Source organism: Pseudomonas sp. S4_EA_1b, assembly GCF_016307435.1.
Classification (GTDB): Bacteria; Pseudomonadota; Gammaproteobacteria; order Pseudomonadales; family Pseudomonadaceae; genus Aquipseudomonas; species Aquipseudomonas rhodesiae.
This window is the reverse complement of sequence record NZ_JAEILC010000010.1, coordinates 55,065-111,951: the sequence shown is the minus strand read 5'-3', so window position 1 is coordinate 111,951 and position 56,887 is coordinate 55,065. Positions and strand designations below refer to the sequence as shown.

The 56,887-nt window shown below is 59.4% G+C and carries 53 protein-coding genes and 1 tRNA gene (1 of these 54 running past the window's edge); 29 read left to right on the top strand and 25 right to left on the bottom strand.

Annotation, left to right across the window (positions count from 1 at the left end; genetic code table 11):
- Window positions 1-37: 37 nt before the first annotated feature.
- Window positions 38-952, bottom strand: coding sequence for a LysR family transcriptional regulator (locus YA0848_RS03160; protein ID WP_169903298.1), 915 nt, complete (start codon window positions 950-952; stop codon window positions 38-40).
- 106 nt (window positions 953-1,058) lie between these two features.
- Between YA0848_RS03160 and YA0848_RS03155 the strand changes: the two genes are divergently transcribed.
- On the top strand, window positions 1,059-1,925 hold the full coding sequence (locus tag YA0848_RS03155; RefSeq protein ID WP_099312591.1) for an MBL fold metallo-hydrolase: 867 nt from the start codon (window positions 1,059-1,061) through the stop codon (window positions 1,923-1,925).
- A 36-nt stretch (window positions 1,926-1,961) separates the two neighbouring features.
- Window positions 1,962-2,576 (top strand): NAD(P)-dependent oxidoreductase, encoded by a 615-nt coding sequence (locus tag YA0848_RS03150; RefSeq protein WP_034112413.1) that lies wholly within the window; start codon window positions 1,962-1,964, stop codon window positions 2,574-2,576.
- 116 nt (window positions 2,577-2,692) lie between these two features.
- Here the strand turns inward: YA0848_RS03150 and YA0848_RS03145 are convergent, their stop codons facing one another.
- Window positions 2,693-3,589, bottom strand: coding sequence for a LysR substrate-binding domain-containing protein (locus tag YA0848_RS03145; RefSeq protein ID WP_123480467.1), 897 nt, complete (start codon window positions 3,587-3,589; stop codon window positions 2,693-2,695).
- Between the two features lie 109 nt (window positions 3,590-3,698).
- Between YA0848_RS03145 and YA0848_RS03140 the strand changes: the two genes are divergently transcribed.
- The 3 genes from YA0848_RS03140 (at window position 3,699) to YA0848_RS03130 (ending at window position 7,710) form a co-directional block, all read left to right on the top strand.
- The gene (locus tag YA0848_RS03140; protein WP_169903299.1) at window positions 3,699-5,318 is read left to right on the top strand and encodes a 5-guanidino-2-oxopentanoate decarboxylase; all 1,620 of its coding nucleotides are present in this window, start codon (window positions 3,699-3,701) and stop codon (window positions 5,316-5,318) included.
- A gap of 131 nt (window positions 5,319-5,449) precedes the next feature.
- Window positions 5,450-6,637 carry a cyanate transporter gene (locus YA0848_RS03135; protein WP_169903300.1) on the top strand — a complete coding sequence of 396 codons (1,188 nt, stop codon included), beginning with the start codon at window positions 5,450-5,452 and terminating at the stop codon, window positions 6,635-6,637.
- 137 nt (window positions 6,638-6,774) lie between these two features.
- Window positions 6,775-7,710 (top strand): LysR family transcriptional regulator, encoded by a 936-nt coding sequence (locus YA0848_RS03130; protein WP_034096424.1) that lies wholly within the window; start codon window positions 6,775-6,777, stop codon window positions 7,708-7,710.
- A gap of 25 nt (window positions 7,711-7,735) precedes the next feature.
- Here YA0848_RS03130 and YA0848_RS03125 read toward each other — a convergent pair whose 3' ends face one another.
- The 3 genes from YA0848_RS03125 to YA0848_RS03115 all read right to left on the bottom strand — a co-directional run bounded on the left by YA0848_RS03125 (window position 7,736) and on the right by YA0848_RS03115 (window position 9,345).
- Window positions 7,736-8,098 (bottom strand): 5-carboxymethyl-2-hydroxymuconate Delta-isomerase, encoded by a 363-nt coding sequence (locus tag YA0848_RS03125; RefSeq protein ID WP_123480471.1) that lies wholly within the window; start codon window positions 8,096-8,098, stop codon window positions 7,736-7,738.
- 55 nt (window positions 8,099-8,153) lie between these two features.
- On the bottom strand, window positions 8,154-9,077 hold the full coding sequence (locus YA0848_RS03120) for a LysR substrate-binding domain-containing protein (RefSeq protein WP_034096422.1): 924 nt from the start codon (window positions 9,075-9,077) through the stop codon (window positions 8,154-8,156).
- A 121-nt stretch (window positions 9,078-9,198) separates the two neighbouring features.
- A complete protein-coding gene (locus YA0848_RS03115) occupies window positions 9,199-9,345 on the bottom strand; it encodes a hypothetical protein (protein ID WP_169867479.1) in 147 nt (48 codons plus the stop codon).
- Between the two features lie 196 nt (window positions 9,346-9,541).
- On the opposite strand from YA0848_RS03115, the gene YA0848_RS03110 reads away from it, so the two are divergent.
- Window positions 9,542-10,846, top strand: a complete 1,305-nt coding sequence (locus YA0848_RS03110) for an MFS transporter (protein WP_034096420.1) — start codon at window positions 9,542-9,544, stop codon at window positions 10,844-10,846.
- Window positions 10,846-11,604: a substrate-binding domain-containing protein gene (locus YA0848_RS03105; protein WP_184316067.1), complete on the top strand. Its 759-nt coding sequence runs from the start codon at window positions 10,846-10,848 to the stop codon at window positions 11,602-11,604. Before YA0848_RS03110 ends, YA0848_RS03105 begins: the two co-directional genes overlap by 1 nt.
- On the opposite strand, the gene YA0848_RS03100 is transcribed toward YA0848_RS03105, so the two are convergent.
- Window positions 11,596-12,498 (bottom strand): LysR family transcriptional regulator, encoded by a 903-nt coding sequence (locus YA0848_RS03100; protein ID WP_034096418.1) that lies wholly within the window; start codon window positions 12,496-12,498, stop codon window positions 11,596-11,598. The genes YA0848_RS03105 and YA0848_RS03100 overlap by 9 nt on opposite strands.
- 168 nt (window positions 12,499-12,666) lie before the next feature.
- Between YA0848_RS03100 and YA0848_RS03095 the strand changes: the two genes are divergently transcribed.
- The 8 genes from YA0848_RS03095 (at window position 12,667) to YA0848_RS03060 (ending at window position 18,721) form a co-directional block, all read left to right on the top strand.
- A complete protein-coding gene (locus YA0848_RS03095) occupies window positions 12,667-13,518 on the top strand; it encodes an STAS domain-containing protein (protein WP_034096417.1) in 852 nt (283 codons plus the stop codon).
- Between the two features lie 2 nt (window positions 13,519-13,520).
- Entirely contained in the window at window positions 13,521-13,883 is a 363-nt protein-coding gene (locus tag YA0848_RS03090; protein ID WP_034096416.1) for an STAS domain-containing protein, read from the top strand.
- Window positions 13,880-14,284, top strand: coding sequence for an anti-sigma regulatory factor (locus tag YA0848_RS03085; RefSeq protein ID WP_034096415.1), 405 nt, complete (start codon window positions 13,880-13,882; stop codon window positions 14,282-14,284). Before YA0848_RS03090 ends, YA0848_RS03085 begins: the two co-directional genes overlap by 4 nt.
- A complete protein-coding gene (locus YA0848_RS03080) occupies window positions 14,275-15,282 on the top strand; it encodes an ATP-binding protein (protein ID WP_082136187.1) in 1,008 nt (335 codons plus the stop codon). The genes YA0848_RS03085 and YA0848_RS03080 overlap by 10 nt, the downstream gene beginning before the upstream one ends.
- Window positions 15,275-16,138 (top strand): sensor histidine kinase, encoded by an 864-nt coding sequence (locus tag YA0848_RS03075; protein WP_034096414.1) that lies wholly within the window; start codon window positions 15,275-15,277, stop codon window positions 16,136-16,138. The genes YA0848_RS03080 and YA0848_RS03075 overlap by 8 nt, the downstream gene beginning before the upstream one ends.
- Complete coding sequence (locus YA0848_RS03070; protein WP_040267596.1) at window positions 16,128-18,068, top strand: response regulator; 1,941 nt, start codon at window positions 16,128-16,130, stop codon at window positions 18,066-18,068. Before YA0848_RS03075 ends, YA0848_RS03070 begins: the two co-directional genes overlap by 11 nt.
- 180 nt (window positions 18,069-18,248) lie before the next feature.
- Window positions 18,249-18,461, top strand: a complete 213-nt coding sequence (locus YA0848_RS03065; protein WP_169867475.1) for a cold-shock protein — start codon at window positions 18,249-18,251, stop codon at window positions 18,459-18,461.
- Between the two features lie 59 nt (window positions 18,462-18,520).
- Window positions 18,521-18,721 carry a cold-shock protein gene (locus YA0848_RS03060; RefSeq protein WP_169867474.1) on the top strand — a complete coding sequence of 67 codons (201 nt, stop codon included), beginning with the start codon at window positions 18,521-18,523 and terminating at the stop codon, window positions 18,719-18,721.
- A 63-nt stretch (window positions 18,722-18,784) separates the two neighbouring features.
- On the opposite strand, the gene YA0848_RS03055 is transcribed toward YA0848_RS03060, so the two are convergent.
- Entirely contained in the window at window positions 18,785-18,958 is a 174-nt protein-coding gene (locus tag YA0848_RS03055; protein ID WP_169903301.1) for a hypothetical protein, read from the bottom strand.
- A gap of 49 nt (window positions 18,959-19,007) precedes the next feature.
- On the opposite strand from YA0848_RS03055, the gene YA0848_RS03050 reads away from it, so the two are divergent.
- Window positions 19,008-20,504 (top strand): hypothetical protein, encoded by a 1,497-nt coding sequence (locus tag YA0848_RS03050; protein ID WP_169903302.1) that lies wholly within the window; start codon window positions 19,008-19,010, stop codon window positions 20,502-20,504.
- A gap of 110 nt (window positions 20,505-20,614) precedes the next feature.
- On the opposite strand, the gene YA0848_RS03045 is transcribed toward YA0848_RS03050, so the two are convergent.
- The 5 genes from YA0848_RS03045 to dapA form a co-directional block, all read right to left on the bottom strand.
- Window positions 20,615-20,704 (bottom strand) — tRNA-Ser (locus YA0848_RS03045).
- 83 nt (window positions 20,705-20,787) lie between these two features.
- Window positions 20,788-21,501, bottom strand: coding sequence for a phosphoribosylaminoimidazolesuccinocarboxamide synthase (purC, locus tag YA0848_RS03040; protein ID WP_034096403.1), 714 nt, complete (start codon window positions 21,499-21,501; stop codon window positions 20,788-20,790).
- Between the two features lie 27 nt (window positions 21,502-21,528).
- On the bottom strand, window positions 21,529-22,287 hold the full coding sequence (locus YA0848_RS03035) for an MBL fold metallo-hydrolase (RefSeq protein ID WP_184316069.1): 759 nt from the start codon (window positions 22,285-22,287) through the stop codon (window positions 21,529-21,531).
- Window positions 22,288-22,291: 4 nt separating this feature from the next.
- Window positions 22,292-23,407: an outer membrane protein assembly factor BamC gene (bamC, locus tag YA0848_RS03030; RefSeq protein WP_034096401.1), complete on the bottom strand. Its 1,116-nt coding sequence runs from the start codon at window positions 23,405-23,407 to the stop codon at window positions 22,292-22,294.
- Between the two features lie 17 nt (window positions 23,408-23,424).
- The gene (dapA, locus tag YA0848_RS03025) at window positions 23,425-24,303 is read right to left on the bottom strand and encodes a 4-hydroxy-tetrahydrodipicolinate synthase (RefSeq protein ID WP_034096400.1); all 879 of its coding nucleotides are present in this window, start codon (window positions 24,301-24,303) and stop codon (window positions 23,425-23,427) included.
- A 273-nt stretch (window positions 24,304-24,576) separates the two neighbouring features.
- Between dapA and YA0848_RS03020 the strand changes: the two genes are divergently transcribed.
- Window positions 24,577-25,137 carry a glycine cleavage system protein R gene (locus YA0848_RS03020; RefSeq protein ID WP_003189463.1) on the top strand — a complete coding sequence of 187 codons (561 nt, stop codon included), beginning with the start codon at window positions 24,577-24,579 and terminating at the stop codon, window positions 25,135-25,137.
- Between the two features lie 10 nt (window positions 25,138-25,147).
- Complete coding sequence (locus YA0848_RS03015) at window positions 25,148-25,621, top strand: peroxiredoxin (protein WP_034096399.1); 474 nt, start codon at window positions 25,148-25,150, stop codon at window positions 25,619-25,621.
- A 30-nt stretch (window positions 25,622-25,651) separates the two neighbouring features.
- Here YA0848_RS03015 and YA0848_RS03010 read toward each other — a convergent pair whose 3' ends face one another.
- Together YA0848_RS03010 and YA0848_RS03005 are read right to left on the bottom strand one after the other, a co-directional pair.
- A complete protein-coding gene (locus YA0848_RS03010) occupies window positions 25,652-26,722 on the bottom strand; it encodes an AI-2E family transporter (protein ID WP_034096398.1) in 1,071 nt (356 codons plus the stop codon).
- Window positions 26,723-26,753: 31 nt separating this feature from the next.
- The gene (locus tag YA0848_RS03005; RefSeq protein ID WP_034096397.1) at window positions 26,754-26,993 is read right to left on the bottom strand and encodes a sulfurtransferase TusA family protein; all 240 of its coding nucleotides are present in this window, start codon (window positions 26,991-26,993) and stop codon (window positions 26,754-26,756) included.
- 96 nt (window positions 26,994-27,089) lie between these two features.
- On the opposite strand from YA0848_RS03005, the gene YA0848_RS03000 reads away from it, so the two are divergent.
- Window positions 27,090-28,523: a M48 family metalloprotease gene (locus YA0848_RS03000; RefSeq protein WP_034096396.1), complete on the top strand. Its 1,434-nt coding sequence runs from the start codon at window positions 27,090-27,092 to the stop codon at window positions 28,521-28,523.
- Between the two features lie 66 nt (window positions 28,524-28,589).
- On the opposite strand, the gene YA0848_RS02995 is transcribed toward YA0848_RS03000, so the two are convergent.
- The 4 genes from YA0848_RS02995 to rpoE form a co-directional block, all read right to left on the bottom strand.
- Window positions 28,590-30,029 (bottom strand): DegQ family serine endoprotease, encoded by a 1,440-nt coding sequence (locus YA0848_RS02995; protein WP_034096395.1) that lies wholly within the window; start codon window positions 30,027-30,029, stop codon window positions 28,590-28,592.
- Window positions 30,030-30,263: 234 nt separating this feature from the next.
- A complete protein-coding gene (locus YA0848_RS02990) occupies window positions 30,264-31,232 on the bottom strand; it encodes a MucB/RseB C-terminal domain-containing protein (protein WP_169903303.1) in 969 nt (322 codons plus the stop codon).
- Between the two features lie 16 nt (window positions 31,233-31,248).
- Entirely contained in the window at window positions 31,249-31,836 is a 588-nt protein-coding gene (locus tag YA0848_RS02985; RefSeq protein WP_034096393.1) for a sigma-E factor negative regulatory protein, read from the bottom strand.
- Window positions 31,837-31,868: 32 nt separating this feature from the next.
- Window positions 31,869-32,450 carry an RNA polymerase sigma factor RpoE gene (gene rpoE, locus YA0848_RS02980; RefSeq protein ID WP_003172477.1) on the bottom strand — a complete coding sequence of 194 codons (582 nt, stop codon included), beginning with the start codon at window positions 32,448-32,450 and terminating at the stop codon, window positions 31,869-31,871.
- A 465-nt stretch (window positions 32,451-32,915) separates the two neighbouring features.
- Between rpoE and nadB the strand changes: the two genes are divergently transcribed.
- Window positions 32,916-34,532, top strand: coding sequence for an L-aspartate oxidase (gene nadB / locus YA0848_RS02975; protein ID WP_169903304.1), 1,617 nt, complete (start codon window positions 32,916-32,918; stop codon window positions 34,530-34,532).
- Here the strand turns inward: nadB and YA0848_RS02970 are convergent.
- Together YA0848_RS02970 and YA0848_RS02965 are read right to left on the bottom strand one after the other, a co-directional pair.
- Window positions 34,501-34,947 carry a protein YgfX gene (locus tag YA0848_RS02970; RefSeq protein WP_184316071.1) on the bottom strand — a complete coding sequence of 149 codons (447 nt, stop codon included), beginning with the start codon at window positions 34,945-34,947 and terminating at the stop codon, window positions 34,501-34,503. The two genes, nadB and YA0848_RS02970, sit on opposite strands and share 32 nt — an antisense overlap.
- The gene (locus YA0848_RS02965; protein WP_034096390.1) at window positions 34,931-35,185 is read right to left on the bottom strand and encodes an FAD assembly factor SdhE; all 255 of its coding nucleotides are present in this window, start codon (window positions 35,183-35,185) and stop codon (window positions 34,931-34,933) included. Before YA0848_RS02965 ends, YA0848_RS02970 begins: the two co-directional genes overlap by 17 nt.
- A 139-nt stretch (window positions 35,186-35,324) precedes the next feature.
- Here YA0848_RS02965 and ygfZ point away from each other — a divergent pair, with 139 nt between their 5' ends.
- A complete protein-coding gene (ygfZ, locus tag YA0848_RS02960; RefSeq protein WP_034096389.1) occupies window positions 35,325-36,266 on the top strand; it encodes a CAF17-like 4Fe-4S cluster assembly/insertion protein YgfZ in 942 nt (313 codons plus the stop codon).
- A 36-nt stretch (window positions 36,267-36,302) separates the two neighbouring features.
- Window positions 36,303-37,124, top strand: a complete 822-nt coding sequence (locus tag YA0848_RS02955) for an HDOD domain-containing protein (protein WP_034096388.1) — start codon at window positions 36,303-36,305, stop codon at window positions 37,122-37,124.
- A gap of 1 nt (window position 37,125) precedes the next feature.
- On the opposite strand, the gene YA0848_RS02950 is transcribed toward YA0848_RS02955, so the two are convergent.
- Both YA0848_RS02950 and YA0848_RS02945 read right to left on the bottom strand, forming a co-directional pair.
- Complete coding sequence (locus tag YA0848_RS02950) at window positions 37,126-38,511, bottom strand: sensor histidine kinase (RefSeq protein WP_034096387.1); 1,386 nt, start codon at window positions 38,509-38,511, stop codon at window positions 37,126-37,128.
- Entirely contained in the window at window positions 38,504-39,175 is a 672-nt protein-coding gene (locus YA0848_RS02945) for a response regulator (protein ID WP_034096386.1), read from the bottom strand. The genes YA0848_RS02950 and YA0848_RS02945 overlap by 8 nt, the downstream gene beginning before the upstream one ends.
- A 236-nt stretch (window positions 39,176-39,411) precedes the next feature.
- On the opposite strand from YA0848_RS02945, the gene YA0848_RS02940 reads away from it, so the two are divergent.
- The 7 genes from YA0848_RS02940 (at window position 39,412) to YA0848_RS02910 (ending at window position 50,900) form a co-directional block, all read left to right on the top strand.
- Window positions 39,412-39,576, top strand: coding sequence for a hypothetical protein (locus YA0848_RS02940; RefSeq protein WP_177449827.1), 165 nt, complete (start codon window positions 39,412-39,414; stop codon window positions 39,574-39,576).
- 47 nt (window positions 39,577-39,623) lie between these two features.
- A complete protein-coding gene (locus YA0848_RS02935; protein ID WP_034096385.1) occupies window positions 39,624-40,607 on the top strand; it encodes a Bug family tripartite tricarboxylate transporter substrate binding protein in 984 nt (327 codons plus the stop codon).
- A gap of 60 nt (window positions 40,608-40,667) precedes the next feature.
- Complete coding sequence (locus YA0848_RS02930) at window positions 40,668-41,126, top strand: tripartite tricarboxylate transporter TctB family protein (RefSeq protein ID WP_034096384.1); 459 nt, start codon at window positions 40,668-40,670, stop codon at window positions 41,124-41,126.
- A gap of 1 nt (window position 41,127) precedes the next feature.
- Window positions 41,128-42,642 carry a tripartite tricarboxylate transporter permease gene (locus tag YA0848_RS02925; protein ID WP_034096383.1) on the top strand — a complete coding sequence of 505 codons (1,515 nt, stop codon included), beginning with the start codon at window positions 41,128-41,130 and terminating at the stop codon, window positions 42,640-42,642.
- Window positions 42,635-43,663, top strand: coding sequence for an AbrB family transcriptional regulator (locus YA0848_RS02920; protein ID WP_034096382.1), 1,029 nt, complete (start codon window positions 42,635-42,637; stop codon window positions 43,661-43,663). The genes YA0848_RS02925 and YA0848_RS02920 overlap by 8 nt, the downstream gene beginning before the upstream one ends.
- A gap of 119 nt (window positions 43,664-43,782) precedes the next feature.
- Entirely contained in the window at window positions 43,783-47,187 is a 3,405-nt protein-coding gene (locus YA0848_RS02915) for a YncE family protein (RefSeq protein WP_169903306.1), read from the top strand.
- Window positions 47,188-47,324: 137 nt separating this feature from the next.
- The gene (locus tag YA0848_RS02910) at window positions 47,325-50,900 is read left to right on the top strand and encodes a YncE family protein (protein WP_169903307.1); all 3,576 of its coding nucleotides are present in this window, start codon (window positions 47,325-47,327) and stop codon (window positions 50,898-50,900) included.
- A gap of 87 nt (window positions 50,901-50,987) precedes the next feature.
- Here YA0848_RS02910 and YA0848_RS02905 read toward each other — a convergent pair whose 3' ends face one another.
- The 3 genes from YA0848_RS02905 to YA0848_RS02895 form a co-directional block, all read right to left on the bottom strand.
- On the bottom strand, window positions 50,988-53,171 hold the full coding sequence (locus YA0848_RS02905; protein ID WP_080758691.1) for an autotransporter outer membrane beta-barrel domain-containing protein: 2,184 nt from the start codon (window positions 53,169-53,171) through the stop codon (window positions 50,988-50,990).
- Between the two features lie 377 nt (window positions 53,172-53,548).
- Window positions 53,549-55,384 carry a hypothetical protein gene (locus YA0848_RS02900; RefSeq protein ID WP_143506463.1) on the bottom strand — a complete coding sequence of 612 codons (1,836 nt, stop codon included), beginning with the start codon at window positions 55,382-55,384 and terminating at the stop codon, window positions 53,549-53,551.
- A gap of 594 nt (window positions 55,385-55,978) precedes the next feature.
- Window positions 55,979-56,887, bottom strand: the 3' portion of a protein-coding gene (locus YA0848_RS02895; RefSeq protein ID WP_169903308.1) for a hypothetical protein. Its footprint extends 1,056 nt past the window's final position; only the last 909 of its 1,965 coding nucleotides appear in the window; its start codon lies off the right edge, out of view — the gene reads right to left on this strand; its stop codon occupies window positions 55,979-55,981.

The following is a 56,887-nucleotide window of genomic DNA, read 5'->3' as shown; positions in this document are numbered from 1 at the left end:
GGGGCAGGATGCCATTATTGGACGCCATTCAACCCGTTTATGTCGCGTATAAACCCTCATCCCACGCCGGCTCTTCGGGAAAGCGCAACACCAGAAAATCCAGCAGGCTGCGCAGCGCCGAAGGCATGTGCTTGCGCGACGCGTAGACCGCATAGATGTTCATCTGCCGGGGTTCGGCGCTGGGCAGCAGGCGCACCAGTTCGCCACGGCGGATGTAATCCCCGGCCTGATAGCTGGGCAGCATCGCCACTCCGGCGCTGGCCAGAGTGACACGCAGCAGAGTGCTGGCCTCGTTGGCGGTGATGGTGCCACTCACCGGCACAGAGACAGGTTCGCCCCGCTCTTCGAAATGCCACAGGCTCTTACCGAAATACGAGTGGGTCAGGCAGTTGTGTCGCGCCAGGTCCTCGACGTTCTGCGGCGCCGCATGCTCACGCAGATACGCCGGGGTGGCGCACACCACCGAGCGGCAAACCGTAAGCCGCCGGGCGATCAGGTTGGGGTCCAGGTCGTTGCTCATGCGGATCGCCAAATCGATACGCTCATCCACCAGGTTGACGGTGCGGTCGAGCATCTGCAGATCGACCGTGACCAACGGGTAACGCTTGACGTACTCGGCGATGGCCTCGGCCAGTTGCGCCTGGCCGAACGAGGTACTCACACTCAGGCGCAGCAGGCCACGGGGCGCATCGTCCGGTTCGCTGACGGCGGCCTGCATATCGGCACTCAACCCCAGCATTTGCCGGCAACGGGGCAGAGTTTCGCTGCCGGCCGCCGTGAGGCTGAGCTTGCGCGTGGTGCGGTGCAGCAGGCGCGCGCCGACCCAATCCTCCAACTCGGCCAGGTAGCGCGATACCACCGGACGCGACAGGTCCAAATGATCGGCGGCGGCGGATTGGCTGCCCAGGTCGACCACGGTGACAAACACACGCATTGCTTGAAGACGATCCATGATCTGTCCGCTTTTAGAAACAAACTATGTTCCAGCATCGCATTTTTAGTCTGGTTTGGTGCAACTAAGCTCTGTGCATTCTTTGAATCGATGCTGGAGCTACCCGATGTTCTCAATTTTCAAGCGCCTGACTCTGGCCAGCGCCGCCCTGGCTTTCGCGGCCCATGCGGCAGCGGCCGATCTGAGCCTGGACGTGTACAACCCCGGTGAAGCAGCGATTTTCCCGGTCAGTTCGGTATTGGTCAGCGGCGCCAAGGACGCAATCCTGGTGGACGCACAATTCGGCAAAGGCCAGGCCGAGCAACTGGTGCAAAAAATCCGCGCCAGCGGCAAGCACCTGACCACCATCTACATCAGCCATGGCGACCCGGACTACTACTTCGGCCTCGACACCCTCACTGCGGCCTTCCCCGACGCCAAAGTGCTGGCCCCACAACCGGTGGTCGAGCACATCAAAGCCACCGAGGCCGGCAAATTGGCCTATTGGGGCCCGAAAATGGGCGCCGACAAACCGGCCAAGATCATCGTGCCCCAGGTGCTTGAAGGTCATAGCCTGAGCCTGGAAGGCCAGACACTGGAGGTGATCGGCCTGGACGGCCCGCAGCCGGATCGCAGCGTTGTGTGGATCCCGTCGATCAAGGCTGTGGTGGGTGGCGTGGTGGTCGCCCAGAACATTCATGTGTGGATGGCCGACACCCAAAGCGCGCAGTCTCACAAAGACTGGCTGGCGACTCTGCAGCGCATCCAACAGCTGCAACCGCGCACGGTGATTCCGGGGCACTACCTGGGCACGCCGTCGCTGGCGTCAGTGGCCTTCACCGCCGACTACATCAAGGCTTTTGACCTGGAAACCGCCAAGGCCAAGGACTCCGCCGCACTGATCGCGGCCATGAAAAAGCGTTACCCGACCCTCGCCGACGAAAGCTCACTGGAGCTGAGCGCAAAAGTCGCCAAGGGCGAAATGAAGTGGTGAACCGTTGTAGATCCTGACCTTTACTTGGAGAACATCATGAGCAAGATCGCAATCATTGGCGCCACCGGTCGTGCCGGTAGCCAACTGCTGGAAGAAGCCCTGCGTCGCGGCCATAGCGTGGTCGCCATCGCACGCAATACAGACGCCTTGCCGGCGCGCGACGGCGTCAGCGTCAAGCAGGTCGACGCCCTGAATGCCGAGGCCCTGCAACAGGCCGTCAGCGGCTGCGACGTGGTGATCAGCGCGGCGCACTTCGCCACCTTGCCCGCTGCGGCGGTGCTCGGTCCGGTGAAAAAAGCCGGGGTCAAACGCCTTTTGGTGGTGGGCGGCGCGGGCTCACTGTTGTTGCCGGACGGTAGCCGCGTGATCGACAGCCAGGGCTTCCCGGCCGAATACAAAGCCGAAGCCAGCGCCGGCGCCGAGTTCCTGGAGGCCCTGCGCCAGGAACGGGAACTGGACTGGACCTTCCTGTCGCCGTCGGCGGAATTTGTCGAGACCGAGCGCACCGGCACGTTCCGCCTGGGTCAGGACCATTTGCTGGTAAGCGCCGAAGGCCGCAGCTGGATCAGCTTTGCCGACTACGCTATCGCGATGATCGATGAAGTGGAAAAGCATCAGCACCCGCGCCAGCGTTTTACGGTCGGTTACTGATTGATGGAGTGACTGATCCATCGCTATCGGGGGCAAGCCCCCTCCCACATGGACTGAGGAAACCAGATCAAAACTGTGGGAGGGGGCTTGCCCCCGATGGCGATCGATCGGTCAGTTCAAGTACCGCTGCCCCACCCCTGATCTGAAGAGTGGGCCTGGCTCTGCAGCCAATTCATCAATGCCTCAAGCTCCGGCAGTGGCTGCGTACCCGGCGCAGACACCAGGTAATATCCCATCCCCGTCGGCACCCGCCGTTCAAATGGCATGGCCAGCCGCCCTGCCTTCACATCCTCGCCAATCAGCGCGCAGTCACCGATCGCCACGCCAGAGCCTTGGGACGCCACCGTCATCGCCAGGTCCAGGGTTTCGAAATGATGACCTTGGCTGACCCTGCTCAAGCGCACATCCGCCGCCTTCAGCCAGAGCGTCCAATCCCGCTCGTCTCGCGTGGGATGTAGCAGCACCTGGTGTTGCAGATCCGCCGGTGTGCGCAGCGTCGCGAGCAAGGCCGGGGCGCAGACCGGGGTGAGTCGTTCATCGAATAAATGCCGGGCCTCGGCGGGCTGCTCGGCGATGGGCGCGTAAATCACTGCTGCATCGAAAGGCTCGCGACGAAAGTCCACGGTGTTGGCCACCGTGGTAGTGAGTTCTACCGGCACATCCGGGCGTTCCCGTTGCCATTGCATCAGGCGCGGCAGCAGCCAGCGCATCACACAGGTGGAGGCCTTGAGTTGCAGGGTTTGCTGGCGCCGACCGATGTGCTCCACCGCGTCGCCGATCAGGCCAAACACCTGCTGCGCGCAGTGCTGCCACGCGCGGCCCTGTTCCGTGAGGCTCAAGCCTCGCGCCTGGCGCAGAAACAATGGGTAGCCCAAGTGGCGCTCCAGCCCGGCGATCTGCCGGCTCACCGCGCCCTGGGTGATATGCAGATGTTCGGCGGCGCGGGTGAAGTTGCAGCAGTGGGCCGTGACCCAAAAGGTGTGCAGCGCAGGCAGCGGCGGAAGGCGTTTCATGCGATGAGCCATGACGTGGGGACATGGCAAGTATGACGTTTTATCGATTGTGGGCGCCATGGGCCAACCGTTCCAATACCGCCTTCTCTCATTCATAAGAGCGACCTGTATGGCGACCTGCGGCGAAGTGTTGGTCAACCTTTTGGAAGGCTATGGTGTGGACCATGTGTTCGGCATCCCCGGCGTGCACACCGTGGAGCTGTATCGCGGCCTGGCCCGCTCCGGCATCCGCCATATCACCCCGCGCCACGAACAGGGTGCCGGTTTTATGGCCGACGGTTACGCGCGCACCCGTGGTAAGCCCGGCGTGTGTTTCATCATCACCGGCCCTGGCATGACCAATATCACCACGGCCATGGGCCAAGCCTATGCCGACTCGATCCCGATGCTGGTGATTTCCAGCGTGCAGTCGCGCAGTCAGTTGGGCGGCGGGCGCGGTAAGTTGCATGAGTTGCCGAACCAGAGTGCGCTGGTGGCTGGGGTGGCGGCGTTCTCCCACACCGTGATGTCGGCGGCGGAACTGCCAAGTGTGCTGGCGCGGGCGTTTGCGTTGTTCCAGGCCGGGCGGCCGCGACCAGTGCATATTGAAATCCCCCTGGATGTACTGGTGGAAAACGCCGATGCGCTGCTGGACTGCGCGCCCGTCAGCGTGGCCCGCGCCGGTGCCGCACCGGCGTCCGTCGTGCAGATGGGTCGCTTGCTCGCCACAGCCAAGCGTCCGTTGATCCTGGCCGGCGGCGGTGCCATTGAAGCCGCCGCGGCACTGACCACACTGGCCGACACCCTCGGCGCGCCGGTCGCGCTGACCATCAACGCAAAGGGCCTGCTGCCCGCCGCGCACCCGCTGCTAATCGGCTCGACCCAAACCTTGCCCGCCACCCGCGCCCTGGTGGCCGAAGCCGACGTAGTGCTGGCCATCGGCACCGAGCTGGCGGAAACCGACTACGACACGACCTTCGCCGGCGGCTTCGAGATTCCTGGCACCTTGCTGCGCATCGATATCGACCCGGACCAGACCGTGCGCAACTATCGGCCCGCCGTGGCGTTGGTGGCCGATGCGCGGATCGCCGCCGAGGCCTTGCTGGCCGAACTGAACCACACGCCGCTGCCTGCGCGCGATCCACACTGGGGGCAGCACCGCGTCGCACGGTTGTGGGCGGACTTGGCGCCGACCTGGGACGCCGCCACCCGCGCGCAGACCCTGTTCCTCAACACGGTATTGGCGACCTTGCCCGATGCCGTGCTGGTAGGCGATTCCACCCAACCGGTGTACAGCGGCAACCTGACCCTGAACCTCGACCATCCGCGTCGCTGGTTCAACGCCTCCACCGGTTACGGCACCCTGGGCTATGCCCTGCCCGCCGCCATCGGCGCCTGGCTCGGACGCGGCGATGGCCGGCCGGTGGTGTGCCTGATCGGCGACGGCGGTCTGCAATTCACCCTTCCGGAACTGGCCAGTGCCGTGGAAGCCCGCACGCCGATCATCGTGCTGCTGTGGAACAACCAGGGCTATGAAGAGATCAAGCGCTACATGCTCAACCGCGCCATCGAACCGGTGGGCGTGGATATCTACACCCCGGACTTTATCGGCGTGGCCAAGGCCCTTGGCAGTGCCACTGACAGCGCACACGACGTTGAGCAGCTAAGCAATGCCTTGCACAGCGCCGTGCAACGGCAAGGGCCAACGTTGATTGAAATCGATCAGGGGCTGTGGATGAAGGCGATGTGAGCCGAGGGGGCAAGCAAAGGACCAAGCCCATTAACCCCAGCGCAATTTTTCAATAGCCTTTGCGACTTTCTCATTTGCTCCGCCGGCATCCGCCATGGCCTGATCTGCGCTTGTTCACTCAAGGCTTGCCCATGGAAAACGTTCACGCAAAACCCACTACCGCCGTCTGGCTGATGCTTAGTGTTGTGCTGGTCGCCCTTAACCTGCGCCCTTCGATGGCGGCGGTCGGGCCGTTGTTGTCGTCGATTCGCGGCGATGTGCCATTGAGTTTCAGCAGCGCGGCGTTGTTGACCATGCTGCCGGTGATGGCCATGGGGCTGGCGATGTTTTTCGGCATGGGCCTGGCCAAGCGGGTGGGTGAGCACCGCAGCATCGTGTTGTCCCTGGGGGTGATCGGCGTAGCGACGTTGTCGCGGTTGTGGCTGGACTCGGCGCTGGAGCTGATCGTCAGCGCCATCGCCGCCGGGGTGGGGATTGCGCTGATCCAGGCGGTGATGCCGGCGCTGATCAAGACCCGCTTCAACCAGAACGTCTCGCTGTTCATGGGGCTGTACGTCACGGCGATCATGGGCGGCGCCGCGCTGGCCGCTTCATTCGCGCCGTTCGTGCAGGTGCAGACCGGCAGTTGGCGCATCGGCCTGGCCATCTGGGCGATGCTTGCCGTGTTGGCGCTGGTGTTCTGGTACGCCCAGCGCTCGACGCTGCCGCCAGTGCCCCAGACCGGTTCCGACACGCAGGAACGCTTTTTCGGCAACGCACGCGCCTGGTTGCTGGCGATCTTTTTCGGCCTCGGAACCGCGTCCTACACCTGTGTACTCGCCTGGCTGGCGCCGTACTACGTGGAACAAGGCTGGAGCGAACAGAACGCCGGCCTGGTGCTGGGCTTTCTCACGGCAATGGAAGTGGTGTCGGGGCTGATCACGCCGGCCATTGCCAACCGTCGCCAGGATAAACGCAGCGTGGTGGCGACGTTGCTGGTGCTGATCATCCTCGGTTTCTGCGGCCTGATTCTGGCACCGCAACACGTGAGCCTGCTGTGGCCATGCCTGCTCGGCCTGGGCATCGGCGGGTTGTTCCCGATGAGCCTGATCCTGTCCCTCGATCACCTGGACAACCCGCGCCGCGCCGGCGGCCTCACCGCCTTTGTGCAGGGCATCGGCTACCTGATCGCCGGTGTGTCGCCGCTAATCGCCGGGGTGATTCGCGACCGATTGGGCAGCTTCGAATGGGCTTGGTGGGCACTGACCGGAGTGATCGTGGTGATGCTGCTGATGGTCACGCGCTTCGACCCGAAGTATTACGCACGCCATTTCCGCTGAGGTCGTATTGCCAACAGTTTATGTCCCACCACAAACATAGAAACACCCTACAGAGCTTTCTATTGGTACGACCGTTCCGTTAATCTTTTGCGCTGTCTTGTACTGAATTCGGTACATGGGATTTACGGACGAAACCGATGTTAAACAGTAACTTGCTCAGAAAACTCGATATGCAGGACTTGATGGTGTTTATCGCCGTCTATGACCAGAGCAGCGTTACCGAGGTGTCAGAAACGCTGTTTGTCAGCCAGTCCACGGTGAGCTACAGCCTCAAGAAACTGCGCACCAGTTTCGAGGACGAGCTGTTTATCAACACCCGTGCGGGCATGCGGCCGACGTACAAGGCCACCACCATGTACGAGCATGTGCAGAAGATCCTCGAAAGCATCAACCTGTGCCACGCCGGTGGCCAGGCTTTCGACCCCAAGCAGCAGGCGGTGACCTTCAATGTGTGCGCCCCGGAATACTTCGAACAGCTGATCCTGCCGCGCCTGCTCAAGCAATTCGATCGCGCCGACCTGCCGGTGATCGTTAATGTGCGCAAGCTGGAGACCGATATCCCCGCCGACGACCTGCGCGAAGGCCGCTTGGACCTGGTGATCTGTTTCGGCCCGCATTTCCACCGCGCCCATAAAGACTTCAAGACCCAAATGCTGCTGGAGGATGACCTGGTCTGTGTGTTCGACAAACGCGCCGCGCCACGGGAACCGGCGTTCAGCCTGCAATCCTTCGTCGAACGCCGCCATGTTTTTCCGACACCCTGGACATCCGACACCAACATGATCGACGGCTGGCTCGGGCGCCAGGCGCACAAACGCCAGGTGGTGGCGCGGGCCAACAGCTACAGCGCGGCCTTGAAGATGATCAGCGGCACCGACTACGTCGTCACCCTGCCCCGCCGCGTGCAAAAACTGCTGGCACCGGCCACCACCTTCGGCCACTGCGAAGCCCCCAACGGCTTGCCGGGGTTCACTTTGGATATGCAGTGGCATGAAAGCAGCGGGCAAGACCGCGCCAATGCCTGGTTCCGGGAACAACTGGTGAAGGTCTGCGCCGAGCAAGGCTTGCTCTGACGCCCGCGTACCTTAGGGGCAGTGATCAGCCGATGGCGACTTTGCTGTAGGACTCGCGATCCATATCGACCAACTGCACGCTGAGTTGTACCTGCATATCCGCTGGCCACTCGCCCACGTCCTGCAAGGCCGCCAACAGGCTCTCCGACAACTGCTTTTTAACCTGAGGCGAGCGCCCGCTGAGCAAGGACAGTTTTACCGCGATAAAAGCCCGCGGGCTCAGCGAGGTGCCAACCTGGAAACTCTCGACCTTGAACGCGCGGCTTTTGATATCGAACTCGGAGCCGAACTGCCCGGACGCCATCAGCACGTTATTGAGCCGCAACAGGGTTTTCTCGACGGCCAGGTCGGTGAGGTTCGCGGTGTATTCCAGGTGCAGGTGCGGCATTGATCGCTCCGAGTTATTTGTAGGAAGACGCGTAGATATAACACGGATAAAACCATCAGGCTGGGTTCACCGGCCCGCGATCCCCCATAAACGCTTCCAATCGCGAACGCACCCAACGCTCGGCCGGGTCGGTGTCCACATGGCTGAGCCAGACCATCGACAGATCCAAGGTCGGCGTTTCGAACGGGAATGGCTCGCAGAACAGATTGCCTGACACGGCCATGGCCTCGGCGGCGTAGTCCGGCAGGCTGGCGATCAAGTCAGTGCCGGCCAGCAGCGCTGGCAAGGCGCTGTACTGCGGCACCGACAGCACCACCTGACGCTTGCGGCCGATTTCCGCCAGCCACTCATCGGCGAACCCCGACACGTTGGCGGTGTGGGACACCAGCACATGAGGCCGTGCGCAATATTCATCGAGGGTCAGCGGCGTGTCCGAGGCGTCGGCGCGCAACAGGCGCGGACGGATATGACGCAACAATTTGCGCTTGGCATTGGCCGGCAGGCCACGGGTCTGGGTGATGCCGACGGTAATGTCGCCGGATGCCAACAGATCGGGAATGCGCCAGTAGTCGACATGCTGCACCACAAACACCACCTTCGGCGCTTCCTGGCGCAAGGCGCGCAGCAGCGGCGGCAACAGGCCGAATTCCACATCGTCGGACAGGCCGATGCGAAACGTCATGGTGCTGATGGACGGGTCGAAATCGTGGGTCAGGCTCAAGGCCGACGACAATGAATCCAGGGCCGGTGACAGGTGCTGAATGATTTCCTCGGCCCGCGCAGTTGGCTCCATGCGATGGCCAACGCGAATAAACAACGGGTCGTTAAACAGCGTACGCAAACGGTTGAGCGCCGAACTGATGGTGGGTTGGCCCAGAAACAGCTTCTCCGCCACGCGCGTGACGTTGCGCTCAAGCATCAGTGCTTCGAAAACCACCATCAGATTGATGTCGGCCTTGCGTAATTCATTGCGATTCATCGCGCCTGCCCTTTGCCCTAGACGAGCCGCAGTGTAGAAAGCGCCGCGGCGGGCGTCTATGCGCATTGCCGCCAAACACACCGGCAGGTCGGTACCCGCCGGTGCTGGTCAGGCCGGGTCATCAGGGTTTGAGCGGTATTTCCTGATCTCGCTCGGACAGCTCCGTGCCATCGTCGGGATGTTTCCAGGTCTGCGGTTTTTCCTCCTCGTGGCGCTGCCGGGGCTGCTCCTGCTCCGGTTCATCGTGGTGCTTCGGTTCATTGCCCATTGTCACCTCCCCTCCCAAGAATTGGACACAGCTACAAGCATAGAACAGGACAAAGGGTTTGGCCGCCTTCTTGATTGATAGCTATGACGCATCAATAAATCCAAAATTTTCACTTATCATTTCTAAATGTGTCAGCCACTATCCCAAGTCTTAAGCGAAACAAGCACTTTAAAAAGAACGCTGGAGACACAACACCATGACTAGCTCAACCCGGCCTGACTCTGCCCGCTCCAAAGTGGGCGCGGTATTGCGCGTTACTTCGGGTAACTTCCTCGAACAGTTCGACTTCTTTCTGTTCGGCTTCTATGCCACTTACATTGCTGCCGCGTTCTTCCCCGCCGCTAATGAGTTTGCGTCATTAATGATGACCTTCGCCGTGTTCGGCGCAGGCTTCCTGATGCGGCCTCTGGGTGCAATCGTTTTGGGTGCCTATATCGATGACGTGGGTCGCCGCAAAGGCCTGATCGTGACGCTATCGATCATGGCCAGCGGTACGCTGTTGATCGTGCTGGTGCCGGGCTATCACAGCATTGGCCTGTGGGCGCCGCTGCTGGTGCTGCTCGGTCGCCTGCTGCAAGGCTTCTCGGCCGGCGCGGAACTGGGCGGTGTGTCGGTGTACCTGGCCGAGATGGCCACGCCGGGCCGCAAAGGTTTCTATACCAGCTGGCAATCGGGCAGCCAGCAGATCTCCATCGTGGTCGCCGCCGCGCTGGGTTATGGCTTGAACGTGTGGATGGAACCGTCGGTGGTGGCCGACTGGGGCTGGCGCATTCCGTTTGCGGTGGGTTGCGTCATCATCCCGTTTATCTTTGTACTGCGTCGCAACTTGCAGGAAACCGAAGAATTCGCCAACCGCAAGCATCGCCCGACCATGCGCGAAGTGCTGGCAACCCTGGTAAAGAACTGGACCGTGGTCATCGGCGGCATGCTGATGGTGGCCATGACCACCACCGCGTTCTATCTGATCACCGTGTACGCGCCGACCTTCGGCAAGACCGTGCTGCAACTGAGCACTTCCGACGCACTGCTGGTGACCTTGCTGGTGGCCATTTCCAACTTCGTCTGGCTGCCCATCGGCGGCACTCTCAGTGACCGTTTCGGTCGTAAACCGGTGCTGATCGCCATGACTGCGCTGACCGTGCTCACGGCCTATCCGGCGTTGTCCTACGTGGTCAACGCGCCGAGCTTTGCGCATATGCTGGAAACCCTGCTGTGGTTCTCCTTCCTGTACGGCATGTACAACGGCGCCATGATCCCGGCGCTGACCGAAATCATGCCGGTGGAAGTGCGCGTGGCGGGTTTCTCTCTGGCCTACAGCCTGGCGACCGCGATCTTCGGCGGCTTCACCCCGGCTATTTCCACCTGGTTTATTCACATCACCGAAGACAAAGCCTCGCCGGCCTATTGGATGATGTTCGCCGCGCTGTGTGCACTGTGCTCGACCCTGGCGCTGTACCGCCGCGCCAACGCCCGTGGTCAAGTGATGCAGGGGGCCGTGTGATGAAATCAATGTTCAAAACCCTGACCGCCCTCGCCCTCGGCGCCCTGGCACTAACGGCCCAGGCCGAACAGCTCAAGGTGATGACGTCCGGCGGCTTCACCGCAGCTTATAAAGTGCTGGGCCCGCAATATGCCCAGCGTAGCGGCGACACCCTCGACACTATTCTCGGCCCATCCATGGGCAAGGCGCCGGAAGCGATTCCCAACCGCCTGGCCCGCGGCGAGCATGCCGACGTGGTGATCATGGTCGGCTATGCCCTGGATGAGTTGATCAAGCAAGGTAAGGTGGACCCCGCCTCACGGGTGGAACTGGCCGACTCGCGCATTGGCCTGGTGGTCAAGCAAGGGCAGCCAAAACCGGCGATCGGCACCGACGCCGAGCTAAAGGCGGTGCTCAGCAACGCCAAGTCCGTGGCGTATTTCGACAGTGCCAGCGGCGTGTATGTGGAAAAAGAGTTGTTCAAGAAACTCGGTATGCCGGCCAAGGGCACCATGATCGAACGCCTGCCGGTGGCCGAGCAGGTAGCCAAGGGTGATTACGATGTGGGCTTGCAGCAGGTGGCGGAACTGTTGCCGGTACCGGGCGTGACCTTTGTGGGCAAGATCCCTGAAGACGTGCAATCGGTGACGCGCTTCGCCGCGGGCATTCCGGTGAACGCCGAGCACCCTGAGCAGGCCAAGGCGCTGCTGCAGTTCCTTGCCTCTCCCGAGGTGCAACCGGCGGTGCGGGCCACCGGCCTGGACTCAGTGTCACACTGACCGAAACGGCATCTCGCGCACCAAGCGCTCCAACTCCAGCGCCGCTGGCGGCAAAGTCCGCCCGCGGCGCTTGATCAAGCCCACATTGCGCATCACCTGCGGCTCCACCAGCGGCACGCTCACCAGAATCGGGTGCTCGCACGCTGGCATCGCAATCGACGGCACCATCGCCACCCCCAGCCCCGCTTCTACCAGCCCGATCATGGTGGTCACGTGGTGGGTCTCGCAAATACTCAGCTTCTTAACGCGCACGCCACGCAAGGCCTGGTCGAGCAGAAAACGATTGCCCGAGGTCTTGTCAACGCTGATGTAGTCGTGCTCATAGGCTTCGGCCCACGTCACGCTGGCGCGTCCGGCCAGCGGATGGTCACGCCGGCACGCCAACACGTAGCGCTCTTGCAACAACAGTTCGAACTCCACCTCATCGGCCAGGCTGCCGCTGAAACTCACGCCGAAATCCGCCTCGCCGCTTTCCACCGCACTGCACACCTCGCCGGCACTGGCGTCGAGCACCCGCAGACGAATCTTCGGGTAGAGCTTGTGGAATTCGGAGATCACGTGAGGCATGAAGTAGTACGCGGTAGAAGGCACGCAGGCGATGGTGACGTTGCCCATGCGCGTCGATGCCACGTTGCTGATACCCATCAGGGCGAGGTCCAGGTCGTCGAGCATGCGTTCGACCTGCGGGAGAAAAGCGCGTCCCACCATGGTCAGACTGACGCGCCGGGTAGTGCGCTCGAACAGCTTCACGTCCAGCGCCGATTCGAGCTTTTCGATGCGGCGGCTCAAGGCCGGTTGCGAGATGCGGATCGCCTCGGCAGCGCCGCGGAAACTGCCTTTGTCCACCACGGCACGAAAGGCCTGAAGGTCATTGAGATCGAAATTGATAATCACGGGAAACACTGGCCGACTAGGGGGGGCGATCTATAGTACCCGAGGGCCATGAACGTGGCGCGACGCACTTTGTAGACATCCCCCGGAATAATTAGCGTAAACCGTTTCAAACCACACATTTTGGTATAGATTGCGCGCAGCATATAACAGGCATCCAGGAGCTTTCCCATGGCGACACTTCACGCGACTACCGTTCAGGCGCTGCAAAGCAACAAACTCAGCTTGTTGACCACATGGATCGAAAGCCTCGAAGCCTCGGGTGCCACCCGCAACGTCAAGGAAGCCGACCTGAAACAACAGGCCAACGACTTCCTGAACACACTGATTGCAGCCCTGGAACAAGGCGGTTCGCAGAACGTTAACCAGGAGAACTGGGCCGAAACCCGCGTACTCCTGGAAAAGCTGTCCCACAGCCGCGCACTGGTCGGCCAGGACTCGCAACAAACCGCCAGTTTCATCTTCGCCCTCAAAGGCCCGCTCTTCGCCCTGCTGCAACGCGAATATGCCGAGCAGCCAGCGCAACTGGCCGAACAGCTATGGGAAATCTCCGAGCTGCTGGACGCCTTGGGCATGCACACCATCCGTACCTTCCAGAAGTCCCGCGAGCTGGTGATCAAACGCCAGCAGGAAGAACTGCTGGAACTGTCCACGCCGGTGGTCAAGTTGTGGGACGGCGTGCTGGCCCTGCCGATGATCGGCACCCTGGATTCCCAGCGCACCCAGGTGGTGATGGAATCGCTGCTGCAACGCATCGTCGACACCGGCGCGGAAATTGCGATCATCGACATCACCGGCGTGCCAACCGTCGATACCCTGGTGGCCCAGCACCTGCTCAAGACCGTGACCGCCATTCGCCTGATGGGCGCCGATTGCATCATCAGCGGCGTGCGCCCGCAGATCGCCCAGACCATCGTTCACCTGGGCCTTGACCTGCAAGGCGTCGTCACCAAGGCCAATCTCGCCGACGCCCTGGCCCTGTCCCTCAAGCGTCTGGGCGTGACCGTGACCAAGGCCGTCTGACCATGGAACGCATCCCGATTTTGCAGATGGGCGAGTTTCTGCTCGTGACCATCCAGGTGGATATGCACGACCAGCTCGCGTTGACGCTGCAGGACGACCTGTCCGAACGCATCAACCGCACCTCGGCGCGTGGGGTATTGATCGATATCTCGGCGCTGGACATGGTCGACTCCTTTATCGGCCGCATGATCGGCACCATCTCCGGGCTCTCGCGGATCATGGATGCACAGACCGTGCTGGTGGGTATGCAGCCGGCAGTGGCCATTACCCTGGTGGAGCTGGGCATGACCTTGCCTGGAGTCGCCACCGCACTCAATGTCGAACGCGGCATGAAGCTGTTGCGCGAGCGGGTAGAAAACTCATGACCCTGGCCAGCAATGGCACTCATCCCGTGCTGATCGAACAGGACGTTGTGCTGGCTCGACAACTGGTCCGCAAACTGGCCCAGGATTGCGGCATGCGCCTGATCGACCTGACCAAATTGGTCACGGCCGTCAGTGAGCTGGCGCGTAACACGGTGGTCTACGGCGGCGGCGGGTATATGGATTGGGAAATAGTCGAGAAAGACCTGCGCTCCGGCGTTCGTCTGACGTTTCGCGACGAAGGCCCGGGCATTCCCGATATCAAACTGGCGATGACCGACGGCTGGACCTCCGGCGGCGGGCTCGGCCTGGGGCTGACCGGCGCCAAGCGCCTGGTGGACGAATTCGAACTGGATACCGCACCCGGCCAGGGCACCCGCGTGACGATCACTCGATGGTCCTGAATATTCCCAGCGCCCTCACGCAGGTGTTGTTGATCGAGGATGTGAGCCAGATTGGTCACGCCCGACGTACCGCACAGAAACTCGCCGAACACTTGGGCTTCGACGAAACCGACGCCGGTCGCGTGGCCCTGGTGGCCACCGAACTGAGCAGCAATATCCTCAAGCATGCCGCCCACGGCCAATTGCACCTGCGCGCCACCGGCAACGGCGGTGTGGAGATGATCGCCGTGGATCGCGGCCAGGGCTTTGACCTGGACAGCTGCCTGGTGGACGGGTTTTCCACCGGCGGCACCCAGGGCATCGGCATGGGCGCCATTTCACGGGTGGCCCAAGTGTTCGATGTGTACGCCGACCCACGCGGTACGGCGATGCTGGCGCGCCTGTATCCGAGAGCCTCAACGGCCAAGGACATACGTTACGGGGTCAGCCAACACTCCCTGCATGACGACCCGGCCTGCGGCGATGCCTGGCACCTGGCAATCGAACCCGGCCGCTTCAGTGTGATGGTGGCCGATGGGCTGGGCCATGGCAGCGAAGCCGAACGCGCCGCGCGGGACGGCGAACAGGTGTTCGCACGGGGCGCCTTTGACGAAGCGACGCTGCTGATGGCAGATATGCACGCCGGCATGAGCGGTACCCGTGGCGGTGCCGTGGCCGTGGCGCAATACAACGCGGCGACCGGCAGCCTGCGCTTTACCGGCGTGGGCAATATCGGCGCCAGCCTGATCGGCCCTGGCAAGTCCCGCGGTCTGGCGTCTCATCCAGGCATCGTCGGCGTGCAGTTTCGCAAGGCGCAGCCATTCGACTACGCTGAGGTCAGCGGCCAGTTGCTGATCCTGTTCAGCGACGGCCTGCAGTCACGCTGGAACCTGGCCGACTATCCCGGGCTGACGCACCGCCACCCGGCTTTGATCGCCGCCATCCTGCACCGTGACTTCTGTCGCGGCCGGGATGACGTCACCGTTTTCGTGATTGCCCTGGAGGCCATCGATGGCTGATACCACTGCCTCGCTCGCCGCAGAAGTCCAGCGCTTGCGTCAAGAGGCCGATGCGCTGCGCGCCGAATTGGACGAGACCAACCAAGGCGTGCTGGCGCTGTATGCCGAGCTGGATACCCAAGCCGATCAACTGCGCCAGGCCTCGGACCTCAAGAGCCGCTTCCTGTCGTATATGAGCCACGAGTTCCGCACGCCATTGGGCTCGATCCTGAGTATCACCAGCCTGCTGGACGATGAACTCGACGGCCCACTCAGCCCCGAGCAACACACCCAGGTGGGCTTTATCCGCAGCTCGGCGCGAGAACTGCGCGAGATGGTCGACGATCTGCTGGACCTGGCCAAGATCGAGGCCGGGCGCATCAGCATCTCCCCGGCCTGGTTCGATATGTTCGACCTGTTCTCGGCCCTGCGCGGCATGTTCCGACCGATTGTGGATGCGTCGTCGGTGGACCTGATCTTCGAAGAGCCCGCCGGCTTGCCCAAGCTTTATACCGATGACAAAAAGCTCGCGCAGATCCTGCGCAACTTTATCTCCAACGCGCTGAAGTTCACGCTGCAGGGCGAGGTGCGGGTGTCGGCGCGCATGGAGAACGAGCGGGAGATCCGCTTCGCGGTGCAGGACACCGGCCTTGGCATCCCCATCGAACTGCACAGCAACCTGTTCGAGGATTTCTCGCAGATCGACTCGCCGCTGCAAAAGCGCCTGCGGGGCACCGGGCTGGGGCTGTCGCTGTGCAAGCGCTTCGCCGAGCTGCTGGGCGGCCGGGTTGGGGTAGAAAGCACGCCCGGCGTGGGTTCGTTGTTCTTTGTGGTCATTCCCCTTTCCATCGCCAACGAGACCGTCGATGAAACGTGACATCCAACTGCTGATCGTCGACGACAACGCCGCCACGCGTTACGCCCTGCGCCGGCGCCTGGAGAACCATCACTACCAAGTGCTGGAGGCCGGCACCGGTCAGGACGGCCTGGACCTGATCGCCAGCCGTACCATCGATGCGCTGATCCTGGACGTCAACCTGCCGGACATGAGTGGCTTCGATATCGTGCGCGGCCTGCGCGCTGACCCCGCCACCGCGTTGCTGCCGGTGGTGCATGTGTCGGCGGCCTCGATCGAGACCGGCGATATCATCACCGGCCTGGACGCCGGCGCCGACGCATACCTGATCCACCCGGTGGACCCTGAAGTACTGCTGGCCACCCTGCGCACCTTATTGCGGGTCCGCGACACCGAGTACGCCTTGCGCGAGAGCGAGGCACGCTTTCGTGAGATTTTCTTCAACATCAGTGCGCCCATCGCAGTGATGGACGCGCAGCTCAAAGTCCACGAGTGCAACCACGCCTTCGCTCAACTGATTCACGACAACCTCAACCCGGACGCTCTGCTGGAATGCTTCGCCGCCGATCAATTGGCCGTGATCCAGGAGCTGTGCCTGCGCCTGGCCGCTGGTGAACGCTGGAAAGGCACCTTGCTGATGAAGGTCGACGACCAGTTGCGCGAGACCGAGTGGCAGATTTCACCGTACCGCCGCGCCGGCCTGAGCCTGGTGTTTGTTGAAGACGTGACCGAGCATCGCCATCGCGAGCGGCATCAACAGGCCGAATTGGCCAACGCTGCGAGCCAACTGGCGCGCACCGAAGCCCAATTGCTGCAGGCGCAGAAGATGGATGCGTTGGGCAAGCTCACTGGCGGTATCGCCCACGACTTCAACAACCTGCTGACCGGCATCATCACCAGCCTGGAACTGATCAAAAAACGCATCCAGAGCCAGCGCACCGAAAAAGTACTGGGCTATGCCGACGCCGCGCTGAACTCCGCCCTGAGCGCCGCCGGCCTGACCAACCGCCTGCTCGCATTCGCGCGCCAGCAGCCTCTGGATACGCGCCCTACCGATATCAACGCGCATATCCGTTCCCTGGAAGAGTTGCTGATGCGCACCATCGGCGAGCACATCGCGCTGAATCTGGAGCTGACCAACAACCCGGCTGTGGCGATGGTGGACCCGATTCAACTGGAAAGCGCTGTGCTCAACCTGGTGATCAACGCCCGGGATGCCCTGCCACAAGGCGGGATCATCTGGGTCACCACCTACCCGGCGTATTCCACCGGTAACCCCAAGCTGGAAAACGGCCCGTACATTGCCCTGTCGGTACGCGACAACGGTGTGGGCATCGAACCCAGCGTCATCGACAAGGTGTTCGACCCGTTCTTCACCACCAAACCGGTGGGCCAGGGTACCGGCTTGGGTCTTTCGACCATCTACGGTTTCGCGCGCCAGTCCGGCGGCGACGCACAGATCCGCAGCGTGACCCGCCAGGGCACCGAAGTGACCATCATGCTGCCCGCTGCCGACGGTCCTGCGGCCCAGGCCATCAAGGTAGAAGCATTGCCAGGCATGGGTCACGGCGAACATATCCTAGTGGTCGAAGACATGCCGTCTGTGCGCGGTTTCGTGGCCGAAGTCCTGATGGATGCGGGCTACCGCTGCAGCCTGGCAGCGGACGGCGACGAGGCCATTGTCATGCTGCGGGCCGATCCAACAATCAACCTGCTGCTTACCGATTTCGGTCTGCCCTACATGACCGGTCGCGAGCTGGCGGACCACGCACGGGGCATGCGCGAGGAGCTACCGATCCTATTTATGACCGGTTACGCCGAAAACGCGGCAAACCGACAGGATTTTCTCGGCGAACGCATGGACCTGATCACCAAGCCATTTCATATCGATCAATTGCTGGAAAAAATCCGCCAGGGGCTGGAACCGTCCAAACCTGGGTCCTCAACCTGATTTTTCAGACAATAACTGCGTAGTCTGGCGTATTTCCAAGGGCGGTGAACCTGTCAAGAATGACAGTACCGCCGGTCTTGTGGCGCGTTGACGCCCAGACTCATCGGAACTTTGATTATGGATACCGTCGTCAGGTCGACTCGACTGACGGTAGACACCAAGGCTTCGAGGATATGAGCAATGAGCGACAGACAAAACGGCACAGTGAAATGGTTCAACGAAGCCAAGGGCTTCGGCTTTATTAGCCCCGAGAGTGGGCCTGACCTGTTCGTGCATTTCAGAGCGATTATGGGCACCGGCTTCAAAACGCTGACCGAAGGGGAAAAGGTCACTTTCGAGGCTGTGCAGGGACAGAAAGGCATGCAGGCGGACAAAGTCCAAGTCGAAAAATAACCCCCACACGCTTACCGGCCACAACCGGCCACGTATTGCACTGAAAAAGGAGAACGGCCATGCCCATTGAAACTCCACAGACTGCAATTCCCACCAGCAACGAGACGATACCCTACGGCGAGCAAGAGGTTTTCTTCAGCTATGACGGTGAGCCGGTACTGCGTCCTGGGCAGGTCGTGACCTACGAACGGGTCAGAGGTCCGGGCGGTGAGTGGCAGGCGATCAATATCGAGATAGTGAAGGACGTCACCGTGAACTAGCGCAAAAACGCCCCACGAACCAGCGGGTCACTTCATCGTCGCCACTGACCTGCACGGTCTGGGTCAGATCGCCCCGAGCGACGCTTGCGCGGCGCGCATCGACTGGCCCAGCGGACCGAACATACTGCACGTCAACAACCAGGCCAGCACCACCGTGCTCAAACCGGTCAGAAGCACAACCCCGAACACCCTGTTGCGCGAGCGGCTGTATTGAGCCTCGGCCGCGTGGCCTTGCATTCTTGCTCTATGATGCACAGGTACAAAATTCCAGGGGGAGGCTGATGTGATGACTGCTGGTTTTAACCCGTTAGTGCATATCGATTGGAAAACCCCCGGCGGCGAATGGCTGTCGCTGCTGCCACCTGTCTACCCCCACATCAGCGTGTTTTCCGGTGCGGCCTTCGAAACGCTGCTGGATGAACTCTGCAATGAAATGCCCGAGGTGTGCTTCGAAGCGCTGGCCACTGCACTGGCGCGCGAAGGCTTCGACCTGTGGAACCTTGACGCGGGGGGCGACGATTACCGCCCGGTGATTGTCCCCGCCGATCAGCGCGAGCGGTTTACCCAACATTGGTGCGGACAGAAGACAGCCCTGCATTTCAAGCCGACACTCATCCAAGCGCAAACACCGCCCGCAGCCAAGCCCAAACGCAGCAAGCTCCAGTGGCTGCAGGACGTACATGAATACCCAGGCCCAACGTATGTGCACGAAGGCAACTATCGCAACGGCTGGGCCGCGATCACTGAGCAGGAGGACGATAGCTGGTTATGCTTCCTGATCGATTACAACACCTGGCCGCCTACCGAGCAGGACATGCTCGAACTCCGCAAAGACGGCGTGGACGGCGCCGATCTGCAACTGATCGATGCCAACGTTCAACGCAGCCTGTGGAAACGTCAGGTAACGCGCGGCGCGTACCGTTCGGATGATCGCTATCAGTACGAGATCCGCAAGGGCAACAGCGTTGAGGTTTTCGGCCCCGTCGAGACGCAATGGCCGGCGTTTGAAGATCCCTGCGTGGTGGTCGAGGATCAAGTCTTCGAGCGTCAACGCCTCTACGAACCCGAGGCATTGACGCGGATCTGGCGCATCACCGCGCAGACCAGCGAGATCATTTTCGAACACCCCGATGAACTGACCCTCCTGCCCATCGGCCCCAACCGTTTGCTGTTTATGCAGCACAACGGCCCGTGCTGCTGGATTTGGAGTCAATACCTTACACAACCGGTCACCATTGCCGCCAAACCGATGCCGGCTGAAGCCTATCAATTGCGCGCAGCCACCGCTTACCTGGGAGGCGATGAGGTGCTGTTATTCAGCGAAGGCGCGCGCCCCAACCCCGAACACCCCGGCTACCAGGAAAGCGTGCTGCTAGCATGGCGCTTTAACTTCGTCACCGGCACCAGCACCCAGGCGGTACTGGACGGCTTCGGCAGCGAAGTGCGCCAGGACACGCGCCTGCTGGTCACTCAGCCCAAGCAAGTCATCACCCTGCGCACCTTTCACGGCCGGTTGGACGTTGCCCGTGGCCACGGTGATTGGTGGGTCTGGAGTTATCACACGCAAACCTTCGGCACCCACACCTTGGCGTGGTTGTGGAACCAGTGCAGCAACGATGTATTGAAACTGTCCTCCAAGGACATCCCACGGGTTAAACCGCAGATTCGTTACGTGGCGGCGCAGGATAGGTATTTGGCGTTCGAAACGGAATATGTCGCGCGGCTGCCGCAGTTTGCGCAAATGGCGCAGGCTTTGGGGAGTGAGGGGCTAGTGTTTAAGTGAAGGACGCTGGTGCTCGCACTGGATAAAACCCACCTCTAAAATGAAGCCATCGGAAACGCAAAAGCCCCTGAAAGGATTAAACCTTTCAGGCGCTTTTGGTTATTCAATAATGGCGGAGAGATAGGGATTCGAACCCTAGGTACCGGTGAAGGTACAACGGATTTCGAATCCGTCCCATTCGGCCACTCTGGCATCTCTCCAACGGCGCGCATCATAACAGCCTGTTTCATGGAAGCAAAGCTCTTACGAGATTTTTTTCCGTGCTATCAGATGCTTGCGTCGATTACAGCGGTACGCCAAGACGGTTGGCGACTTCTTCGTAGGCTTCGATCACGTCACCGAGGCCCTGGCGGAAGCGGTCTTTGTCCATCTTCTTCTTAGTGGCCTTGTCCCACAGGCGGCAGCCGTCCGGGCTGAATTCGTCGCCCAGGACGATGGAACCGTCGTGGAACACACCGAATTCCAGTTTGAAGTCCACCAGCAGCAGGCCAGCGTCGTCGAACAGCTTGCTCAGCACGTCGTTGACCTTGAGGGACAACTCCTTCATGCGCGCCAGTTGCTCAGCAGTGCCCCAACCGAAGGCCACGACGTGGGATTCGTTGATGAAGGGATCGCCTTTGGCATCGTCCTTCAGGAACAACTCGAAGGTGTACGGATTGAGCTTCATGCCCTCTTCCACACCCAGGCGCTTGACCAGGCTGCCGGCGGCGTAGTTACGCACCACGCACTCGACCGGGATCATGTCCAGTTTCTTGACCAAACACTCGTTATCGCTCAGCAGCTTGTCGAACTGGGTCGGAATACCGGCCGCTTCGAGCTTCTGCATGATGAAGGCGTTGAACTTGTTGTTCACCATGCCCTTGCGATCGAGCTGTTCGATGCGCTTGCCGTCGAACGCCGAGGTGTCGTTGCGAAACAGCAGGATCAGGCGGTTGGCGTCGTCGGTCTTGTACACCGACTTGGCTTTGCCGCGGTAGAGTTCTTCACGTTTTTCCATGATGGGCTCCGCTTTGAGTGAGGTGGGCTAGGCGATATGTCGCCAGTCGAGCCCTGAATCTTGATCGGCCAGTTGCAGCCAGTCCGAGTCGCACCCAAGGGTGTCGACAAAACATTGCCGGGCAAGCATCGGCAGGTTGTTCTTGCTGCTCAAGTGGGCCAGGACCAGGTGTTGCAGGTCTTGCCAGCCCAACTCATACACCAGGTACGCCGCCTGGTGGTTGTTCAAATGCCCCAGTTCGCCGCCCACCCGCTGCTTGAGAAAGTAGGGGTAGTGACCACGAGCCAGCAGGTCACGGCAGTGGTTGGACTCGATCATCAAGGCATCGAGATTACGGTAACCGTCAAGCACCTTGGCGCAGTAAGAACCCAGGTCGGTGAGCACACCGAAACGTCGCTCGCCATCACTGAATACATACTGCGTGGGCTCCTGAGCGTCATGCGCTACGGCGACCACATCAATGCTCAAGGCACCGATCCGAAAGGTCTCGCCACCGGCCAGGAAACCCGCAGGCTCAATGGGTTTGCGCATCCCGCGCAAGGTACCGCGACTCAGATACACCGGAAGATTGTAGCGCCGAGACAGCAAACCCACGCCATGCACATGGTCGGCATGTTCGTGGGTCACCAGAATCGCGCTTAGCTGCGCAGGGTGAACCCCCAGGCGCAGCAGGCGGCGCTCGGTTTCTCTTAACGAGAAACCACAATCAACCAGCACATAGGTGTCGTCATGGGCGACGAGCGTGCCGTTCCCTTGGCTACCGCTGCCGAGAACGGCAAAACGCATCGGATCAGCCCAGGTTGTCCTGAATCACACCCAACACTTTGCGCGCTGTTTCAGCCGGCGCTACGGTGTTGATGTTCTTCTCGACCGTGACTTGAACGGCGTCGCCAACCTTGCTCAAACGCACCTGATAACGCTCGGCGCGGGTCTCGACTTCTTCCTTGGTCGGCTTGCTGCCGAACAGTTTGCCGAAGAAACCCGGCTCGTCGTCTTTACGCTCGGCTTTCTCGGCCACGTTGATGTAGTAAAGACCCAGGCTGCGGTTGATGTCTTCCACACGCCATGGACCTTGCTCCAATGCACGACCTACGCTGGCCCAGGCACGATCCAGGTCTTCACCCAGGTTCAGCACCACGTTACCGCTGCCGTCCTCGGTGAGGCTGACGCGGCTCGGGGTGTCGTAATCTCGTGCAGCGAGCAGGGAAACCGAACCGCCCTTCTCGGAAATACGGCTCATGCTGGCCAGCATTTCATCGACCAATGCCGAGTCGACGCCGGTGTTGACCGAGCGGTTGGTGAAGTCGACGTTGGCTGTGCTGCCGGCAGGACGCTCGGCGCTCACCACATAGACTTCACTGGTATTGCGCTGCACGCCTGGCTCAATGCGCACACGGACGCGCGTTTCGCTGCCGGAGGCAACACCGCCGGCCTGCAGGCGCTTGGCCATACTGGCGGACAACTCGCTGCCCTGCTGCCAGGCAGTGGTGAATTCACCAGTCTGCGGGCGCTGTTCGTCAATGCGGAAACCATTGTCCTGGAAGAACTGCACCGCCACCGGCCAGACTTCGGCAGGTGGGCGCTGCGCCACGATCCAACGCGAGTCGCCACTTTTTTGCAGGCTGTAGTCGCTGGCATCAGCCACGGCCGCGATCGGCTGTGGACGTGGCACCACGTACTCGCCTTTGGTGGTGTCATCGGCAACATTGCGTGGAATCGGCAACAACGGGTCAAGGCGCTTAGCGACATTGACGTCCGGCGGCAATTGCATCGGTTTGGTTGCTTGGGCTTCCAGGTAATCGCTGCCGCGGTCACGGAAGTAGCCTTCCGGGCCCCAGATCCAACCGCAGCCACTGGTGCTGGAGATAATCAAGGCAAGTGCGGAAAGTCCGGCCAATCGCTTCATGCGTAGTGCTTCCTCAATTAAACCAGGACGCCGGACTGGCGCAGGGCCTGTCGCAGCGGTTCGTGACAGGCTTCGCTGAGGCGGGTGAGCGGCAGACGGATACCGTCCGGCATCATGCCCATCTCGTACAGAGCCCATTTCACGGGAATAGGGTTGGATTCGATAAACAGTTCTTTGTTGAGCGGCATCAGCTTCTGGTGGATTGCTCGGGCTTTGTCGGCATCGCCGGCGAGTGCGGCGGCGCACATGTCGCTCATGGCGCGAGGGGCCACGTTGGCGGTCACAGAGATATTGCCTTTGCCACCCAGCAGGATCAGCTCGACAGCGGTGGCGTCGTCACCGGAATACAGCAGGAAGTCACTGCTCACGCCGGCCAGGATGTCCTTGGCGCGCTGCAGGTCACCAGTGGCTTCCTTGATGCCGATGATGTTCGGCACGGTGGACAGGCGGATCACGGTCTCGGCCTTCATGTCGCAGGCGGTACGGCCCGGCACGTTATAGAGGATCTGCGGAATGTCGACGGCTTCGGCAATGGTGCGGAAGTGCTGGTAAAGGCCTTCCTGGGTTGGTTTGTTGTAGTACGGGGTCACCAGCAAGCAGGCATCGGCACCGGCTTTCTTGGCGTTTTTGGTCAGTTCGATCGCCTCACGCGTCGAATTCGCACCGGTACCGGCGATGACCGCGATACGACCGGCAACGCGCTTGACCACGAACTCGATGACCTGGATGTGTTCTTCCACATCGAGCGTGGCCGATTCACCCGTGGTGCCGACCGCAACGATCGCGTTGGTGCCTTCTTGCAGGTGGAAGTCCACCAGTTTGCCCAGGCTGTCCCAGTCGAGATGACCTTGTGCATCCATGGGTGTGACCAGTGCCACCATACTGCCCGCAATCATGCAACCGCTCCTGCCGGAAAAAGAGAGCCGTAATGGTACTGGCGCCAAGATGCTTGCACAAGCGAAGTACCGCGTGAGGATGCGTTCTGACGCAACTAAACATCGATCAACGCCATCATCGGGCCAGAGCACGGTTTGAGGAGCAGTGAAAACCGCTGAACGACGCAATGAAAACGCCACCTCCTAGCCCTTGGCGACGCTTTTCGCTACCCTTGATCCTTTGATCGATACGGCCATCTCGGTATCGACCGCTCATCGCTTTAGGAAGGCTGCATGTCCACCCCCACAGTTCGCGAACAATTCCTTGTTATCAGTGCCCTCGGCGCCAACCCCATGGAGCTGACCAACGTCCTGTGCCGCGCCAGCCATGAAAACCGCTGCGCCGTCGTAACCTCTCGGCTGACTCGCCATGGCGAGTGCAGCGCCCTGGTGCTGCAGATCTCCGGGAGCTGGGACGCCCTGGCGCGCCTTGAGACCGGTCTGCCGGGCCTGGCCAAGAAGCATGATTTCACCGTTAATGTGGTACGCAGTGCCGCTCTGGAGAATCGCCCACAGGCCCTGCCATACGTTGCCTACGTCAGTTCGGCCTACCGCTCGGACATCGTCAATGAGCTGTGCCAGTTCTTCATCGACCATAACGTCGAGCTGGAAAACCTGACGTGCGACACCTACCAGGCGCCCCAGACCGGCGGCACCATGCTCAATGCCACCTTTACCGTCACTTTGCCGGCCGGAGTGCAGATCAGCTGGCTGCGCGATCAGTTCCTGGATTTCGCCGATGCGTTGAACCTCGACGCCCTGATCGAACCGTGGCGCCCACAGAACCCAATGTAAGGAAGTACCCATGGCGGTAGTCATCGACCAACCCGTAGCCGACTTCGAAGCCCAGGCCACCAGTGGCCAGACCTTCAGCTTGGCCGCCCTCAAGGGCAAGCAAGTGGTGATCTACTTCTATCCGAAGGACAGCACACCAGGCTGCACCACCGAGGGCCAGGGTTTTCGTGACCAGCACGCGGCGTTCCAGGCAGCCAATACGGAAGTATTCGGCGTGTCGCGCGACAGCGTGAAGTCCCACGAGAACTTCAAGGCCAAGCAGCAGTTCCCCTTTGAGCTGATCAGCGACAAAGATGAGGCAGTCTGCCAGCTGTTTGATGTGATCAAGCTGAAAAAGCTGTATGGCAAGGAATACCTGGGTGTGGATCGCAGCACCTTCCTGATCGACAAAGATGGCGTGCTGCGCCAGGAATGGCGGGGCGTCAAAGTGCCAGGCCATGTAGATGCCGTCCTGGCCGCCGCCCAAGCCTTGAACAAGGCCTGAACAAACGCTGCGGGGCGGGCTAGCTCGCCCCTACAACAGCGGCGCCACCACCGGTTCCTGTCGCGGCCAGGCATCCAGCACGGCCTTGAACAGCGTGGCCAGGGGTATCGCAAAGAACACTCCCCAGAACCCCCACAACCCACCAAACAACAGCACCGCGCAGATAATCGCCACCGGGTGAAGGTTGACCGCTTCGGAAAACAGCAGCGGCACCAGTACGTTGCCGTCCAGGGTCTGGATGATCCCGTACACCGCCATCAGGTAGATGAATTGATCACTCCAGCCCCACTGGAACAGTGCGATCAATGTCACCGGCACAGTCACCACCACCGCGCCCACATACGGCACCACCACCGACACGCCGACCAGCAATGCCAGCAACGCGGCATAGTTGAGGTCCAAAGCGATGAAGGCGATATAGGTCACACCGCCACAAATAAAGATCTCGATCACCTTGCCACGGATGTAATTGGCGATCTGTCGATTCATTTCCTGCGCCACACGGGTAATCAACGCCCGCTCCCGCGGCAGATAGCCACGCACCCAACGACCGATCATTACGCGATCCTTGAGAAAGAAAAACACCAGGATCGGCACCAGTACCAGGTAGATCATGATGTTGACCAGCAACGGCAGACTGGACAGGGAGAACGTCAACGCCCATTGCCCGAATTTCCCAATTTCACCGCGCGCCACTTCGATGGCTTGCAGCACCTGCTCGTCCGATACCAGATGGGGATAACGCTCCGGCAACAGGAGCAACAGCGATTGCCACTTGGCGAGCATCCCCGGTAATTCGTTGAACAGCGTGATCAGCTGATGCCAGAGCAATGGCAACACCACCACGATAAACACCACCAGCAGGCCCATGAACAACGCGAACACCAACCCAACCGCTACCCCGCCGGGTACGCGCAGGCGCTCCAACGTCGTCACCAATCCCTGCATCAGATACGCCAACACCATGCCCGCTAGCACCGGGGCCAGCATGCCACCCAAGGTCAATACCGCCGTAAAGGCGAGGAACAACAAGACCGCCAGCACCACCGCTTCTTCATCGGAGAAGTAGCGCTGAACCCAGTCACGTAACACTTTGAACATCAATCAACCTCGGGCTGTGGGAACAAACGGTTCAGGCCTTGCGCAACCAGTAACGGTACACACCGGCAGCGTCTTCTTCGTGCAACAGGGTGTGCCCGGCCAGTTTGGCAAATGTGCGGAAATCGCGCTGGGAGCCTGCATCGGTGGCAATCACTTTGAGTACCGCACCGCTGGCTAATCGATTGAGCTCCAACTTGGCCTTGAGCAAGGGCAACGGGCAATTGAGCCCGCTCGCATCGAGTTCAGCATCAAAGGCGACGGTGTCGGTCATGGGTTTACTCCGGGTCAAGCGTTCGGGGTGCTTAGAATATCTGGTCCGAAGCTCAGTGTCCGGCTACAGTAAGCTCTTTGTCGAAAGGCCCTGTGCATGAATTTTTTGCGCCCTACCCTGCTGACGCTGGCTTGCCTGCTGGCCTCCCCAGGCTTCGCCGATGACCTGCCGTCGCTGGGCGACGCCAGTTCTGCCATTGTCTCGCCGCAGCAGGAGTACCAACTGGGCCGCGCTTGGCTGGCGTACTTGCGGGGCCAGGTGTCGCAACTCAACGACCCGCAACTCAAGGATTATGTCGAGACCAGCGTTTACAAACTGGTGGAGACCAGCCAGGTCAACGACCGACGTCTGGAGTTCATCCTGATCAACAGCCCACAACTGAACGCATTTGCCGCACCAGGCGGAATTGTCGGGGTCAACGGTGGACTGTTCCTCAATGCCCAGACCGAAGGGGAATACGCCTCGGTGTTAGCCCACGAATTGGCTCACTTGTCCCAGCGCCACTTCGCACGAGGCGTTGAAGCCCAACAGCGCATGCAAGTGCCGATGATGGCTGCGCTGCTGGGTGGCATCATTGCGGCGGCAGCGGGCGCAGGCGATGCTGGCATTGCCGCGATTGCCGGCACCCAGGCCGCCGCGATCCAGGAGCAGCGCCGTTTCTCCCGGCAAAACGAACAAGAGGCGGACCGCATCGGCATCGTCAACCTCGAAAAAGCTGGTTACGACCCGCGCTCCATGCCGACCATGTTCGAGCGTTTGATGCGCCAGTACCGCTTCGATGCCAAACCGCCGGAATTCCTGCTGACCCACCCTGTGACAGAGTCTCGGATCGCCGACACCCGTAACCGGGCCGAACAGGCTAAGCCAGGCGGCAAGGAAGACAGCCTGCGCTACCAATTGATACGTGCGCGCGTGCAATTGAGATACGAAGACACCCCTGGCCTCGCCGCCAAACGCTTCCAAGCGCAACTCGACGAAAACCCGAAAAACGACGTGGCGCGCTACGGCCTGGCCATCGCCCAGATCAAAGGCACGCAACTCAAGGAAGCCCGGGAGAACCTGGCGCCGCTGCTGGCCAAGGCGCCCAACGACATCACCTACAACCTGGCGCAGATCGAACTGGACATCATCAACAACCGCCTGCCCGACGCCCAGCAACGCACCGACAGGATGTTGACCCAGTACCCAAGCAACTACCCGTTGAATCAGGTTCGGGTTGACCTGCTGCTCAAGCAGAATCGCACCGCCGATGCGGAAAAGGCGCTGGATGGGCTGCTCAAATCGCGCCCGGACGATCCAGATGTGTGGTATCAGGTCGCCGAAACACGTGGCTTGTCCGGCAACATCATCGGCCTGCACCAGGCCCGTGCCGAATACTTTGCGCTGGTGGGCGACTTCCAGCAGGCCATCCAGCAACTGGACTTTGCCAAGCGAAGGGCCGGCAACAACTTTCCACTGTCATCACGTATCGATGCACGCCAGCGTGAGTTGATCGAGCAGGAACGCTTGGTCAAAGGCATGATGAGCTAAACCATCCCCCACAAAAAAGCCCCGCCTTCGTCAAACGAACGCGGGGCTTTTTATTGAGCTGGCAGGTTACTCGGCCAGTTTAAAGGTGATGAAACTGGCGCGTCCCTGGCGCAGTACGCGCATCGACACCGAACGATTCTTCGGCAATGCTTTGGCGATATCAGTGAATTGCTTGGTGCTGTCGATCGCCTGATTGTTCAGGTGAGTGATCACATCGCCCGGCTGCAGGCCAATCAACGCAGCAGGTCCATCCTGCACTTCTTTAATTACTACACCGCTCTTGAGGTCGAAGGCTTTTTTCTGCTCGTCCGTCAGTTCGGCTACGGCAATCCCCAGACGGTTGCTGCTGCGCTCGGCGCCTGGCTTGGTGTTGCCCAGGGCATCGAGGGTGGCGCCTTCTTCAGGAATCGCACCGACAGTTAGCTCAACGTTCTGGCGCTTGCCGCCACGAATCACTTCCAACTTGGCTTTGCTGCCGGCCTTGAGTGCGCCCACCAAATGGGGCAGATCGGCGGACATTACGATTGGCTGGCCATTCATGCTCAGAATCACGTCACCCACTTGCAGGCCACCCTTGGCCGCCGGGCCATCATCCTGAATCTGTGCGACCAGCGCACCCGCCGGCTTGTCGAGGCCGAAGGATTCAGCCAAATCCTTGTTCACTTCTTGGATAACTACGCCCAACCAACCACGACTGACCTTGCCGCCGCTTTTCAACTGGTTGGAAACGTCCATGGCCACGTCGATCGGGATAGCGAACGATACGCCCATGAATCCACCGGACCGGGTATAGATCTGCGAGTTGATACCCACCACTTCGCCGGCCAGGTTGAACAGCGGACCGCCGGAGTTGCCCGGGTTGATCGGCACGTCGGTTTGGATGAACGGCACGTAGTTTTCATTTGGCAGGCTACGACCGATGGCGCTAACGATGCCTTGGGTGACGGTGTGGTCAAAGCCAAATGGAGAACCGATGGCGACGACCCACTGGCCGGCCTTCAGATCCTGGGATTTGCCCAGCTTCAGCACGGGCAGGTCCTTGCCGTCGATTTTCAGCAATGCCACATCGGAGCGTGGGTCGGTGCCAACCAGTTTGGCCTTGAGCTCACTGCGATCAGCCAAGCGTACGAGAATTTCATCTGCATCGGCAATGACATGGTTATTGGTGAGAATGTAGCCATCCGGCGAAATGATGAAGCCCGAACCCAGAGACTGCGCTTCACGCTGACCACCACCGCCCCCCCGGGGGGCGCGCGGTTGTGGCATCCCACGCTCGAAGAACTCGCGCAACATCGGCGGCAGGCCTTCAAGATCCGGCATCTGCTGGTTCGACACTTTGCGATCTGGCAGCTTCTGCGTGGTACTGATGTTCACCACGGCAGGCGAGGCTTGCTCAACCAGTTGGGTGAAGTCAGGCAACTCAGCCGCTTGCGCGGTCACAGCCTGACCCAGCACCAACACCGTGGCGACTATGGATAGGTAGGATTTCAAACGTGGTATCGACATACAGCTCCCGTTACAACGAGCAAGGTTGAGCGATAGGGTTCAAGAAACGCCGGAAACTGCGTCCGCCGTTTTTGTTCCGCGAACAAAACAAGGCCAGAGCCGACAAACTCTGACCTATAAAAAAGATGGAAGATTTTTGCAAGTGAAAATCCTGATCCAGACATTTCATGCTCTCGGCAGCCAAGCGTGCATGGTTGTAAATTGAAAGATCAGGATGAACATAGAATTAACAACTCACGGCAAAGGCTTAGCGGCTGCCTTTTTTTCACCGCGCACCGACAGCGCAATACGCTCGGCGGTACCGATAGGGATTTCTCCAACAACCGTCACCATCATTTCACCGTCAACCGTATTCAAGCGACGGGAAACCGCGACAGTGGGTCCTAGCTGAGTACGGTTTTCCGTGACACCACCATCACTGATGGGCTCAAGAAACACCGAAAATCTTGCCAGACCATCTTCATACATCAAACTGTCGATGGTGTTTTTGGTGTGGGCATCCTCGCGCGCGCTGGAATTCGTTAACTGAAACCCCGGCGGTAACCATTCCAAGTGCCACGCCTCGGTTGGTGCTATCTCTAACTCGTCGCTGTTTACCGCTGCGACCGGCGTGCAATCCTTGCTCGGTTGCAAGTTACGATCTTCAGGCGAAATCGCCGTATTCAAGCGGGTGAACTGAAAGCGCTCCAATAACTGACCTTGGTCGTTGAGCAACAAGGACTTGAGCGGTAGGGCGGTTTCACGATCCAGATGCAGTTCAAATCCATAACGGTATTGGTCACGAGGAGTGATAGACACAATCACAGCATTTCGGCCAGCAACACGGGATTTCCCTATCACGGCCAGATCATAGAATTGATTGAGTTTCTGCGGATCGAGCACACGGGAAGAGGCGTCTCGAGAATTGCCAAGCCCGGCGACTAACGCGCCGCTTACGCATTGTGTGCGGCCGTCCACTCTCACAACTTCCTGAGCAGAGCCATCAAGCTGCAAAAGCCGCTCATGGATTTGCCCATTCTGGGCAAGGTGCCAGATGTCATGGGTGGAAAAGCTGCCGTTACGTTCGTAGACGAACGTACCTTCGAAACTTTGCTGTTGCTCTGCGCGCCCAAGTCGACTCAGCCAGTCTTGGGCTTCATCGGCATGGGCGGGAAGTACAAACCAACCACTGAGCAAAAGCGTAAGGAGCGGTATGGCGCGCATAGAGCTCCTTAGCGGTTCAACGATTTTCCAGACTAGCGGCGCGAGCGTATGGCAGAGCGCTTTCAGTGCCTTTCAGGGCAGATTCCTGTGCATGTTGACGCAGGTATCCTGGGAGACGCTGATCCTGCCAACCGGATTGCCCCTGCAATACACCGTTGGCCATAGGGCCGGTGGCGTCGGAGCTTTCCTTGTAGCCTGCGAGCACTGCCGGACCTTTGACTTGCGGGCCAGCCATGACCGGTTGCTGAGTCTGCTGGGCCAATTCGGCACCGGCAATTTCGTCCTGATTGTAAAGACGAACACCCGCCAACACGGCGACAGTCACCGAGGCAGCAACTGCAAGGCGACCCAGGCTACGCCATGGACCACGGGCAGCTTTTGCCGGAACGGCTTCATCAGCCAACGCGGCAGAAACGGCCGCAGCAATATCCAGACGAGGGATTAGAAGATCCTTGTGCATCACCGCCCGAGCGACTTGGTAACGAGACCAGGTATCACGGGTTTCGGCGTCATCGAATGCGTTGAGCACTCGACGAAGTTCCAGTTCATCCGCTTCGTTATCCATCACTGCGGACAGCGATTCCTGCAGGGCATCACGACTCATGGCGGTTCCTCTCTTGGCTGTCGCCGCTGTCTTTAGTTTTCCTGCAACAACGGTTGCAAGGCTTTGTCGATGGCTTCCCGGGCCCGGAAAATCCGTGACCTTACAGTCCCCACCGGACATTGCATGACGCTCGCAATGTCTTCATAACTCAGACCATCGAATTCACGTAAAGTTAACGCCGTACGCAAATCTTCTGGCAATTGCTGAATTGTGCGATGAACGGTTCCTTCGATCTCGTCGCGCAGCAATGCACGCTCCGGCGACTCGAGATCTTTGAGGCCGTGATCACCATCGTAAAATTCTGCATCTTCTGAACTAACATCACTATCTGGTGGGCGGCGTCCGCGAGACACCAGATAGTTCTTCGCCGTGTTGATGGCGATGCGATACAGCCACGTATAAAACGCACTGTCACCGCGAAAATTACCGAGTGCACGGTACGCCTTGATAAAGGCTTCCTGTGCAACGTCCTGCGCTTCGTGGGTGTCGTGCACAAATCGCACGATCAACCCGAGAATTTTGTGCTGGTATTTCAGCACTAGCAGATCAAATGCGCGCTTGTCGCCGCGTTGTACGCGCTCGACCAGCTGCTGATCCTCTTCCTGGGTTAGCATGAACACTCCTCGTTGTACTTGAAGGAGGCTTGCATAACTAAACGATCAGGCTTGCAAACATAGACTCGGACTTTTCGCAAAAGTTCTCCCCCTCCAAGCAAGTTTCCGGCATGCACTGATTTGGCACACACGAAAAACGCAGCGCGGGCAACGCCGGCTGCGCGAATAATCTTGTCGTCGGTTTCCTGACGCGTCCAATGCTCCCGACGGGCCAATAAACTCAACGTTTTCCCAGCTTTCGGGCAACCTGCTATTGAGTCGGGGCTTATGCAAAAAGTTCCCAATTCAATAACCGACGGATTATACCCAAGCCGCGCACCGTAATCTCACATTGCCACGAATGCCTGGCTATTGTGCCGCTCCCCCCCTCTATATACTAGTGGGCCGTGTGACCCTTTGATTCGCCGATCCAGGCGTCCCGTCAGCGCCACTAGTCCTTGGATCGCTTTTTGCGGAATCCTTCAAATGAGCCAACAATTTCAACACGATGTTCTGGTGATTGGCAGCGGCGCAGCCGGATTAAGTCTTGCCCTGACCCTCCCCAGCCACCTGCGCATCGCCGTACTGAGCAAGGGCGACCTGGCCAATGGCTCGACATTCTGGGCCCAGGGCGGTGTTGCCGCCGTGCTGGATGACACCGATACGGTGCAGTCCCATGTCGAAGACACCCTCAACGCCGGTGGCGGGCTGTGTAATGAAGACGCGGTGCGTTTCACCGTTGAGCACAGCCGCGAAGCGATCCAATGGCTGATCGATCAAGGCGTACCCTTCACCCGTGACGAACACGCCAGCGCCGACGACGGCGGTTTCGAGTTCCATCTGACCCGTGAAGGCGGCCACAGCCATCGCCGCATCATCCATGCCGCCGATGCCACCGGCGCGGCTATTTTCAGAACATTGCTGGATCAGGCCCGTCAACGCCCCAACATTGAACTACTGGAGCAACGCGTCGCCGTCGATCTGATCACCGAAAAGCGCCTGGGCCTGGAAGGTGAGCGCTGCCTCGGCGCCTACGTTCTAAACCGCAGCAGCGGCGAGGTCGATACCTACGGCGCGCGCTTCACCATTCTTGCGTCGGGCGGCGCGGCAAAGGTCTATCTCTATACCAGCAATCCTGACGGTGCCTGCGGCGACGGCATCGCCATGGCCTGGCGCTCGGGGTGCCGAGTGGCCAACCTGGAGTTCAATCAGTTCCACCCCACCTGCCTGTATCACCCGCAGGCCAAGAGCTTCCTGATCACCGAAGCGCTGCGCGGCGAAGGCGCGCACTTGAAACTGCCGAACGGCGAACGCTTCATGCAGCGCTTCGACCCCCGCGCCGAACTGGCCCCGCGCGATATCGTCGCCCGCGCCATCGACCATGAAATGAAGCGCCTGGGCATCGACTGCGTCTACTTGGACATCAGCCATCAACCCGAGGCATTCATCAAGACGCACTTCCCCACCGTCTACGAGCGCTGCCTGGCCTTCAATATCGATATCACCAAAGGCCCGATCCCCGTCGTACCGGCCGCGCACTACACCTGCGGCGGCGTGATGGTTGACCAGCATGGCCGCACCGATGTACCCGGCCTTTATGCCATTGGTGAAACCAGCTTCACCGGCCTGCATGGTGCCAATCGCATGGCTAGTAACTCGCTGCTTGAGTGCTTCGTGTATGCCCGCTCAGCGGCGGTGGATATCCTTGAGCAACTGCCGCGAATTCCGGTGCCGGCCGCCCTGCCCCGCTGGGACGCCAGCCAAGTTACCGACTCGGACGAGGACGTGATCATCGCCCACAACTGGGATGAGCTGCGGCGCTTCATGTGGGACTATGTGGGCATCGTGCGCACCAACAAGCGCCTGCAACGGGCACAACATCGGGTGCGGTTGCTACTGGATGAAATCGACGAGTTCTACAGCAACTATAAAGTCAGCCGTGACCTGATCGAGCTGCGCAACTTGGCTCAGGTGGCCGAGCTGATGATCCGCTCGGCCATGGAACGCAAGGAAAGCCGAGGCCTGCATTACACCCTCGACTACCCGCAGATGCTCCCCGAAGCCCGCGACACTATCCTGGTGCCAGCCACCTACGCCGGCTGAACTTCAAGCGTACCCGCAGGCGCCGGTGTGTATCCGCCGCCTGCGCGTCCTTGGGCACACAGATCGAACGCGCCCACCACTGCCCCTTGACCCGATATCGCAGCACCACGATCAGGGGCAACGCCAAGCTATCCGGGAGCAACTGCACGGCGTGCCAGCCACGCTGCTCACCGAATAATTGCCAGCCGTCCTCATCGCGTCGCAGGCCTCGAATCGACGAACGGTGTGACAACAGAATGTGTCGCGGCAAAACCCAGGCGGCATGCCCCAGACACAGCACTATCGCCAGAGTTGAGAAAGCGAGATCAATCAATGCCAACGCACCCAATGCGAACAGTTGGGCGAAAAGATACGCCACCAGCAGCCGCCGTGACGGCCGCCAGCGACATTCAAAGCGATTACTTGGGCTGGACACGGTCCAGAATCATCCGAACCATACGCTGCAGTTCCGGATCGTCCGACTCGGCGCGCTCCATGAACCAGCCGAACATATCCTGGTCTTCGCACTCCAGCAGACGCACATACACCTTGCGGTCCACTTCATTAAGGGTGGAATAAACCTCTTTGACGAAAGGCACCAGCAATACATCCAGCTCAAGCATGCCGCGACGGCTGTGCCAGTAGAGGCGATTGAGTTCTACATCTTCGACCATGGAGCGCTCCTCAAATAGAGCGCAAGTATACAGGCCCGACAGCAGTGGAACAGTCGGCTTTGGTCGCCCCTACGGAAACTATCCATTTGCCGGGCGCCCCTCTATGATGCACCCATGACTTTTTGACCTGCGATGAACCATGGCTGACTCTGCTTTCTTCTGCCCCCTGATCCACGAAGGTGTCCTCGCCGTCCGCGGCGCCGATGCTGCTAAATTCCTGCAAGGCCAATTGACCTGCAACCTCAATTACCTGAGTGATACCCAAGCCAGCCTGGGCGCGCGCTGCACTCAAAAAGGGCGCATGCAGTCGAGCTTTCGCATCTTGTTGCAAGGTGACGGCGTGTTGCTGGCCATGGCCAGCGAGCTACTGGAGCCGCAACTGGCCGACCTGAAAAAATACGCGGTGTTCTCCAAGTCCAAGCTGACCGACGAAAGTGCCGCCTGGTCCCGTTTCGGTCTGGTGAATGCGAATTCGGCCCTGGCCAACCTCGGGCTTGAGCTGCCGGCCGAGACCGATAGCGTAGCCCGCAACGAGTACTTGATCGCGATTCGGGTCTCACCCGACCGCAGCGAACTCTGGGTACCCTCGGATCGAGCCGACGCCGTCAAAGCCCAATTGAGTGAAACCCTTGATCAAGCTGATTTGAATGAATGGCTGCTGGGCCAGATTCGCGCCGGTATCGGCCAAGTCATGCCGCAAACTCGTGAACTGTTCATCCCGCAAATGCTCAACCTGCAAGCCGTGGGCGGTGTGAGTTTCAAAAAAGGCTGCTACACCGGCCAGGAAATCGTCGCGCGTATGCAGTACCTGGGCAAACTCAAGCGCCGCTTGTACCGCTTAAGCCTTGATTCGGCGCAAATGCCCGAGCCAGGCACTCCTCTGTTTTCGCCGAGCCACAGCAGCTCGATCGGTGAAGTGGTGATCGCAGCAAAAGCTGACCAGGTCATTGAACTTCTGGCCGTATTGCAAGCCGAAGCTGCCGATAGTGGCGATGTGCATTTAGGCACGCTTGAAGGCCCAGGTCTGCGACTGCTTGACTTGCCTTATACCCTCGACCGTGATCGAGAGATCCAACGCTAGTCGTCATACTTTTTTGCAACACCCTAGAGATCATGAATGAACAAGCTGGCGGAAAAAGTCCAACAGGCTTTGGTCAAGGCTATCGATAACGATGACCTGGTTCTGCCGACATTACCGGAAGTGGCCCTTAAGATTCGTCAGGCTGCCGAAGACCCGGAAATCAGCATCAGCCATTTGAGCAAAGTGATCGGTCGCGATACAGCCCTGTCCGCACGCCTGATCAAAGTGGTGAACAGCCCGCTGCTGCGCGCCACTCAGGAAGTCACCGACCTGCACACCGCCATCACGCGGCTGGGCACCAATTACAGCAGCAACCTGGCGATTGGCCTGGTGATGGAGCAGATCTTTCACGCCCGCTCCGAAGTCGTCGAACAGAAAATGCGCGATGTCTGGCGCCGCAGCCTGGAAGTGGCGGGCGTGAGCTATGCCTTGTGCCGCAGCCACAGCCAGCTCAAGCCGGATCAGGCGGCACTCGGTGGCCTGGTGCACCAGATCGGCGTGCTGCCGATCCTCACCTACGCCGAAGACCACTACGAGCTGCTGGCAGACCCGGTTAGCCTCAATCATGTGATCGACAGCATCCATCCTAAGCTGGGCGATAAGTTGCTCAGTGGCTGGGACTTTCCCGAAATGCTGGCAAAACTGCCGGGGCAGTACCTGAACTTCGAGCGTGACTCCGACCGCCTCGACTACATTGATCTCGTGCAAGTCGCCGTGTTGTACTGCCACCGCGGCACCAGTCACCCCCTGGCAAACGTGGTGGTTTCCGAGATCCCTGCCATGAAAAAGCTGCGCGTCGACCCCTACAGCGACAGCCTGCGTGCGGAACTGGATGAAGCACGGTCGATGTTCTACTGAATCAACCGGCGATAAAACTTACCCGCACTTTCAAACCTGCCCGCTTGCCATCATGCAGACTGATCTGCGCCAGATGCGCCCGGCAGATTTCCCCGACAATCGCCAAGCCCAGGCCCGAGCCCATACCCTGCTGGCTACGCCGATAGAACCGTTCGAAGACCCGATCCCGTTCATCCAGCGGGATGCCCGGGCCATCGTCTTCCACTTCCAGCACCGCCGGCGCCATCACCCGTAGGATCACGTTGCCACCAGGCGGCGTGTGCGCCAGGGCATTGTCCACCAGGTTACTCAGCAGTTCGTTCAACAGTGTCGGTTCGCCGCGCAGCCACACCGGCTCGTCGGCTTCCAGCGCCAGGGCCACGCCGCGCGCATGGGCCAGAGGCGCCATGGCCATGCCCAGTTCGCGAGCCAACTGGCTCAGATCCAACAACTGCGCGCCGCCTTCGGCAATCGCCCGGGCGCCGTTCTCGATGCGCGCCAGGGACAGCAACTGATTAGCCAGATGGGTCAGGCGATCAGTGCCTTGAGCCGCGGTTTCCAAGGTGCTGCGCCAGGTCGCCGGGTCTTCGGCGCGCAACCCCAACTCCAGGCGGGCCTTGAGTGCTGCCAGTGGAGTGCGCAGTTCGTGGGACGCATCGGCGATAAACTGCGCCTGCCGTTGGAATTGCCCGCGCAGGCGCTCGGTGAAGTGGTTGAGTGAGCTGACCAACGGGCCAAACTCATGCTGCACCTCCACCAATGGCAGCGGCCGCAGATCGTCGGGCTGACGCTCCTCCACGGCTTTACGCAGACGATCCAGCGGGCGTAGCGCGGCGCTCACGGCAAACCACACCAGCAGCAACGCACCGACCGCGAGCATGCCCAGGCGCAGCAGGGTATCGGCCATCAGGCTACGGGCCATGCTGACCCTTGCTTCGTCGGTCTCGGCCACGCGGATTTCCGCCATACCGTTCATGTTCGGCTCGGAAACCGCTTTAAGCAGGCTGACCACGCGCACTTCCTGGCCCTGGTACTTGGCGTTGTAGAAACGCGCCAGGGCCGGGTAATCATCGGTACGCGGTGTGCCGGGCGGCGGGCCGGGCAGGTTCTCATAGCCGGAGATCAGCTTCTGATCGATGTCGTTGACCTGGTAGTAAATGCGCCCGGCGCTGTCGTAGGCGAAGGTGTCCAGGGCCACATAGGGCACATTGGCGCTGAGAGTGCCGTCCACCTGGGTCAGGCCGGCCGCGATGGTTCGTGCCGACGCCAGCAGCGTACGGTCGTAGGCGGTATCGGCAGCTTCGCGACCGTTCCAGTAGGCACTCATGCCGCTGGCCAACATCAACAGCACCAGCAACAGCGCCAGGTTCCACAGCAGGCGCCAGCGCAGGCTGCTGGGCTTATGCATCGCGGGCTTCCAGCAGGTAGCCAAGGCCGCGGAACGTCACGATGGCGATCGGTTGCCCATCGAGTTTTTTGCGCAGGCGATGCACGTAGATTTCGATCGCATCGGGGCTGGCCTCCTCGTCCAGGCCAAACACATGGGAGGCCAGTTGCTCTTTGCTCATCACCCGGCCCGGACGCGCGATCAGCGCTTCGAGCACCGCCTGTTCACGGGAGGTCAATGTCAGCAGTTCGCCGCCCAACGTGAAGCGCCGGGTGTCCAAGTCGTACACCAGCACGCCGCAGGTTTGCTGGCGCTCGCCGCCCAGCACGCTGCGACGCAACAGGGCCTTGACCCGTGCTTCCAGTTCCGTCAGTTCAAAAGGCTTGGCCAGGTAATCGTCGGCGCCCAGGTTCAGGCCATGCACACGGTCTTTGACGTCACTTCGCGCGGTCAGCATCAGCACCGGCAGATTTTTCCCGCGGGCTCGCAAACGTGCGAGCACCTCGAAACCATCCATGCGCGGCAGCCCCACATCGAGGATGGCCACCGCGTAGTCCTCGCTGCTCAAGGCCAGGTCGGCGGCGACGCCGTCGTGCAGCACGTCGACGGTCAAACCCGTGCTCTTGAGCGCTTGGGCCACACTGTCGGCGAGTTGCAAATGGTCTTCAACCAGAAGGACACGCATGGTTTTCTGCCTCATTCAGGAGTGGTCGATGCCACGCTTTGGCGGGGAGTTTACAGGCGCCCGGTGCCCTGTGAAGCCCGAAAACATTGAAAGGTGGCTGAAAGGTTAGTGAAAGCTTCGCCCTTTAGCATCCAGCTCACGGTGAGTCTTGCCCACCCAGTTGCCTAATCCGCAGCGCCCGAAAAGCGCCTCGATGCGTTTTCGTAAAAATAAGAACAATACCGGAGTGCACCACGATGCTGTCGACACAGCCCCAGACTTGCCCGCCTGTTCGTATTTCCCGCCCGACCCAGACCGCCCTTGCCGGTTTTATTTCGTCGCTCAGCCAAACCGCCCTTTTCGAAGACTGCGGATCGGATGAAACGCGCCTGCTCGTCAGCTACAGCGTCGCGCTCTGGTAAGTAGTGCCTGGCAGTAGAACCTCATAACAAAAACGACGGAGACACCCATGACCCTTTCATTGCGTAAATTGGCCCTCACCGCCGGCTGCATGTTGTTCGCCGGCCAACTGCTGGCCGCTGACGAGCCCAAGCGCCCGGAATGCATCGCCCCGGCCTCCCCCGGCGGCGGTTTCGACCTGACCTGCAAACTGGCGCAAAGCGCACTGGTCAACGAGAAACTGCTGAGCAAACCGATGCGCGTGACCTACATGCCCGGCGGCGTCGGCGCGGTGGCCTACAACGCCGTGGTCGCACAGCGTCCGGCGGATGCCGGTACGCTGGTGGCCTGGTCCAGCGGCTCGCTGCTGAACCTGGCTCAGGGCAAGTTCGGGCGTTTCGATGAAAGCGCCGTACGTTGGCTGGCCGCGGTCGGCACCAGTTACGGCGCCATCGCGGTAAAAAGCGATTCGCCCTACAAGACCCTCGATGATTTGGTCAAAGCCCTGAAGAAAGATCCGGGCAGCGTGGTGATCGGTTCCGGCGGCACCGTCGGTAGCCAGGACTGGATGCAAACCGCCCTGATCGCCAAAGCCGCCGGGATCAACCCGCGCGAGCTGCGCTATGTGGCCCTCGAAGGCGGCGGTGAAATCGCCACGGCCCTGCTTGGTGGTCATATTCAAGTGGGCAGTACCGACATCTCCGACTCCATGCCGCACATCCTCAGCGGCGACATGCGTCTGCTGGCGGTGTTCTCCGAGCAGCGCCTGAACGAGCCGGAAATGAAGGATATCCCGACCGCCAAAGAGCAAGGCTACGACATCGTGTGGCCAGTGGTGCGCGGCTTCTACCTCGGGCCAAAAGTCAGCGATGCCGAGTACGCCTGGTGGAAAGACGCGTTCGACAAACTGCTGGCCTCCGAAGAGTTCGCCAAGCTGCGTGACCAGCGCGAGCTGTTCCCGTTCGCCATGACCGGCCCGGAGCTGGACACCTATGTGAAGAAACAGGTGGCTGACTACAAAGTGCTGGCCAAAGAGTTCGGCCTGATCCAGTAATCGCCCCCTCTGTCGCGCGGCCATGCCTGGTAAACCCCAGGCATGGCCCAGGAGTTCAACATGCTCTTACAACGCATATTCGCGGCCGCGCTGCTGCTGGCCTGTGCCGGTCTGGCGCTGATGGCCTGGCCCTATCAGGCGTCGTTTTCCTACGAGCCGGTAGGGCCCCGCGCCTACCCGCTGCTGATCCTCGGGCTGATGAGCCTGGCGCTGATCTACATGCTGATTCGCCCGCAGGCCACCAAGCACACCGAAGAAGAACCGGCGCTGGATCGCGAAACCCTGATCAAGATCAGCCTCTGCGTGGTGCTGCTGATTGTGTTCGCCGCTACCTTCGAACCGCTGGGCTTCATCCTCAGCAGCATGCTGATCGGCATCCCGATGGCGCGCCTGTACGGCGGCCGCTGGATGCCCAGCGTGGTGATCGTCTCCCTGATGGCCATCGGTTTGTACCTGCTGTTCGATAAAGTCATGGATGTGCCGTTGCCCCTTGGCCTGCTCGACGTTCTGGAGAACTGATATGGATACTTTTGGCTACTTGGGCCAGGGCTTTGGCGTGGCGCTGTCCCCTTACAACCTGGTGACCGCGCTGTGCGGCACGTTGATCGGCACCGTGGTCGGCCTGCTGCCGGGCCTGGGCCCGATCAACGGCGTGGCGCTGTTGATCCCCATCGCGTTCGCCCTGGGCCTGCCGCCGGAATCGGCGCTGATCCTGCTGGCGGCGGTGTACCTGGGCTGCGAATACGGCGGCCGGATCAGTTCGATCCTGCTTAACATCCCGGGCGAAGCTTCCACCGTAATGACCACCCTCGACGGCTACCCGATGGCCCGCAAAGGCCTGGCCGGTGTGGCGCTGTCTTTGTCGGCGTGGAGTTCGTTCATCGGTGCGTTCATCGCCACCTGCGGCATGGTGCTGTTTGCGCCGCTGCTGGCCAAATGGGCGATTGCCTTCGGCCCGGCGGAATATTTCGTACTGATGGTGTTCGCGATTGTCTGCCTGGGCGGCATGGCCGGTGACAAGCCGTTGAAGACCTTCGTCGCGGCGTTGATCGGCCTGTTCCTGTCGGCGGTCGGCATCGATGCCAACAGCGGCGTGTACCGTTTTACCGGCGATAACATCCACCTCACCGACGGCATCCAATTCGTCGTACTGGTGTTGGGCCTGTTCTCCATCAGCGAGATCCTGTTGCTGCTGGAAAAAACCCACCGTGGCCAGGAAGCGGTCAAGGCCACCGGGCGCATGATGTTCAACGTCAAGGAAGCGGCGTCGGTATTCGTGGTGAATATCCGTTGCGGCCTGCTGGGCTTCATCATGGGCGTGTTGCCGGGCGCCGGTGCAACGCTGGCCTCGGCCGTGGCCTACATGACCGAGAAACGCATGGCTGGTGCCAGCGGCAAGTTCGGCCAGGGCGACATGCGCGGCCTCGCCGCCCCGGAAACCGCAATCGGCGCATCCGCCTGCGGCGCTCTGGTGCCGATGCTGACCCTGGGCGTACCTGGCTCGGGCACCACCGCAGTGATGATCGGCGCGCTGTCGCTGTACAACATCACCCCCGGCCCGCTGCTGTTCCAACAGCAACCGGACATTGTCTGGGGCCTGATCGCTTCGTTGTTTATCGCCAACATCATGCTGGTGATCCTCAACATCCCGATGATCCGGATCTTCACGCGCATCCTCGCGGTGCCGAACTGGGCGCTGGTGCCGGTGATCGCCATCATCACCGCGATCGGTGTGTACGCGGTGCATGCCACCACCTTCGACCTGTTCCTGATGGTCGGGATCGGCATCTTCGGTTACATCCTGCGCAAGCTGGACTTCCCGCTGTCGCCGGTGCTGTTGGGCTTTATCCTCGGCGGCCTGATGGAGCAGAACCTGCGCCGTGCGCTGTCGATCTCCAACGGTGCGCTGGAGATTCTGTGGTCGAGCCCAATCACCTTTGGCGTCTGGGTACTGACCGCGATCATGCTGTTCGTGCCGCTGCTGCGGATCTGGCGCAAACGCGCCCAACAGCGCCGCGCTGTGGCCAATGTCTGAGGTCACCCTTAAACATTGGTGGGGAACACCGCTGGTCGGCCTGGCCGGCGGTTACCTGGCCAGCCTGATCGGCTGGCCATTGCCGTACATGGTCGGCTCGTTGCTGGCGATCATTCTGGTGCGTTGCCTCACGCCCTGGCAGTTGGCGGAGATTCCCGGCGGGCGTAAATGCGGCCAATGGGTGGTGGGGATCGGCATCGGCCTGCACTTCACCCCAGTGGTGATTGAGCAGGTGATGAGCCACTTCGGCCTGATCTTCTTCGGCGCGCTGGTCACCAGCCTGTCGAGCGTGGTGGGCGTGTGGCTGATGCGCCGTAGCGGTGAAGACCGCGCCACCGCGTTTTTCTCCAGCATGCCGGGCGGGTCCGGTGAGATGGTCAACCTCGGCGCACGCAACGGCGCGGTGCTCAGCCGTGTCGCGGCGGGGCAGAGCCTGCGCGTGCTGGCGGTGGTGCTGTGCGTACCGGCGATCTTCAAGTATGTGCTGGGGGGCGGCGCGCCGCAGTTTCATCCGGCACCGGTGAGTTGGGCGTGGCTGGCGTTGCTGTTTCCGCTGGGGGCTCTGGTGGCCTGGGGTTGGCAGCGCCTGCGTCAGCCAAACCCATGGTTGTTCGGCCCGTTATTGGTCAGTGCGACCGCCAGCGTTGTCTGGGATTTGCATATCGGCCTGCCCGACGGCGGCAGCCAAATCGGCCAATGGCTGATCGGCAGTGGACTGGGTTGCCATTTCAACCGCCAGTTCTTCCGCCGCGCGCCGTCGTTCATGGCTCGTACTTTAGTCGGCACCGCTCTGACCATGGCGCTGGCGACCTTGGCCGCCGTGGGCCTGAGCGCCCTCACCCACTTGGACCTGCGCTCGCTGACCCTGGGCATGATGCCGGGTGGCATTGCCGAGATGAGTCTTACGGCCGAAACCCTGCAACTGTCAGTGCCGCTGGTGACGGCGATGCAGGTGATGCGTTTATTGTTTGTGCTGTTTTTGGCGGAACCCTTGTTCCGACGATGGAATCGCCAGCCGTAGCGGGCTTCCCACGCGGGACCGTACCGTCTGTCGCAACTGTCATTTCTCACAGTTAGCCTAGCTGCCTCGTTCGGCGTTCAATCCGCATGTGATTCGAGCATCCGCACGAGGTGTCAAGCATGACTCCGGTTCCGACCGCGCGCCCTAGCGTTAGGCAACTAGCCCCCAACATTCCTGGCCTGACGACGCCAGTCGCGGGCTTCTCCGGTGGCGTGTACAAACTGTTGCTGGAGAACCATGGCAGCCCCGGCCTGATTTGCATCTTGCGCACCTACGCCGGTCAGGTAGAAGGCGATCTTATCCAACTGTTCTGCGGCGACTTGCTGGTACCGATCGATCACCATAACGTCAGCAAGGAGGAGGCGCGCGACGCCAAGTCGATCAGCCTGCACATATCCATGGCGCGACTGGATGAGGGCGCGGTAGGACCTGTGTTTTTTCGGGTGACGCACCCTGATCAGCGTGCAGAAGAAACCCAGCGCCTGACTCTCAAGATCGACACCGTAGCGCCAACCGGCAACGACCTTATTCAACAGCCGCCGTGGGTAAATGAACAACTGCCACGCCCTCAACCTGCACATTTTTTGATCGATTCAGCCGCAGCCCAACGCGGGGTCGCGGTGAGAATTCCCTTTTATCCCTCCGACCTCACCCGCCCTTCCACTACTCACCGAGCGGTTCGTGATCGCATTCGCCTGATTATCGGTGGGCAAATCATTGAGCATTCCGTGACCGAGAACGAAGCCAGCGGCACACTGCCGATTTCAATCATGGTTTATTACGGCACATGGCTGCAGATCGGCAGCGGCTACCAGACCTGCGCCTACGATGTCATCGATGAAGTAGGCAACCACGCGCCGGGCCGCTCGCCGACGCAACTGATTGAAGTGCGGCTTAATCCCAACGAACGCCTGCTGGACCCTGCCCACGTTGTCGAGGCACCTACAGGAACGCTGGATGCGGACGCCTTGCTAGGCAAAGACGCAACCCTCAGGTTCGCTGTTGCTGGCAAAGGCTGGGCATTGGGCGACGAAGCTCGACTGACCCTTCGAGGGCGCGCGCTGGACGGCGGCGACGTTGATAAAGCCTACACCGTCAGTATCACGTCGACGACACCCACCTTCACCGACGTCCCGTGGCCCAATGCCGATGTACGCGCGCTTATCGGCGCCATGATCGAACTCAGTTATGAACGGGTTCGCGCAGGTCAGGCCAACGTGCCCTCTGAAAACGCCTTCGTCCGAGTCACGGGAACCCCCGAGCAAACCGCTCTTGCGGCGCCGCAAGTGCCGGCCGCCAGCGGCGGCGTCCTGCCCCCCTTGACCGACCCGGTAATCGTCACGATCACGAGCTACACAGGGCAAAAGCCGTTTGATTGCGTCACGTTGGTATTAGAGGGCACTAACGTCTACGGCCACCGATTCTATCGGGAGTATGTCGCAGTGGCGGGCGAGGACAGCATCGTATTCGAACTGCCCAACAGCGCTGACGGCGACATCCGCCAACTGGATGGCGGCGAACTGATGCTCTACTACTTCATCAACCATATCGGCCAACGGCCCCCCTCTGACATTTTGTCATTGCGCATTGGCGACCCCTTGGACGCACTGGCCCAGCCTGAAGTACTGCAAGCGCCTGCCCCCGGTTTCACCTTCGACCCCGACGTATCCCTGGGCAATGCCGATGTGAGAGTCCCGGCTAACGCTGCTTTCGTTGTAGACGCCACGGTAACTCTGTATTGCGAAGGCAGTGCAGTCGGCGGCAGCGCCCCACCCGATGCATTTCTCATCACCCCACCATGGGTCGGGCAGGAGTTGGCGTTTGTGATCCAACGACAGTTCATTCTCGCCAACCTCAACGGTTCGGCTCGCATTTATTATCGGGTAGAAAAACCGGGCCAGCGCACCCGCTACTCCAAGGCACTGGTGATCACCGTCGGCAGTCGCCTGCAATTGCCGGTGCCACTGGTGCTGGAGAGCACAGTCACGGGATTGAACAGCGCCAGGCTCAACCCGCAACACGTTCTGAACCCGCCGATATGCACACTGCGAGTAAGCTACACACCGATGCTGGCCAGCGACGATATTCAACCGAGTTTCGTTGGCACTCACGGGCAAGGAACGCCCACCATTGCTGCGCGACCAGGCGACCCCGCGAAGGGCTATGTGGATTTCATCCTGAGCAACAAAGTGATCTCCGCCAATCTGGGCCGAAAAGCTGTGTTGTCCTACATCGTCACCCGCGCCGGTGCCGACACCGCCTCCCAGCTTTTAACCTTGACCATCGACCCTTTCCAGGAGCAGATGCTGGATCTGGTCACCGTGCCTCAGGCATCGAACGGCATCGTAAGAGCCAACATGCTTAATAGCGTGCTGATGCTTGCATGGCCGTTCATAAGCGTCGGGCAGGCGATATGGGTCGATCTCAAGGGCGCAGCCAATCTTGCCCTGCTTGATGGCGTACCACTGACCGCCGCGCAATTCAGCGCCGGGCGCGTGGAGGTCACGATACCCGCCGATTACCTGCGTTCGTTGCCGACTCAAAGCACCTTGACGATTGAAGTACGGGTATCGCTCAACGGCAGTGCCAACAAGACCTCGGCCATCCGCTTGCGTACCGCTCACTACAGGATCACCAATACCGTCGGCGTTTTTGCAACTATTACGGTGGGTCGTGCGCCGAACGCCATGGTGCTGAGCCCGAACGGAGAATTGCTGTATGTCGCCTGCGCGTTTGGCGACACGTCTATCTGGATAATCGACACACTGCGCAACCGTGTCATTCACCACTTCGCAGTGCCAGGGACGCCCTTGCACATCGCGATCAATCCAACCGCTCCAAGATTGTACGTGACGGACAACAGCGTGGCGGTCAACACGCCTATTCGCGTTTACAACACACAGGATTACACGCTGATCGATACCATCACCGGGTTTACAACGGTCGCAGGTATCACTCTTAACGCCAACGGTTCCCGCTTGTATGTGGCGGATACAGGCGCATCAGAACTGGTGGTGATCAACACCACCAACCATCAACGCCTGTCCTCGATTCCAGTGCGCGAGCCGATTGACGTGGTCATCAGCCCCGATAACAACCGCGCACATGTGGCAACATTTTTTGACTGGTCGATTCTCAATCTGCACACCAACACCCTGATCGATAGCGTCGACACCCCTTCGGCGCCCAGTGCAATTGCCCACAATCCCAGGGGGGCGGAGGTCTACATCGTCAGCCGGACAGGCGGCAGCGTTACGATCGGCAATACCGTGAATCACGGCATCCCCCAGCGACTGACAGGGTTATCCGGGCCCTTGCATATCGCCTTTGAACGCGGTCGCGACCGTGCCTACGTGTCGCAGACCGACGGCGACCTACTGGGCATTATCGACACGCGCTCGCGGCAGTTGATCGGCACATACGCCGGCTTCAACAAGCCACGCGCAGTGGTGGTGGCTCCAGACGGCTCCCATGGCTATGTGGCAAATATCGGCGGCGATTCTGTGTCCTTGGTGGTGTTATAGCGGACGAATGACCGTTGGTCGTGACTGTCATTTCTCACAGCTAGGCAGCTCGTTGTGCTCGGCGCTCAATGATTCTCGACGCGCCCTGCCTTGAGGGTGGGGTGTCCGCACCGACCAACCCCAAGAGGCTGACGATCATGACCTTGGATCAGAATGCTGAGACCCGCTCAGACGGTACTAACCTACCTGCAATCATCTCCCATTGCGTCCCCAAGCCACCTAGCGGGCTTTTACCCCGTAGATTGTTTCCCGGCGAACTCAAACCGTTCAGCGACTTGGTGATTATCTTTCCCACTGAAACAAAACCCGTTGCCGGTCACGATGCCGCGCTCAACAAAGCGGCGTTGGTGCTCCACACGAAGGGGGTTATCTGTCTGCTTCCGGGGTACCTGGAAAGGGAGGCGGATGACTTTATCTGGCTGGAGATCAATGGCGTACGGGGACCTATTCACACCGTTAGCCAAGAAGAAATAGATAACGACCAGATCACTGTCCTGTTCATGGACAGCGGTCGTTTTATCGACCAAGCGAACAACACCGTGCAAGCCTTTGTTAAGCGCACGGGCGGCGCTGTCGAAAGCAGCAAAGTGTTCAATTTTCTCGCAGACCGTGAGCCCCCTGTGGGCAGGGACCCGATCCCCAGTACGCCTTACAACGACAACATGAGCCCTGTCACGTTTGAGGATCCCCAAATCGAAAACTTTGGGTTCGTTACCGATGAGCAGATAGGCCTCGGCGTGTCGATGCTGATCGCCAATTACCCTTTGAATACCAACGAATCTCCCGTCCATAGCCGTAAAGAGAACGATGTCATTCACGTCAGTATCGGCGGCGTAATTATCAAGCACACCGTCACGTCTTTCGAGGCTTCCGGCAATGAGCCAATACGGATCGTGGCTTACCATGGGACCTGGAGCCAACTGCCCAATGGCGTGCATCTGGTCCAGTGGTACGTCGTCGATAAGGCAGGCAATCACTCCCCCGGCTTCTCACCGTCCAGATTGATCGAACTTCGGGCCGGGAACGGTGTGGAACCGCTGCTGCCAATGGTGCATGTCCTTGAATCGCACTACGACCCGGAAATCGATAAGGACGTCATCAATGTGCCGGATCTCATAGGTGACGCGACCATCGAAGTGCCGATACGCTTCAACGGCTACAACATCAAGGATGTGGTCGTCCTGACCGTCTATGGGCTTGTTCATGCCATATCCAGCTCAATCGTGCTGCGCTATACGGTAACGAATACCAACCTGATCAGGGCATATATCCCCCTGCCCCTTTCTTTCCTCTTACCCCTGGTCGATGGTCTGATTCTGATCACCTACAAACGGATTCGCCCAGGCACACCCGACCGTAACTCCTCAGCCGCGCTTTACTACATTTTCGGCAACCCCACCGGTACACAGTTGCCGCCTCCAGAGGTGCAGGGTCTGATCAACGGAGTGTTGCCCGAAAATACCGACCCGGTGCATATCGTAGTCCCGCACTACATGGGGCAAAACTCGCAAGATAGGGTTGAGCTGGTGGTGGTGGGGTTTCCAGCCAGTGGTGCCCCTACTTATGCGACCTACACGGACGTCGCCGGCACGGGCGATATTGATTTCATCTTGGATGGCGCGTTCTTCTTCGCCCTCTACGGAGGCTATTTCAAGGCTCATTACATCATTAACGGCGGTATTCCAAGGCCACCGTCAGACGTAGCGATCATCTACGTTGGCAAGACTCAAAATAAACTGCCGGCGCCTACGACACTGCAGGCAGTACCACCCGACTTTAGATTCAACCCTTTGATCCACAAAGGTAATTTGAACGTCAGGGTACAACCGCATCCGTCTATCGTCGCGGGCACGGAGATCAGAGTCATATTCATCGGTTCGAAACCGGGTGGTAGTTACACGAGCCCATGGTTCCGAATAGACGAAAACTGGGAGGATGCCGAAATCCCCTTCACCATTGGTCGCACCGTTGTACTGAACAACGAGGGCGGCACGGCGCATTTGTATTACGAACTCAAACCAGTAATGCCAGGGCCCACTCAGTTTTCCCTGGAACTGATCATTGCGATTGGCGGACCGCGTATCTTACCGTTACCCAGTGTGGTGCAAGCCACGTACATCTCGGAAACCCGGGTTGAACTCAACCCTGTGCATGTGATTGCACCCAACCCACCTTCCTTGGAAGTCCGCGTGACGTCGAACACCTTTCCGAACGACGCAGACATTAAAATCATTATCACCGGTAAACCGGGGGTCGGTACTCCAGACATCCCCGCACGGCCCTCCATACCCGAACCGGGTGAAACCTACACGCGCTTCAACTTATCGAGCGACTTTGTCGCGGCTTACTTGGGTGGTGAGTTCAACGTGTCGTACCAACTTATGGAAGCCTCTGGGACGACTAGCTCGCCGAATCTTACCGTGGAGGTTTTAGCGCTACCGGACTCGTTACTTGATTTGGTCACTATTCCCGAAACAGTAGGCGGGGCAATCAACCCCAGTGTTGCCAACCATGTGCGAATTAACCGGTGGCCGTTTTTCCGGGCCTCGCAATTGCTGTGGATTGATATATTGAGTTCCACCGACCTTGCGCTTCGCGTTTCAATGCCCGTCACATCCGCTGAATTCACGGCCGGACGTACCCTCGATCTGATCCCTGCCAGCTACCTCAGGTCACTGCCCGATAACAGCACAGTGACGATTCAGGCGCGGGTATCGCTCGATGGCAGCGGGAACGAATCGACGGCTCAGCACTTTAGCCGGTCACCGGTGTACAGGATCAAAAAAGCATCGGGGGTCGTGGAAGGCGAGATTCAAGTAGGGCATACCCCTAGTCACCTTGCTCTGTCCAAGGACGACTCGAGACTCTATGTGACCAATGTGGGTGACAGAACGATTTCAGTGATCGACACCGACAAGGGGGAAGTGATTCGTACGCTCCAAGTGACTGGAACGGGGGCGCTTTCGGGTATAGCGGTTAGCCCGAATGGCCGGAATCTGTACGTCAGCTTACTGAGTACCTCGACGCTGGTTATTGAAACCACGCATTTTCAGACAATAGCGACGATCTCGTCTGCTGGTTTCCCATACAACTCAGCTCTACGCTTAAACCCAACAGGATCCCGCCTTTACAGTGGAAACGAATATTATGGAGGTCTCCAAGAAATAGACACTTCGACTAACAAGTATGTGAGATGGCTTAATGGCGGCAGTTACTATACACAAGCAATTGCCTTCAATCATTCAGGCACTCGAATTTATACAAATGGCTATCATATAAGAACATTCGATCAGGCTTCAGGCACCGTAATAGGCTCATTTACTGTTCCTCGTGGCTCAGGAAGAAACTTTGGATTAGCCTATAGCCCCACTGCCGACGTTATTTACGCAACCAACGCCGGTTCGTATGCGACGGATGGGTATTTGATGATGTTGTCCGCTGCGACCGTCCCCGTGACACTTATCAAGAGAATTGACAACCTCGGCTATCCTTGGGGCATTGCATTTGCGCCAGACGGCACAAAAGCCTACATGTGTTTACATGGAGAAAACTCGATAAAAATCATCGATACGTCCACCCAATCCATCACTGGAGAAATCAATACCAGTAGCTACCCACTGGACCGACCTAAAGAGATTGTTATTACCTCTGATGGCAGCCGTGCTTATGTGGCCAACTCTGGAAATGCCAATATCATCGTGGTCAGCCTGTAAGTGTTATATCCCACGCTGTTAACTTAATTGTTAAAAAAAACCCGCCTCTTTCNNAACTGCATGACATCCGGCGTTGGTTTTACCTGCTCAGAAATCGTAACGCAGGCCCACATTCACACCATAAGGCTGCTTGATGTTCTTGCCGGTGCTGTGCTCCAGATCCGCATGCAACTTCAGGTTCTGCGACACGGACATCGCGACACCCGCACCTACCTTGAAACGCGAACCCGACAGGTCATTGTTGAACGCGTTATTGTTAACGGACACCTGGTTGCTCTGATCGAACTCATGGGCTATCGCCGCCTTCAGGTACGGCTGCAACACGCTGCCGCTTTCCAGTTGGATCGTCCGTCCGACGGTGGTGCCCAGCTCACCGATCACTGTGCTCGACCGGTCACCCTTGGCATCCAGGCCGTTGTCCAGCGTATAACTCTGGGCCTGGGTAATCACCGCATCCAGCTTGCCGTAAGGCTCGACGAAGTAATCGTCAGCCAGCTTGATGTGCCGACCCACTTCCGCCGAGGCGCCCACTGCGTTCTGCGTGTAGTTACCCTTGGCTTTCTTACCGTCGCTCATGGCCACGTTCGACTCGTTGTGCAAGCGGTTGAACTTGAGCACACCGTCAAAGTAGAAACCACTTTCGGCATCCAGCCAGGTGGCGTAACCGCCCACGTAGTAGCTGTTAATCGTGGCGCTGCTGCCACGGTTCAGATCCAGGTTCGAGTTACTGTGACCGACCATCCCACCGATAATCCACTGGCCGTCGCCCGCTTCGACAGGCGCGTCTACACCGATGGAGAAACCGCGTTGCGACTGGTTATACCCCAGGCCTGTCTTGTCGTTGGACACCTCATACCGATTGCCATAAGCGCGCGTCCACAGCCCCGCAGATTGGCCTTGGCTGAAACGCAACTCACCCATACGGGTACGCAGCGTAGTCGTCTCGCCCAACAGCACGCTCGGCGCAGCGTTGAACAACGCCAATACGGAGTTGGTGCTTGGGCTGATCACTTTGCTCTCCGGGTCGAGCAGCCAATCCTTGCCTTCGTTTTCGTTGATCAGGCTGTAGGAATACGTACCGACATCCACACGATCACCGAGCAAACTGAACTGGGCACCGCCGTCCGCAGTGTGAACCACGTGCAAACGATCAGCGCTAAGCGGGTCGGCACCGCTGCTGGCGATCAGCAGTTTGTGCTCACCCGAGGAAGTGCCCGTAACGTTGAGGAAATCGCCAGTCAACGTGGAGAAATCCGCGGTCATATGGAACGTGCCGTTGCCCGACAGGTTAGCGACGTCCAATTGGTAGAACGTGCCGGACTCACCGAACTTGACGTTGCCGCCGCTCATGGAGAGGTCGCCTACCTGCTGGTGATCGACCATCACCCAGGTGGCATCGCTGTTGATTGCCAGCTTATCGACGTTCTCCAGGCGGCCGGTCAGGATCGAGCCGTTGTTGAGACCGACGCTGGCGGTGCCGCCGCTGTTGATCACATCGCCGTGCATGGTGGCGCTGTCCAGGTTCAGGTCCAGTGCGCTGCCGGTGCCGACTTGAACGTTGCCGGCCAGGGCGCTGCTGTTGACGCGCATGTTGGCCGAACCGCCATTCGTCAATTCCAGCATGTTGCCATTCCCACCCTGCAGGGTGGAGCCGTTATTGACATCGATCTCGACCACGCCAGGAGACTTCACCACAATAGCCGCGCCGCTCTCGCCAACCACAGCCGTCTGGTTGAACGTAAAGGACGCCGGGTTCGGTGCAGTCGGGTGCCGATAGACTTCAATACCATTGGTGGCGCCAGTGATGCGGCTCTGATTCGCGTTCAAGTTCCCATCAACGGCCAACAGGCCTTGCTCGCCGCCTATGACCTCACTGTTATTCAAAGTCAGTACGCTGGCGCCATTCAAGATAACGCCTTGGGTGGCGCCCTCGATCAGGGTATTGAAAACATCGGCCGTCGACCCCTGGGCACCTTGGCTCCCCACGATCAATCCGATAGAACGGTCACTGGAAATATGCGCATCACGGATGCTCGCATAACTGTCATAAAGTGAAACGCCCACTTCATTGCCGGCCTGTACCCGACCGCCATTCATTTCGAAGGTCGATTCGTTGGCAAGGACACTGACGATCGTGGCGCCATTGGAAATAAGTTTTGCATCACCGCTCAACTTATAGCGGTCTAACGGAGAACTGGCATCAATGGTCAGTTCATGGCCTGGAAAGACTTCCAGAGCAAGCGCTTTTGTGGCGGCGAGCGACAATGGCATCAATGCCAAAAACTTGATAGCAGTAGCGAGTCGAGTTGGAGTAAAAAATTTAATATGAGTCACGGAGAATTAACCTCTAGTCGGGTGACTGAACAAGCCAAGCGATTAAAGGCTTATCGCCCTGGGCTTTCAGTGGGGGCCTAGAGTACGGAGCCGAAGAGGAACTTCATGTAAGGCAAGTCTAAGGTCGCGTAGGATTATTCTTAATCTCGCTCTAGCTAACCGCGCGCGATCAATACTTCAATTTCATCTCACGAAACCACGCTATCAGCCGCGTCCACACAAATGGGCAATTTCGTGCGTGGATCACACGCGAAGAACCGCTACCTAAAGGCTTTCGCCGCCAGGTAGCGGACAAGGCTCCTCAACGCGTTACATCAGTTACCACAGATGGTATTACCTGTCTGACGCCGAGTCATCAGCACAAAGGTGACGGGTGAATCGCCTTCAGTTACGCCATCCGCTTTTAGTACGTGATAGTAAGCTTCAATACGCCCGCTCACGACAGGCTGGATATAGACCGGGAACGGTACTGTAAAACGCTCGCCAGGATGGCCCGGATCAGTGTGGTCGTGGCTAACCGTCACGGGAGGGAAAGGCAGATCCACCGTTTTTTCGGCGGAGTAGAAATCATCCGGACCATAAACAACCCAATGAAGCGTTATCTGATCGCCCGCCTGCAAGTTCGCAGGGTCTCTGATTACGGTTTTGATCCCACCAACAATGTCCTGGTCGCAGGTAAGCGCAAACAAATCGTCGAAGGCCAGCGCGTCCGGGTACTCGATGCCATTCAGGTTATCTACGGCAAACGCGCGGACATGCACAAGGGTTTCCACTGAATCGACGAAGTTATCGTTCACCCCGTTATTGAGTGTGTACCAAGTGGGAATGTCTCCGTTGCCTGCCTGCTTGATCACCTCCGCAGGCACCGTAAGCATGAACTCGGGATTAGTCTCATCTGCCACAGTGACTAGGTAAGGCGGGTCGAAACAAGGGATGCCTTTCCACCAAAGCTGAATAAGGTGCCCCGCCGTAGCCCCTGTATAGCGCGCAAACCGGGCGGTAGCGTCGCCGAAGTCGCCAGGGCCGATTTCATTGGTCAGGCCCCCGGATGAAGTCACTGTCACTGGACCCAGCTCGGGATTAACAGGGCCCGGGTCTTCAGGCCGCCCGCCCGCCGAGGTCAAGTCCACATCCACCGTGATGGTGCCCGAAGGGCCGGCAATTAATTCGCCACTATGAACGTTGTAGAACACGTCTGCCACGTAGGGTGCGGTGAGACCTCCATCCCTAAGGTCCTCCCAAGGAATTTTTACCTTAAGCGGCCAGCTCAGATCTACAGTACCCACGATCAAAAAACTGTTGAATTCGATAAAAACCTGGTCTCCAGCCTGCGCATTGTCGTATTTGCGGATCCAGATCTCAGCACGATTCAATTGAGCGTCGGTCAGGTCGAGCGGTGCTGCAGGGCACTCTGGGTCTCGCAGGTTAGCGGGGAGGGCGCGCGTCACCAATGTGAACTCTCGCATAGCGCTCGGGTAGCTGGTTTGGTTACCGGCACGATCGGTGTAAACAAAGTTGATCTGTTTTAGCCCCCCCCCATCCGCAGCAAGCTGAGCGGTGGTCAGACTGACCTGTATCGGCGCAGTGGTACGCGGTAGATTTTCCAAAGTCAGTATGGGCGTATCACTGGGAAACTTTGTGAAGATCTCCAGTTTGTCGCCAACTTGTGGGTCCAAGCGACGCGGTACCTGGAAAGTCAGGCTACCGCCGTTATCGTCCACATCCTGTAACGTCACATAGTGGCCCACCCAACCCGGTAACGTCACCGCGCCTGGCCTAAGACCGGCATTAGCGTCTCGGCGGTCAATGGTCACTGAGGTAGGAAGAGCAGGGCCATCCGTCGTACCGCTGGAGGTAAATACTTCATAGCGTAGACTTTTCAGCCCGTGTTCGCCGATCTTGTCTTCCGGTATCGAGAAGCGGTAGGGCCAGGTGTGCGCAGACAACGGCTTACTGAAAGGAATTCGAGAGCCATAAAGGACATTATTAATACGAATTTCCAATTCGTCGTCGCCAACAGGCAGGATTTCGTTCCACCTTGCGATTTCACATATAACGCCTTCAGCGTACAACTCCGCGATGTCCATTAGATTCGTTTGCCCGTCCGCCACGTCGGGCAATGCATTCACCACATGTAGCGCATCCAGCACCCGCGGTCCGCGAGGGGTTCGAGCCCATGGCGGCCGCACCAACAACGGAGAGTTCGGTGCTATCGTCAGTTTTTTTTTGCTCGTGGAGGTTGATCCAAGCGCTCGGGAGTTATTGGGTTTTGTCATGGCTGCTTACTCTCACATGGAATAGAGAATGGCTCGCTTCCAGACATCTAACTGGACCGAGTGACGAGTCTATTTAACCCCCCCTGTGCCAGGCGCGCACCTGTCAACCTTGACAGGTAAAGATGCGGAAACTGGGGGTAATCCTATAGGACTCACACGCTGGAAACGTGGCGTATTAGGCCCATGACAGGCGTTGGGCCGGCAGCACACTGTCAGCGGTAAACGCCGCTTGCGCGGTGCCACCATGCCGGCCAGTTCAAGCTGCTGCTCCCCCGAAGAGTGATCGAGCAAGGTATCCAACGACTAGAGTAAATCGGGTGCAAGCAATGTCGTGGGTCAGTTCCAGTGCTCGCGCAAGACGCAAAAAATCCGATGCCAGTACAGGCATCGGATTTCGATTTCTTGCGCCCAGGGTCAAGCGAGAGGGTTTGATTGATCGGCATCAGGCGTGAGCGCTTTTTTCGGTTTTCACTCACTCTGAGTAGGCCCGAGGCAAGTGCCACCACCTGGCCTTTTCAGATCAATGTAAATGAGCTTCTTGGCCGACAGACCCGTTGGCCCGGACGCTTTGAATAACCGATAGAAGACAACACCCGAACCCCAATCCGCGACCAGCCCAGGAAGGGTAAACAGCGGATTGAAGGGTTGTATCTGTACCTCAACCTGCTGAAGATCTCTGTGAGCATCAGACAACTCAACATGGAACGTAACACTCGTACCTGGGAAAGGATCTCCGCTACCATCTTTTGTGCGGTGGCTACTCCAATACACTTCAAGCCGGTCACCGACCTCAAAGTGGATAGCATCCCACGGTATACCTATGAACACGCCTGTCCAGGGTTCCGGATGGGTATCACAAGCAACGAAATTGCGGTCGCTGTCATTCAGCAATACAGGCCTCACCAGGCCCTTGAGTGTATCAAGCTCCACTCGCACCAATTTGTCAGGACTGCGCTGGCGATTGACAGCGTTATCCGTCCAGTAATACACCGGTACTTGTCCTGACGCTGCTCGCATGATCAAAAGCCAAGGCACCCAAAAAACCACGGTTTGACCGGGAAGCTCACCGGGCTGAATCTCATATTCGTCCGCCAGCGCAGCCTCTCCGCCCCAGAACAGTTCCAACTTTTGCCCAGGTATTACGTCACCGTTCCATAGTCTCACCTCGACGCGAACAGGACCCGGGGCGTCCGCCTGGGTGACAACATCATCCCCTGTAACTCCTTTTACGACGACCAAAGGCAATTGGGTATTGATCGGATCAGGTCCTTGCGGGTCTGGTCCGGCCACACTGAAGTCCAGAATGTAAAAGCTATCAGGCGATGGCTTCGACGCGCTGCCGCGTTGAAACAGATAACGCACCCGCACGGGAATCGC

Coding starts and splice junctions, on each gene's coding strand:
- YA0848_RS02990 (WP_169903303.1), bottom strand. CDS start 31,232: ATGCGCGCCATACCGCTCCTTACGCTTTTGCTCAGTGGTTGGTTTGTA.
- YA0848_RS03065 (WP_169867475.1), top strand. CDS start 18,249: ATGAGCGACAGACAAAACGGCACAGTGAAATGGTTCAACGAAGCCAAG.
- YA0848_RS03095 (WP_034096417.1), top strand. CDS start 12,667: ATGGCGACACTTCACGCGACTACCGTTCAGGCGCTGCAAAGCAACAAA.
- YA0848_RS03000 (WP_034096396.1), top strand. CDS start 27,090: ATGAATTTTTTGCGCCCTACCCTGCTGACGCTGGCTTGCCTGCTGGCC.
- bamC (WP_034096401.1), bottom strand. CDS start 23,407: ATGAAGCGATTGGCCGGACTTTCCGCACTTGCCTTGATTATCTCCAGC.
- YA0848_RS02995 (WP_034096395.1), bottom strand. CDS start 30,029: ATGTCGATACCACGTTTGAAATCCTACCTATCCATAGTCGCCACGGTG.
- YA0848_RS03105 (WP_184316067.1), top strand. CDS start 10,846: ATGAAATCAATGTTCAAAACCCTGACCGCCCTCGCCCTCGGCGCCCTG.
- YA0848_RS02910 (WP_169903307.1), top strand. CDS start 47,325: ATGACCTTGGATCAGAATGCTGAGACCCGCTCAGACGGTACTAACCTA.
- YA0848_RS02940 (WP_177449827.1), top strand. CDS start 39,412: ATGCTGTCGACACAGCCCCAGACTTGCCCGCCTGTTCGTATTTCCCGC.
- YA0848_RS02925 (WP_034096383.1), top strand. CDS start 41,128: ATGGATACTTTTGGCTACTTGGGCCAGGGCTTTGGCGTGGCGCTGTCC.
- YA0848_RS03075 (WP_034096414.1), top strand. CDS start 15,275: ATGGCTGATACCACTGCCTCGCTCGCCGCAGAAGTCCAGCGCTTGCGT.
- YA0848_RS03060 (WP_169867474.1), top strand. CDS start 18,521: ATGCCCATTGAAACTCCACAGACTGCAATTCCCACCAGCAACGAGACG.
- YA0848_RS02985 (WP_034096393.1), bottom strand. CDS start 31,836: ATGAGTCGTGATGCCCTGCAGGAATCGCTGTCCGCAGTGATGGATAAC.
- YA0848_RS03130 (WP_034096424.1), top strand. CDS start 6,775: ATGTTAAACAGTAACTTGCTCAGAAAACTCGATATGCAGGACTTGATG.
- nadB (WP_169903304.1), top strand. CDS start 32,916: ATGAGCCAACAATTTCAACACGATGTTCTGGTGATTGGCAGCGGCGCA.
- YA0848_RS03080 (WP_082136187.1), top strand. CDS start 14,275: ATGGTCCTGAATATTCCCAGCGCCCTCACGCAGGTGTTGTTGATCGAG.
- YA0848_RS03120 (WP_034096422.1), bottom strand. CDS start 9,077: ATGAATCGCAATGAATTACGCAAGGCCGACATCAATCTGATGGTGGTT.
- YA0848_RS03085 (WP_034096415.1), top strand. CDS start 13,880: ATGACCCTGGCCAGCAATGGCACTCATCCCGTGCTGATCGAACAGGAC.
- YA0848_RS02945 (WP_034096386.1), bottom strand. CDS start 39,175: ATGCGTGTCCTTCTGGTTGAAGACCATTTGCAACTCGCCGACAGTGTG.
- YA0848_RS02915 (WP_169903306.1), top strand. CDS start 43,783: ATGACTCCGGTTCCGACCGCGCGCCCTAGCGTTAGGCAACTAGCCCCC.
- YA0848_RS03150 (WP_034112413.1), top strand. CDS start 1,962: ATGAGCAAGATCGCAATCATTGGCGCCACCGGTCGTGCCGGTAGCCAA.
- YA0848_RS03005 (WP_034096397.1), bottom strand. CDS start 26,993: ATGACCGACACCGTCGCCTTTGATGCTGAACTCGATGCGAGCGGGCTC.
- YA0848_RS02955 (WP_034096388.1), top strand. CDS start 36,303: ATGAACAAGCTGGCGGAAAAAGTCCAACAGGCTTTGGTCAAGGCTATC.
- ygfZ (WP_034096389.1), top strand. CDS start 35,325: ATGGCTGACTCTGCTTTCTTCTGCCCCCTGATCCACGAAGGTGTCCTC.
- YA0848_RS02905 (WP_080758691.1), bottom strand. CDS start 53,171: ATGCCATTGTCGCTCGCCGCCACAAAAGCGCTTGCTCTGGAAGTCTTT.
- YA0848_RS02965 (WP_034096390.1), bottom strand. CDS start 35,185: ATGGTCGAAGATGTAGAACTCAATCGCCTCTACTGGCACAGCCGTCGC.
- YA0848_RS03050 (WP_169903302.1), top strand. CDS start 19,008: ATGACTGCTGGTTTTAACCCGTTAGTGCATATCGATTGGAAAACCCCC.
- YA0848_RS03155 (WP_099312591.1), top strand. CDS start 1,059: ATGTTCTCAATTTTCAAGCGCCTGACTCTGGCCAGCGCCGCCCTGGCT.
- YA0848_RS02950 (WP_034096387.1), bottom strand. CDS start 38,511: ATGCATAAGCCCAGCAGCCTGCGCTGGCGCCTGCTGTGGAACCTGGCG.
- YA0848_RS03020 (WP_003189463.1), top strand. CDS start 24,577: ATGTCCACCCCCACAGTTCGCGAACAATTCCTTGTTATCAGTGCCCTC.
- dapA (WP_034096400.1), bottom strand. CDS start 24,303: ATGATTGCGGGCAGTATGGTGGCACTGGTCACACCCATGGATGCACAA.
- YA0848_RS03125 (WP_123480471.1), bottom strand. CDS start 8,098: ATGCCGCACCTGCACCTGGAATACACCGCGAACCTCACCGACCTGGCC.
- YA0848_RS03135 (WP_169903300.1), top strand. CDS start 5,450: ATGGAAAACGTTCACGCAAAACCCACTACCGCCGTCTGGCTGATGCTT.
- YA0848_RS03145 (WP_123480467.1), bottom strand. CDS start 3,589: ATGAAACGCCTTCCGCCGCTGCCTGCGCTGCACACCTTTTGGGTCACG.
- YA0848_RS03010 (WP_034096398.1), bottom strand. CDS start 26,722: ATGTTCAAAGTGTTACGTGACTGGGTTCAGCGCTACTTCTCCGATGAA.
- YA0848_RS03070 (WP_040267596.1), top strand. CDS start 16,128: ATGAAACGTGACATCCAACTGCTGATCGTCGACGACAACGCCGCCACG.
- purC (WP_034096403.1), bottom strand. CDS start 21,501: ATGGAAAAACGTGAAGAACTCTACCGCGGCAAAGCCAAGTCGGTGTAC.
- YA0848_RS02920 (WP_034096382.1), top strand. CDS start 42,635: ATGTCTGAGGTCACCCTTAAACATTGGTGGGGAACACCGCTGGTCGGC.
- YA0848_RS03035 (WP_184316069.1), bottom strand. CDS start 22,287: ATGCGTTTTGCCGTTCTCGGCAGCGGTAGCCAAGGGAACGGCACGCTC.
- YA0848_RS02935 (WP_034096385.1), top strand. CDS start 39,624: ATGACCCTTTCATTGCGTAAATTGGCCCTCACCGCCGGCTGCATGTTG.
- YA0848_RS03115 (WP_169867479.1), bottom strand. CDS start 9,345: ATGGGCAATGAACCGAAGCACCACGATGAACCGGAGCAGGAGCAGCCC.
- YA0848_RS03160 (WP_169903298.1), bottom strand. CDS start 952: ATGGATCGTCTTCAAGCAATGCGTGTGTTTGTCACCGTGGTCGACCTG.
- YA0848_RS03140 (WP_169903299.1), top strand. CDS start 3,699: ATGGCGACCTGCGGCGAAGTGTTGGTCAACCTTTTGGAAGGCTATGGT.
- YA0848_RS03090 (WP_034096416.1), top strand. CDS start 13,521: ATGGAACGCATCCCGATTTTGCAGATGGGCGAGTTTCTGCTCGTGACC.
- YA0848_RS02930 (WP_034096384.1), top strand. CDS start 40,668: ATGCTCTTACAACGCATATTCGCGGCCGCGCTGCTGCTGGCCTGTGCC.
- YA0848_RS03015 (WP_034096399.1), top strand. CDS start 25,148: ATGGCGGTAGTCATCGACCAACCCGTAGCCGACTTCGAAGCCCAGGCC.
- YA0848_RS03055 (WP_169903301.1), bottom strand. CDS start 18,958: ATGCAAGGCCACGCGGCCGAGGCTCAATACAGCCGCTCGCGCAACAGG.
- rpoE (WP_003172477.1), bottom strand. CDS start 32,450: ATGCTAACCCAGGAAGAGGATCAGCAGCTGGTCGAGCGCGTACAACGC.
- YA0848_RS03110 (WP_034096420.1), top strand. CDS start 9,542: ATGACTAGCTCAACCCGGCCTGACTCTGCCCGCTCCAAAGTGGGCGCG.